63 protein-coding genes (1 of these 63 only partly in view) are annotated in these 54321 nt (G+C 63.8%); 28 read left to right on the top strand and 35 right to left on the bottom strand.

Features of this window, described 5'->3' with window-relative positions; all coding sequences use genetic code 11:
* The 3 genes from FJ490_RS07360 to FJ490_RS07350 form a co-directional block, all read right to left on the bottom strand.
* Positions 1–806, bottom strand: the 5' portion of a protein-coding gene (locus FJ490_RS07360; RefSeq protein WP_140729281.1) for a helicase-related protein. 2509 nt of this gene lie to the left of the window's left edge; the window shows 806 of its 3315 coding nt (coding positions 1–806); its start codon is at positions 804–806; its stop codon lies beyond the left edge, outside the window.
* Between the two features lie 718 nt (positions 807–1524).
* Positions 1525–2250: an acetoacetyl-CoA reductase gene (phbB, locus tag FJ490_RS07355; protein ID WP_140493339.1), complete on the bottom strand. Its 726-nt coding sequence runs from the start codon at positions 2248–2250 to the stop codon at positions 1525–1527.
* 119 nt (positions 2251–2369) lie between these two features.
* Positions 2370–3554 carry an acetyl-CoA C-acetyltransferase gene (locus FJ490_RS07350; RefSeq protein ID WP_140493342.1) on the bottom strand — a complete coding sequence of 395 codons (1185 nt, stop codon included), beginning with the start codon at positions 3552–3554 and terminating at the stop codon, positions 2370–2372.
* Here FJ490_RS07350 and FJ490_RS07345 point away from each other — a divergent pair.
* Positions 3535–3732, top strand: a complete 198-nt coding sequence (locus FJ490_RS07345; protein WP_140493345.1) for a hypothetical protein — start codon at positions 3535–3537, stop codon at positions 3730–3732. The genes FJ490_RS07350 and FJ490_RS07345 overlap by 20 nt on opposite strands.
* A gap of 117 nt (positions 3733–3849) precedes the next feature.
* Positions 3850–4458: a polyhydroxyalkanoate synthesis repressor PhaR gene (gene phaR, locus FJ490_RS07340; RefSeq protein ID WP_140493348.1), complete on the top strand. Its 609-nt coding sequence runs from the start codon at positions 3850–3852 to the stop codon at positions 4456–4458.
* 24 nt (positions 4459–4482) lie between these two features.
* Here phaR and FJ490_RS07335 read toward each other — a convergent pair whose 3' ends face one another.
* Complete coding sequence (locus FJ490_RS07335) at positions 4483–5625, bottom strand: citrate synthase (RefSeq protein WP_140525066.1); 1143 nt, start codon at positions 5623–5625, stop codon at positions 4483–4485.
* Positions 5626–5716: 91 nt separating this feature from the next.
* Between FJ490_RS07335 and FJ490_RS07330 the strand changes: the two genes are divergently transcribed.
* The 6 genes from FJ490_RS07330 to FJ490_RS07310 all read left to right on the top strand — a co-directional run bounded on the left by FJ490_RS07330 (position 5717) and on the right by FJ490_RS07310 (position 13607).
* On the top strand, positions 5717–6805 hold the full coding sequence (locus FJ490_RS07330) for a citrate synthase/methylcitrate synthase (protein WP_140729280.1): 1089 nt from the start codon (positions 5717–5719) through the stop codon (positions 6803–6805).
* Between the two features lie 214 nt (positions 6806–7019).
* Positions 7020–8150 (top strand): patatin-like phospholipase family protein, encoded by a 1131-nt coding sequence (locus FJ490_RS07325; RefSeq protein ID WP_140729279.1) that lies wholly within the window; start codon positions 7020–7022, stop codon positions 8148–8150.
* 370 nt (positions 8151–8520) lie between these two features.
* On the top strand, positions 8521–8802 hold the full coding sequence (locus tag FJ490_RS32620; protein ID WP_140729278.1) for a hypothetical protein: 282 nt from the start codon (positions 8521–8523) through the stop codon (positions 8800–8802).
* Between the two features lie 121 nt (positions 8803–8923).
* Complete coding sequence (locus tag FJ490_RS07320; protein WP_140729277.1) at positions 8924–10099, top strand: efflux RND transporter periplasmic adaptor subunit; 1176 nt, start codon at positions 8924–8926, stop codon at positions 10097–10099.
* Between the two features lie 75 nt (positions 10100–10174).
* Positions 10175–13351, top strand: coding sequence for an efflux RND transporter permease subunit (locus FJ490_RS07315; protein WP_140624996.1), 3177 nt, complete (start codon positions 10175–10177; stop codon positions 13349–13351).
* 97 nt (positions 13352–13448) lie between these two features.
* Positions 13449–13607, top strand: coding sequence for a DUF3309 family protein (locus tag FJ490_RS07310; RefSeq protein WP_140493366.1), 159 nt, complete (start codon positions 13449–13451; stop codon positions 13605–13607).
* A 56-nt stretch (positions 13608–13663) separates the two neighbouring features.
* On the opposite strand, the gene FJ490_RS07305 is transcribed toward FJ490_RS07310, so the two are convergent.
* Positions 13664–14623 (bottom strand): SDR family oxidoreductase, encoded by a 960-nt coding sequence (locus FJ490_RS07305; RefSeq protein WP_140729276.1) that lies wholly within the window; start codon positions 14621–14623, stop codon positions 13664–13666.
* Positions 14624–14691: 68 nt separating this feature from the next.
* The gene (locus FJ490_RS07300; RefSeq protein WP_140517582.1) at positions 14692–14901 is read right to left on the bottom strand and encodes a DUF680 domain-containing protein; all 210 of its coding nucleotides are present in this window, start codon (positions 14899–14901) and stop codon (positions 14692–14694) included.
* A 116-nt stretch (positions 14902–15017) separates the two neighbouring features.
* On the opposite strand from FJ490_RS07300, the gene FJ490_RS07295 reads away from it, so the two are divergent.
* Positions 15018–15932, top strand: a complete 915-nt coding sequence (locus tag FJ490_RS07295; protein WP_140729275.1) for a LysR family transcriptional regulator — start codon at positions 15018–15020, stop codon at positions 15930–15932.
* On the opposite strand, the gene FJ490_RS07290 is transcribed toward FJ490_RS07295, so the two are convergent.
* From FJ490_RS07290 to FJ490_RS07280, 3 genes are all read right to left on the bottom strand, one after another.
* Positions 15890–17071, bottom strand: a complete 1182-nt coding sequence (locus tag FJ490_RS07290; protein ID WP_140517584.1) for an MFS transporter — start codon at positions 17069–17071, stop codon at positions 15890–15892. The genes FJ490_RS07295 and FJ490_RS07290 overlap by 43 nt on opposite strands.
* A gap of 129 nt (positions 17072–17200) precedes the next feature.
* On the bottom strand, positions 17201–17509 hold the full coding sequence (locus FJ490_RS07285; protein ID WP_140493382.1) for a DUF1244 domain-containing protein: 309 nt from the start codon (positions 17507–17509) through the stop codon (positions 17201–17203).
* Positions 17510–17519: 10 nt separating this feature from the next.
* Positions 17520–18317 (bottom strand): N-formylglutamate amidohydrolase, encoded by a 798-nt coding sequence (locus FJ490_RS07280; RefSeq protein ID WP_140729274.1) that lies wholly within the window; start codon positions 18315–18317, stop codon positions 17520–17522.
* A gap of 246 nt (positions 18318–18563) precedes the next feature.
* Between FJ490_RS07280 and FJ490_RS07275 the strand changes: the two genes are divergently transcribed.
* Positions 18564–19052 carry a DUF1036 domain-containing protein gene (locus FJ490_RS07275; RefSeq protein ID WP_140493388.1) on the top strand — a complete coding sequence of 163 codons (489 nt, stop codon included), beginning with the start codon at positions 18564–18566 and terminating at the stop codon, positions 19050–19052.
* Positions 19049–20482, top strand: coding sequence for a pyruvate kinase (pyk, locus tag FJ490_RS07270; protein WP_140493391.1), 1434 nt, complete (start codon positions 19049–19051; stop codon positions 20480–20482). Before FJ490_RS07275 ends, pyk begins: the two co-directional genes overlap by 4 nt.
* Before the next feature lie 15 nt (positions 20483–20497).
* On the opposite strand, the gene FJ490_RS07265 is transcribed toward pyk, so the two are convergent.
* The 14 genes from FJ490_RS07265 to FJ490_RS07200 form a co-directional block, all read right to left on the bottom strand.
* Positions 20498–20962, bottom strand: coding sequence for a hypothetical protein (locus FJ490_RS07265; protein WP_140662910.1), 465 nt, complete (start codon positions 20960–20962; stop codon positions 20498–20500).
* A gap of 52 nt (positions 20963–21014) precedes the next feature.
* The gene (locus FJ490_RS07260; protein ID WP_140493394.1) at positions 21015–22082 is read right to left on the bottom strand and encodes an alpha/beta hydrolase; all 1068 of its coding nucleotides are present in this window, start codon (positions 22080–22082) and stop codon (positions 21015–21017) included.
* 121 nt (positions 22083–22203) lie between these two features.
* Positions 22204–22842, bottom strand: coding sequence for a hypothetical protein (locus FJ490_RS07255; RefSeq protein WP_140625001.1), 639 nt, complete (start codon positions 22840–22842; stop codon positions 22204–22206).
* A 108-nt stretch (positions 22843–22950) separates the two neighbouring features.
* Positions 22951–23076, bottom strand: coding sequence for a type B 50S ribosomal protein L36 (ykgO, locus tag FJ490_RS07250; protein ID WP_125004464.1), 126 nt, complete (start codon positions 23074–23076; stop codon positions 22951–22953).
* Positions 23077–23350: 274 nt separating this feature from the next.
* Positions 23351–24427, bottom strand: coding sequence for a 5-(carboxyamino)imidazole ribonucleotide synthase (locus FJ490_RS07245; RefSeq protein WP_140662914.1), 1077 nt, complete (start codon positions 24425–24427; stop codon positions 23351–23353).
* Positions 24424–24921 (bottom strand): 5-(carboxyamino)imidazole ribonucleotide mutase, encoded by a 498-nt coding sequence (gene purE, locus FJ490_RS07240; RefSeq protein WP_140625003.1) that lies wholly within the window; start codon positions 24919–24921, stop codon positions 24424–24426. Before purE ends, FJ490_RS07245 begins: the two co-directional genes overlap by 4 nt.
* Positions 24922–25015: 94 nt before the next feature.
* Positions 25016–25912: an anti-sigma factor gene (locus tag FJ490_RS07235; protein WP_140729273.1), complete on the bottom strand. Its 897-nt coding sequence runs from the start codon at positions 25910–25912 to the stop codon at positions 25016–25018.
* Positions 25909–26448, bottom strand: a complete 540-nt coding sequence (locus FJ490_RS07230) for a sigma-70 family RNA polymerase sigma factor (RefSeq protein WP_140500476.1) — start codon at positions 26446–26448, stop codon at positions 25909–25911. Before FJ490_RS07230 ends, FJ490_RS07235 begins: the two co-directional genes overlap by 4 nt.
* A 405-nt stretch (positions 26449–26853) precedes the next feature.
* Positions 26854–28059 carry an aminotransferase class V-fold PLP-dependent enzyme gene (locus FJ490_RS07225; protein WP_140685959.1) on the bottom strand — a complete coding sequence of 402 codons (1206 nt, stop codon included), beginning with the start codon at positions 28057–28059 and terminating at the stop codon, positions 26854–26856.
* Between the two features lie 24 nt (positions 28060–28083).
* On the bottom strand, positions 28084–28545 hold the full coding sequence (locus FJ490_RS07220; protein WP_140550900.1) for a RidA family protein: 462 nt from the start codon (positions 28543–28545) through the stop codon (positions 28084–28086).
* 38 nt (positions 28546–28583) lie between these two features.
* Positions 28584–29378 carry an amino acid ABC transporter ATP-binding protein gene (locus FJ490_RS07215; protein WP_140525750.1) on the bottom strand — a complete coding sequence of 265 codons (795 nt, stop codon included), beginning with the start codon at positions 29376–29378 and terminating at the stop codon, positions 28584–28586.
* A 2-nt stretch (positions 29379–29380) separates the two neighbouring features.
* On the bottom strand, positions 29381–30031 hold the full coding sequence (locus tag FJ490_RS07210) for an amino acid ABC transporter permease (RefSeq protein WP_140500483.1): 651 nt from the start codon (positions 30029–30031) through the stop codon (positions 29381–29383).
* 1 nt (position 30032) lies between these two features.
* Positions 30033–30698, bottom strand: a complete 666-nt coding sequence (locus FJ490_RS07205; RefSeq protein WP_140500485.1) for an amino acid ABC transporter permease — start codon at positions 30696–30698, stop codon at positions 30033–30035.
* Between the two features lie 90 nt (positions 30699–30788).
* A complete protein-coding gene (locus tag FJ490_RS07200; RefSeq protein WP_140500486.1) occupies positions 30789–31670 on the bottom strand; it encodes a transporter substrate-binding domain-containing protein in 882 nt (293 codons plus the stop codon).
* 129 nt (positions 31671–31799) lie between these two features.
* Here FJ490_RS07200 and FJ490_RS07195 point away from each other — a divergent pair, with 129 nt between their 5' ends.
* Complete coding sequence (locus tag FJ490_RS07195; RefSeq protein ID WP_140500488.1) at positions 31800–32594, top strand: IclR family transcriptional regulator; 795 nt, start codon at positions 31800–31802, stop codon at positions 32592–32594.
* 2 nt (positions 32595–32596) lie between these two features.
* On the opposite strand, the gene FJ490_RS07190 is transcribed toward FJ490_RS07195, so the two are convergent.
* A complete protein-coding gene (locus tag FJ490_RS07190; protein ID WP_140550905.1) occupies positions 32597–32800 on the bottom strand; it encodes a YdcH family protein in 204 nt (67 codons plus the stop codon).
* Positions 32801–33040: 240 nt separating this feature from the next.
* On the opposite strand from FJ490_RS07190, the gene FJ490_RS07185 reads away from it, so the two are divergent.
* The 4 genes from FJ490_RS07185 to FJ490_RS07170 all read left to right on the top strand — a co-directional run bounded on the left by FJ490_RS07185 (position 33041) and on the right by FJ490_RS07170 (position 36759).
* Positions 33041–33220 carry a YdcH family protein gene (locus tag FJ490_RS07185; RefSeq protein ID WP_097571999.1) on the top strand — a complete coding sequence of 60 codons (180 nt, stop codon included), beginning with the start codon at positions 33041–33043 and terminating at the stop codon, positions 33218–33220.
* A 557-nt stretch (positions 33221–33777) separates the two neighbouring features.
* The gene (gene ispG, locus FJ490_RS07180; protein ID WP_140517596.1) at positions 33778–35028 is read left to right on the top strand and encodes a flavodoxin-dependent (E)-4-hydroxy-3-methylbut-2-enyl-diphosphate synthase; all 1251 of its coding nucleotides are present in this window, start codon (positions 33778–33780) and stop codon (positions 35026–35028) included.
* A 5-nt stretch (positions 35029–35033) separates the two neighbouring features.
* Complete coding sequence (locus FJ490_RS07175; protein WP_140562409.1) at positions 35034–35882, top strand: lytic transglycosylase domain-containing protein; 849 nt, start codon at positions 35034–35036, stop codon at positions 35880–35882.
* A gap of 64 nt (positions 35883–35946) precedes the next feature.
* The gene (locus FJ490_RS07170) at positions 35947–36759 is read left to right on the top strand and encodes a Stf0 family sulfotransferase (RefSeq protein WP_246672782.1); all 813 of its coding nucleotides are present in this window, start codon (positions 35947–35949) and stop codon (positions 36757–36759) included.
* Here the strand turns inward: FJ490_RS07170 and FJ490_RS07165 are convergent, their stop codons facing one another.
* The 5 genes from FJ490_RS07165 to FJ490_RS07145 form a co-directional block, all read right to left on the bottom strand.
* Positions 36760–39099 (bottom strand): response regulator, encoded by a 2340-nt coding sequence (locus tag FJ490_RS07165; RefSeq protein WP_140625009.1) that lies wholly within the window; start codon positions 39097–39099, stop codon positions 36760–36762.
* Between the two features lie 178 nt (positions 39100–39277).
* On the bottom strand, positions 39278–39520 hold the full coding sequence (locus FJ490_RS07160) for a hypothetical protein (RefSeq protein WP_140580068.1): 243 nt from the start codon (positions 39518–39520) through the stop codon (positions 39278–39280).
* A 13-nt stretch (positions 39521–39533) separates the two neighbouring features.
* Positions 39534–39752, bottom strand: coding sequence for a hypothetical protein (locus FJ490_RS07155; RefSeq protein ID WP_140517598.1), 219 nt, complete (start codon positions 39750–39752; stop codon positions 39534–39536).
* A gap of 205 nt (positions 39753–39957) precedes the next feature.
* Positions 39958–40713: an SDR family oxidoreductase gene (locus FJ490_RS07150; protein WP_140729272.1), complete on the bottom strand. Its 756-nt coding sequence runs from the start codon at positions 40711–40713 to the stop codon at positions 39958–39960.
* A gap of 70 nt (positions 40714–40783) precedes the next feature.
* Positions 40784–41701: a polyprenyl synthetase family protein gene (locus FJ490_RS07145; protein WP_140558867.1), complete on the bottom strand. Its 918-nt coding sequence runs from the start codon at positions 41699–41701 to the stop codon at positions 40784–40786.
* Positions 41702–41779: 78 nt separating this feature from the next.
* On the opposite strand from FJ490_RS07145, the gene FJ490_RS07140 reads away from it, so the two are divergent.
* The 8 genes from FJ490_RS07140 (at position 41780) to FJ490_RS07105 (ending at position 47566) form a co-directional block, all read left to right on the top strand.
* Positions 41780–42541 carry a transglycosylase domain-containing protein gene (locus FJ490_RS07140; RefSeq protein ID WP_140500502.1) on the top strand — a complete coding sequence of 254 codons (762 nt, stop codon included), beginning with the start codon at positions 41780–41782 and terminating at the stop codon, positions 42539–42541.
* Positions 42542–42683: 142 nt separating this feature from the next.
* The gene (gene rpmF, locus FJ490_RS07135; RefSeq protein WP_008834724.1) at positions 42684–42866 is read left to right on the top strand and encodes a 50S ribosomal protein L32; all 183 of its coding nucleotides are present in this window, start codon (positions 42684–42686) and stop codon (positions 42864–42866) included.
* A 346-nt stretch (positions 42867–43212) separates the two neighbouring features.
* Entirely contained in the window at positions 43213–43707 is a 495-nt protein-coding gene (locus FJ490_RS07130; RefSeq protein ID WP_140500504.1) for an Lrp/AsnC family transcriptional regulator, read from the top strand.
* A 2-nt stretch (positions 43708–43709) separates the two neighbouring features.
* Positions 43710–44567 (top strand): transporter substrate-binding domain-containing protein, encoded by an 858-nt coding sequence (locus FJ490_RS07125; protein ID WP_140500505.1) that lies wholly within the window; start codon positions 43710–43712, stop codon positions 44565–44567.
* Between the two features lie 101 nt (positions 44568–44668).
* The gene (locus FJ490_RS07120) at positions 44669–45328 is read left to right on the top strand and encodes an amino acid ABC transporter permease (RefSeq protein ID WP_140568180.1); all 660 of its coding nucleotides are present in this window, start codon (positions 44669–44671) and stop codon (positions 45326–45328) included.
* Positions 45325–45999: an amino acid ABC transporter permease gene (locus tag FJ490_RS07115; protein WP_181165382.1), complete on the top strand. Its 675-nt coding sequence runs from the start codon at positions 45325–45327 to the stop codon at positions 45997–45999. The genes FJ490_RS07120 and FJ490_RS07115 overlap by 4 nt, the downstream gene beginning before the upstream one ends.
* Before the next feature lie 31 nt (positions 46000–46030).
* A complete protein-coding gene (locus FJ490_RS07110) occupies positions 46031–46984 on the top strand; it encodes an agmatinase (protein WP_140558870.1) in 954 nt (317 codons plus the stop codon).
* 180 nt (positions 46985–47164) lie between these two features.
* Positions 47165–47566, top strand: coding sequence for a hypothetical protein (locus FJ490_RS07105; protein WP_140500511.1), 402 nt, complete (start codon positions 47165–47167; stop codon positions 47564–47566).
* Between the two features lie 2 nt (positions 47567–47568).
* On the opposite strand, the gene FJ490_RS07100 is transcribed toward FJ490_RS07105, so the two are convergent.
* The 3 genes from FJ490_RS07100 to FJ490_RS07090 form a co-directional block, all read right to left on the bottom strand.
* Positions 47569–48000, bottom strand: a complete 432-nt coding sequence (locus FJ490_RS07100; RefSeq protein WP_140525760.1) for a heme-binding protein — start codon at positions 47998–48000, stop codon at positions 47569–47571.
* 189 nt (positions 48001–48189) lie between these two features.
* Positions 48190–48423, bottom strand: coding sequence for a hypothetical protein (locus FJ490_RS07095; RefSeq protein ID WP_140500515.1), 234 nt, complete (start codon positions 48421–48423; stop codon positions 48190–48192).
* Positions 48424–48499: 76 nt separating this feature from the next.
* A complete protein-coding gene (locus FJ490_RS07090; RefSeq protein WP_140525761.1) occupies positions 48500–49021 on the bottom strand; it encodes a helix-turn-helix domain-containing protein in 522 nt (173 codons plus the stop codon).
* A gap of 89 nt (positions 49022–49110) precedes the next feature.
* Between FJ490_RS07090 and FJ490_RS07085 the strand changes: the two genes are divergently transcribed.
* Positions 49111–49995, top strand: a complete 885-nt coding sequence (locus FJ490_RS07085) for an alpha/beta hydrolase (protein WP_140729270.1) — start codon at positions 49111–49113, stop codon at positions 49993–49995.
* A gap of 50 nt (positions 49996–50045) precedes the next feature.
* Entirely contained in the window at positions 50046–50702 is a 657-nt protein-coding gene (locus FJ490_RS07080) for a glutathione S-transferase family protein (protein ID WP_140517605.1), read from the top strand.
* Positions 50703–50737: 35 nt separating this feature from the next.
* Here the strand turns inward: FJ490_RS07080 and FJ490_RS07075 are convergent, their stop codons facing one another.
* From FJ490_RS07075 to FJ490_RS07065, 3 genes are all read right to left on the bottom strand, one after another.
* The gene (locus tag FJ490_RS07075) at positions 50738–51001 is read right to left on the bottom strand and encodes a metalloregulator ArsR/SmtB family transcription factor (RefSeq protein WP_140500522.1); all 264 of its coding nucleotides are present in this window, start codon (positions 50999–51001) and stop codon (positions 50738–50740) included.
* Between the two features lie 31 nt (positions 51002–51032).
* Complete coding sequence (locus tag FJ490_RS07070) at positions 51033–52280, bottom strand: MFS transporter (protein ID WP_140500523.1); 1248 nt, start codon at positions 52278–52280, stop codon at positions 51033–51035.
* An 83-nt stretch (positions 52281–52363) separates the two neighbouring features.
* Positions 52364–52558, bottom strand: a complete 195-nt coding sequence (locus FJ490_RS07065) for a DUF1192 domain-containing protein (RefSeq protein WP_140500525.1) — start codon at positions 52556–52558, stop codon at positions 52364–52366.
* A 121-nt stretch (positions 52559–52679) separates the two neighbouring features.
* On the opposite strand from FJ490_RS07065, the gene FJ490_RS07060 reads away from it, so the two are divergent.
* Both FJ490_RS07060 and FJ490_RS07055 read left to right on the top strand, forming a co-directional pair.
* Entirely contained in the window at positions 52680–53690 is a 1011-nt protein-coding gene (locus tag FJ490_RS07060; protein ID WP_140500527.1) for an NAD(P)H-quinone oxidoreductase, read from the top strand.
* Positions 53691–53885: 195 nt separating this feature from the next.
* Positions 53886–54026 (top strand): DUF1127 domain-containing protein, encoded by a 141-nt coding sequence (locus FJ490_RS07055; RefSeq protein ID WP_140500528.1) that lies wholly within the window; start codon positions 53886–53888, stop codon positions 54024–54026.
* Positions 54027–54321: the final 295 nt, after the last annotated feature.

Here is a 54321-nt window from a genome sequence, read left to right as displayed (position 1 = left end):
ATCTGGCCAAGTTCGGCCGCCGTCAGGTTGCGATACTGATAGCCGTCGAACTTGCGGTTCTGGGCGAAGGCGACATGGTCGAGATCGAGGTTAAGGCCCATGCCGATGGCATCGGTGGCGACGAGATAGTCGACGTCGCCCGACTGAAACAGCGCCACCTGGGCGTTGCGGGTGCGGGGCGAGAGCGCGCCAAGCACGACGGCCGCACCGCCCTGCTGGCGGCGGATCAGTTCGGCGATGGCATAGACCTCGTCGGCGGAGAAGGCGACGATCGCTGTGCGCCGGGGCAAGCGGGTCAGCTTCTTCGAACCGGCATAGGCCAGATGTGACAGCCGCGGTCGTGTCACCACCGAGACGCCTTTCAACAGGCGCTGCAAGATGCCGTGCATGGTGGCGGCGCCGAGCAGCAGCGTCTCCTGGCGGCCGCGCAGATGCAGGATGCGGTCGGTGAAGATGTGGCCGCGCTCGAGGTCCCCGGCAAGCTGCACCTCGTCGATGGCGACGAAGGCGGCATCGGTCTCGCGCGGCATGGCTTCGACGGTACAGACCGAATATCTGGCGCCTGGCGGCTGGATCTTCTCCTCGCCGGTGATGAGCGCCACCTTGTGGGCACCGACCTTTTCGCAGACGCGGGTGTAGACCTCTCGCGCCAAGAGCCTGAGCGGCAGGCCGATGATGCCGCTTTCATGCGCCACCATGCGCTCGATGGCGAGATGGGTCTTGCCTGTGTTGGTCGGCCCAAGCACGGCAGTCACGTCGCGACCCGATAGGATCAGCGGCTCGGTGGGTTTCGGATGGATGTTCATCGGCTCGGAAATAAGGCTTTCTGGCCTCTCATTGTCGGGAGCACGCCTCGGGTGGCGCGTATGACAGGCGACACATAGGGATTTCAGGCGCGAAGCGAAAGCGGAATGTTCCGCTGGCGGTTCGAAGTCACCTCCGTCGAGCTTCGGTTCGGCTGCTGATTAAGGGTTGGAACGAGTCTGGAACGAATCGGCGACGAATCGCTGACTCGCCCGGATTCAGGTTTTGTTCACGGCTAGATGTGGAGTTTTGGCTGATGATCCTTACCACATGCTGAATCACGGAATTGGCCCGTTTCATGCTAGGCGAGAGCCGCCGTTAACTTTCGCTGGCAAAGCCGTGTGGCAGCCCGCCTTGCTTCATCCAAGCTTATGAAATTGTTGAACTTTCTTAATAGAAATTAACAGTTTGATAGGCGATTGCAACTGCTCTCGTTAACATTGCGGCCAAACATGGAACGAAAGGGCGACGAATCGGCGATGTCGGGATTTTCCCTGTTTGTTCACGACAAGATGTAGTGTTACGCACAGGTTTTCCACCGACAATGCACAGCTTATCCAGGCAGTTTTGCACAATACCCGCTGCCGCGATTAACCTTTGCGTGCCGGATTGGAACAGCAGGCCGACAGCCGTCATCGGACGGCGTCACGGACATCCGAAGCGGATGGCGAACGAGCCCTCCTTCAATCGGCACCGGGAAGCCGGCAGCCCGGCGAGACCTCAGGCGAAGTACTGGCCGCCATTGGCGGTGATGGTCGATCCCGTGATGAAGCCGGCGTCCTCGGAGGCGAGGAAGACGACGCAGCGCGCGATCTCCTCCGGCTCGCCGAGGCGCCCGACCGGGATTAGCGGGATGATGCGTTCGTTGAGCACCTTCTCATCGATCGCCCGGACCATTTCGGTGGCGATATAGCCTGGGCAGATGATGTTGACGGTGATGCCCGCGCGGGCTCCTTCCTGGGCCAGAGCCTTCGAGAAACCGATGTCGCCGGCCTTGGCCGCGGAGTAGTTGACCTGGCCGGCCTGGCCCTTCTGGCCATTGATGGAGGAGATGGTGATGACGCGGCCGAACTTGCGGTCGCGCATGCCGCTCCACAGCGGATGCGTCATGTTGAAAACGCCGGAGAGATTGGTGTCGATGACCTCCTTCCACTGCTCACGCGTCAGCTTGTGGAACATGGCGTCGCGCGTGATGCCGGCATTGTTGACCAGCACCGCGACCGGGCCCAGATCGGCCTCGACCTGCTTGATGCCGGCGGCGCAGGCGTCGTAGTCGGCGACCGACCATTTGTAGGTCTTGATGCCGGTTGTGGCCGTGAACTTGCTCGCCGCCTCATCATTGCCGGCGTAGTTGGCGGCAACCGAATAGCCGGCTTCCTTCAGCGCCATCGATATTGCCGCGCCGATGCCGCGCGATCCGCCCGTGACGATTGCAACCTTGGTCATGCGCTCCCTCCCTTTGGTTGGGAGAGTGAACAGGGAGTAGCGAATGACGAGTAGGGATCAGATATCCCATTGCGCCGACGCCGTTCTTCCCTATTCGCTACTCCCCATTCACTTCTCTTTTAGAGCGCTTCGACGCACATGGCGACGCCCATGCCGCCGCCGATGCACAGGGTGGAGAGACCCTTCTTGGCACCTCTTCGGCGCATCTCGTGGACCAGCGTGTTGAAAATGCGCGCGCCAGAGGCGCCGATCGGATGACCGATGGCGATGGCGCCACCATTGACGTTGACGATCGAGGGATCCCAGCCCATGTCCTTGTTGACCGCGCAGGCCTGCGCGGCGAAAGCCTCGTTGGCCTCGATCAGGTCGAGATCGCCGACCGACCAGCCGGCCTTTTCCAGCGCTTTTCGCGAGGCGGGAATCGGACCGGTGCCCATGATCGCCGGGTCAACGCCCGCGGTCGCCCAGGAGACGATGCGCGCCAGCGGGGTGATGCCCCGCCTGGCAGCTTCCGCTTCGCTCATCAAAAGCGCGCCGGCGGCGCCGTCGTTGATGCCGGAGGCATTGGCGGCGGTCACAGTGCCGTCCTTGTCGAAGGCCGGCTTCAGTTTGGTCATGGCATCCAGCGTCGCGCCATGGCGGATGTATTCGTCCTGGTCGACAATTGTATCGCCCTTCTTGCCCTTGATGGTGAAGGCGACGATCTCGTCCTTGAACCGGCCGGCCTTCTGCGCGGCCTCGGCCTTGTTCTGCGAGGCCAGCGCGAACTGGTCCTGGTCCTCGCGGGTGATCTGGAACTGGCGGGCGACGTTCTCGGCCGTGTTGCCCATGTGATAGCCATTAAAGGCATCCCACAGTCCATCCTTGATCATGGTGTCGATCATCTTGTAGTCGCCCATCTTGACGCCAGCGCGCAGATGCTGGGCGTGCGGCGACATCGACATCGATTCCTGGCCGCCGGCGACAACCACCTTGGCATCGCCGGTGGCGATCTGCTGCATGCCGAGCGCGATGGCGCGCAGGCCCGAGCCGCACACCTGGTTGAGGCCCCAGGCGGTGGTCTCCCTGGGCAGCCCGGCGAGGATTGAAGCTTGGCGGGCGGGGTTCTGCCCTTGGGCCGCGGTCAGCACCTGGCCAAGAATGACCTCGTCGACTTCGGCCGCCTCGACGCCGGCGCGCGACAACAATTCCCTTACGACGACGGCGCCAAGCTCGTGAGCCGGGGTGGCGGCGAAAGCGCCGTTGAAGGAACCGACCGGTGTGCGCGCCGCGCTGGCGACGACGATGGCATTGGAAGCGGGCATTCTGTTCTCCAAACTTCAAGCTGATGTTCTGTCATTGAAGACTTTTCTTGCCCTTTCCCAACCCCGAGTCAAACCGGAAATCGGCAGGGCACCCATGCGTCGCAAGCAAGCTGCGCATGGCCGCGACATCAAGCTGTCCGCTGCTGCGCAGCATATTTCACCGGCCATGCAGCGATAATTAATCCCGCACTGCACAAACTGCTTGGAATTGTGACGCTTTTGCGCATATCCTTTGAACGGGCGCAATCGTTACCGGCGGCTTACTCAGGCGCGCCGGTGTCCGGGGAGGATGCAGATGGCTGCGAAAGACGATCCGATCGTCATCAAGAAATATGCCAATCGCCGGCTCTACAACACCGGCACCAGCACCTATGTGACGCTCGAGGACCTGGCCGAAATGGTCAAGAAGGGCGAAGAGTTCACGGTGCAGGACGCCAAGACCGGCGACGACATCACGCATCCGGTTCTGACCCAGATCATCTTCGAATTGGAGAACAAGGACGGGCAGAACATGCTGCCGATCCCGTTCCTGCGCCAGTTGATCGCCTTCTACGGCGACCAGATGCAGATGATCGTGCCGAGCTTCCTCGAACAGTCGATGATCGCCTTCTCCAAGGAACAGGAGCGCTTCCGCGAGCAGATGAAGGGCGCCATCGGCAAGTCACCACTCGACATGATGAAGATGGCCACGCCGATCAAGGCGCTGGAGGAGCAGACGCGCCGCAACATGGAAATGTTCCAGAATGCCATGCGGCTGTTCACGCCGTTCCCGCCGGCAGGCTCGGCACCTGCGGCGGCCCCTGCCGAACCGGCCAGGAAGGAAACGCCGGAAAAACCCGACGATCTGCAGCAGTTGAAGGACCAGATCGCGGCCATGCAGCGCAAGCTCGACACCATGTCGTGAGCGCGCAGCGCTTTTCTTCCGATCCTACGGCAATAATCCCTCATAGCGACCGCGCGGCCTGATGCTGCCGCCGCTCATTGCCTGTTCGACCATGTGGGCGGCCCAGCCAACGCTGCGCCCAAGCGCGAACAGCTGGAACGGCGCATCGCGCGGCAGGTCGAGGCTGCGCGTCAGAACGGCCAGGGCAAAGTCGACGTTCGGGCGGGCGCCGGTCGCGGCAATGGCGGCGATTTCCAGCGATCGCAATGTTCTGTCGGTGTTGTCGATGGCCGCCAAAAGCGCCGTGGCGCGGGGATCGCCTTCGGGATAGAGCGGATGGCCGAACGCTGGCAAAGGCCTGTCATGGCCGAGCCAGCGCCGGATCGCCGCATCGGCGCCGTGCCGCGCCGCATCGTCCGCGAGTTGCATCACCGCCTCGCCGGCGCCACCGTGCCGCGGACCGGAAAGTGTCGCCAGACCCGCGAGCAGGCAGGCGGCGGGCGAGGCTCCGGTCGAGGCCGCGACGCGCGCCGCGAAGGTCGATGCGTTGAGTTCGTGATCGGCAAGCAGCACAAGGGCGCGCCGGATAGCCTGCGCCCCGCCTTCATCCACCGACCAGCCTCGCGCCAACCGCATGTGCACCGGATCTGATCCCGCCGAGGCGCCAAGAGCGCCGGCCAGCACGCCGATCGCGCGCGCGGCGTCGGCGCACAGCGAGGCGGCGCCGCGCCCTAGTGAAGGCCGCGCCTGGCCGGCGAGCATGGCAAGTTGCATGAAGGCCGGAGCTCGGCCGAGTTGTTGGGATTGATCCGAGGCCGGAGCCTCGAAACTCACCGGCTCAGGCAGGGCCCACAGCACGGCGGCGGTCTCTTCGAGCGTGGCATGTTCGGACAGCGCAACGGCGTCGCGGCCCCGATAGACAAGGTGGCCGTGCGAAACGGTCGAGATCGAGGTGACGAGCGAGGGTTCGCCCCAGGCGATGGCGCTTTCGGCGATGGCCGATGGGCTGCGTCCGCGCTCTCTTCGCATCATCAGGGCCGCGATATCGTCGGCGCGATATTGGCTGCGGCGTGGATCGGCACTGTCCGGGCGCATGCCGATGCGCCCGCGACTGACATAGGCGTAGAGCGTCTGCGGCCGCACCTTGAGCCGTTCCAGTGCCTCGTCCCGCGACAGCCATTCGGACATGTCGGTCCCATGTTGATTCTATTGATCAAGATTGATGCGCGTGTTGCCCATCCTTATCCTTGATGTCGAAAAAGCTCAAGGAGACTAAGCCATGGCGAACGGGCTCGATGATGTGGTGGCGGCGGAAACGGTGCTGTCCGACGTGGATGGGCTGGGCGGCCGCTTGACGATCCGGGGGTACTCCCTGCCGGAACTGGCCGGGCGATGGAACTATCCGCAGGTCGTTCGCCTGCTTCTCGACGGCTTCTTCGACGACGTTCCCGGAGACGCGGAACTGGCCGCGAGACTGGGCCAGGCGCGCGTCGAGGTGTTCGACCGGCTCTTGTCTTGCCTGCCCCTGCTGGCGCCGCTCGACGTCTATAGCGCCATGCGTGCCGGCATGGCGTTGCTGCCTGACGGCGAGACGCTGACGGACGCGCTTGGGCTGATCGCGGCGCCCGCCGTGCTGACGCCGGCGCTGTTGCGCCTGCGGCGCGGCGAGCAGCCGGTCGCGCCGGATGGGAGGGCCGATCATGCCGCCGATATGCTGAGGATGCTCGACGGTTCCGTGCCGACGCCGGCTCTGGCAAGGGCACTCGACACTTACCTCGTGACCGTCTGCGACCACGGCCTCAATGCCTCGACCTTCGCCACGCGCATCGTCGCCTCGACGCAGGCCGGGCTGACATCGTCGGTGCTGGCTGGCCTCGGCGCGCTTAAGGGGCCGCTGCATGGCGGCGCGCCCGGCCCTGTCATCGAGATGCTCGACGCCATCCAGGCGCATGGCGACGCCGCCGGCTGGCTGCGCGGCGAGATCGCGCGTGGTGAACGCATCATGGGCTTCGGCCACCGCATCTACCGCGTGCGCGATCCGCGCGCCGATGTGCTGAAGGCGGTGGTGCGGCAGCTCGGCGGCGAGGGCGAGACCGGTCGCCGGCTGGCCTTCGCCGAGACAGTCGAACAGACGGCGCTCCATGTGCTTCGGATTGCCAAGCCGCAGCGCTCGCTGCAGACCAATGTCGAGTTCTACACCGCGCTGGTGTTGGAAGCGGCGGGTTTTCCCAGCCAAGCCTTCAGCAATGTCTTCGCGGCCGGGCGCGTCGCCGGTTGGGTCGCGCATGCGCGCGAGCAGCAGACGACGGGACGGCTGATCCGGCCGCTGTCGCGCTATGTCGGACCGATGCCGGACCTCGTCGCCTGAGCATCAAATCTGTTTCGAAGATGCGCCACCCTTCTGCCGCGAGGCGGAGGGGTGTTTCTGCATGATCGAAATTTCATGCGATCACGCCACCGTGCTCGTGTTCTTGCCTTGGTGTGTCCTTATATGCTGCACTGCAACATAGGTCTGCCGTGACGGTGACGTCCCGATTCCCGGGCGCGCGCAATAAGTCAGGCACCGGATCGACAGGAACGCCATGACGAAGAACGGCGAGGCGGAGGAAAAGAAGAAGATCAACATCGCGCTTCAGGGCGGCGGTTCCCACGGGGCTTTTTCCTGGGGCGTGCTCGACCGGCTTCTGGAGGATGGCCGGCTGGAGATCGCAGCGGTGTCCGGCACAAGCGCGGGCGCGATGAACGCGGTGGCGCTGGCCGACGGCTTCGTTCGCGGCGGCGTCGAAGGCGCGCGCAAGAAGCTCGATGACTTCTGGCATGCGGTGGCGGCGAAGGGCCGGTTCAGCCCGGTGCAGCGCATGCCGTGGGACGTCGCCTGGGGCAATTGGTCGATCGAGAACACGCCGGGTTATGTCTTCTTCGACACCATGTCGCGCGTGTTCTCGCCCTATGTCGCCAACCCGCTCGGCCTCAATCCGCTGCGCGACGTGGTCGCGCAGGGGATCGATTTCGACAATGTACGCGCCTGCAAGTCGATGGAACTGTTCATCTCGGCCACCAATGTCGAGACAGGGCAGTTGCGGGTGTTTTCCGATGGCGAGATCGACCTCGACACAGTGATGGCCTCGGCCTGCCTGCCGCAACTGTTCCGCGCCGTCGAGATCAAGGGCGTGCCCTATTGGGATGGCGGTTATGGCGGCAATCCGGCGCTCTATCCGTTCTTCAAGACGGCTGCCACCGAGGACGTGCTTTTGGTGCAGATCAATCCGATCGTGCGCGAGGGAACGCCCAAAAGCGCCAATGAGATCCAGAACCGCATCGACGAGATCACCTTCAACGCCGGGCTGCTGCGCGAATTCCGTTCGATCGCCTTCGTCAAGGAACTGATCGCCGCCGGCCGCCTGCCGCGGGGCGAGTACCGGGACATCCGCATGCACCGCATCGACGCCGATGAGGCCTTCAAGGACCTGTCGGCATCATCGAAGGTCAATGCCGAATGGGCATTCCTGGCCTATCTGCGCGATCTTGGCCGCACCGCCGCCAGCGACTGGCTGGAGGAGAACTACGATGCCGTCGGCAAGCGGCCGACGCTCGACCTCTCCGGCGAGCTCGACGACGGCTTCAAGCCGGTGCGGGGTCCGGCACCTGGCCGACGGGTGAAGGAATTCCTGGCCGCGCGCAAGAACCCCGAAGCGGAGCGTCGCCGGGCCTGAACCCGCATCCGTCACACGGGCGTGATCTGCCGCGCGGTGCCAGCAAGTTCCTTCCGGCGCCAGCAACAACCATCGCGTGTGAGGCGCGCATCATCATGCTGACGCCTGCTGCCAGTGTCGTGCGGGCGCCGCTGTTGGGCGCCATCCCTCGACCGTATCCGGAACGGTGACTGGCGGGCGAGGAATACTGCCACGAACAGCACCAGCAGGCGTTTTGTTCGAGGCTATATCATGTCTCAAGCCTAGACGGCGGAACGCGATGGAGCAGACGCATCGAGGCGACCCGTCCTCGCTCCTGGAGCATCCGGCTTGACCAGGGAACGACGATCTGGATCAGAGTTGAACGGTCCGTTCTTCAAGCAATTCCAGTGTGTTGCGTGAAATGTCGCACGCCGGGATGGTCCGTCAGGCCGAGGTTATCATCGTGCTCGAAACCCGCGTGGGGTTGAAAATCGCCTCGCGCCGGCGTCGTGCCTCCGAGAGCAGACGCAGGCCCGGCGGCACCGGGCCTTCAACGGCCGATCATCGGTCGCCAACGAGCCCCGCTAAAGCCGCACCCTATTTGGGCAAAAAAATGCTTCGCGAGGGCTATACTCTGTCCAGCTTCGCAATGCTGCTGCAACTTTCCGACTATATTGCGTTGCAAACTTGATGTAGAAGCGCGCTTCGCCGATCACGGCAATTTGAACACGGCCTGGCGCGCACCCATATCGGCGACGCGCTCCTCGAGGAGGACGCAGTCCCGGCCAAACCCCGCAGTGGAAAAAACGACGATGCCGAAAATCAGGTTTCACAAGCTTGCTGCCATTGTTGTGCTCATCGGTTTCGCCGCCTGGATGGCGACGGGCGAGTTTTCATCCGTTGGCAGTGCCGCCGCCGACGCCCAGAGGGCGGCAGAGGCCGAAAAGGCCAAGACGCCGGAGGCCGGCAAGCCGAACACGGCGCAAGCCGAGCCGAAGGCCGCGCCGCGCACCGTCGCGGTGGTGACGCCGCCGCGCAAGACCTATGCGCGCGCTATCCGCATTTCGGGGCTGACCGAGGCCGACAAGCGCGCGGTGCTGGCAACGCGCGTCGCCGGTGTCATCGACAAACTGCCGGTCAGCCAAGGCCAGCACGTCAAGACGGGCGATCTGGTTCTGATGCTGGCGGCCGAAGAGAAAATCTCGAATGTCGACAACGCCAAGCAGTTGCTGGCGCAACGCAAGGCCGAGCTCGACGCCGCCGAACGGCTGGCCAAGACCGGCAATCTGCCGAAGCTGCAGCTCGACACGGCGCGCTCGAATTTGACCTCGGCGCAATCAATGCTGGAGACCGCGCAGGCCGAGCTCGACCGCAACGAGGTCAAGGCGCCGTTCGACGGCGTCATCGACAGGGTGCCGGTGGAACTCGGCAGCTCGGTCATGCAAGGCGGCGAGGTGGCGACCATCCTCAAGCTCGATCCGGTGATCGCCCGCGGCGAAATCAGCGAACGCGACCTGCGCTACATCAAGATCGGCGAAGAGGCCAATGTGCGCCTGGTCAACGACCAGAAGGTCACCGGCACCGTGCGGTATATCAGCCGCGACGCCTCCTCCCAGACCCGCACCTTCCGTGTCGAAGTGGCGATCCCCAATGCGGATGGCAGCATCCCCGCCGGCATGACGGCCGAGATCACGCTCAGCGCCGAACCGACCGACGCGGTTCTGCTGCCGCGTTCGGTGGTGACGCTTGGCGACAAGGGCGATCTCGGCATCCGCGCCGTCGGCAGCGACGACAAGGTGGCCTTCTACCCGATCGACCTGGTGGACGACATGCCGAACGGCCTTGTGCTCGGCGGAATTCCGAAAGATGCGCGCATCATTGTCGCCGGCCAGGAACTGGTGAAGGAAGGCGATATCGTCAAGCCCGTCGAGGCCGACCAGGCGACCATCAACAAGCTGGTCGGCGAAGCCACCGCCGGTACGCAGTAGCGCAAAGCCCGGCGTCGGGATCTCCGGCGCCTCCCGCCAGTTCGCCGCTTCCGAAGAAACAGCAGGCATCAAGTCATGGATATCGTCAGACTCGCAATCCACAACGCCCGCCTCACAATATCCGCCCTGCTGTTCCTGCTGGCGGCGGGCTGGGTCGCCTATCAGTCTACGCCCAAGGAAGCGGAACCCGACGTTCCGATCCCGATGATGTATATCAGCCTGATCTACCAGGGCATTTCGCCGGAGGATTCGGAACGCCTTCTCCTGCGGCCGATGGAAAGCAAGCTGAAGAGCCTGAAGGGCCTCAAGGAGATGCGCTCGGCCGCCTTCCAGGGCGGCGGCTACGTGCTTGTCGAGTTCCAGCCGCAGACCAATCTGGCCACGGCGCTCCAGGACACGCGCAGCAAGGTGCAGGACGCCAAGGCCGACCTGCCGCAGGCGGCCGAGGAGCCGACGGTCAACGAGGTCAACGTTTCCGAGTTTCCGGTCCTCGTCGTCACTCTGTCGGGCGACGTGCCGGAGCGCGTGCTGACGGCGGCTGCGCGCGAACTGCGCGACCGTATCGAAGAGGTACCGGGCGTGCTGGAAGGCTCGCTGCAGGGCGCGCGCGACGATCTGGTCGAAGTGGTCATCGATCCGGTGAAGCTGTCCTCCTACGGGCTGCAGCTCGACCAGCTGATGCAAGGCGTCGGCGCCTCCAACAGCCTGGTCGCCGCCGGCAATCTCGAAGGCTCGGAAGGCAAATACGCGGTCAAGGTGCCGTCGCTGATCGAGACGCCCGAGGACGTGGCCAACCTGCCGGTCGTCGCCACACCCAACGCCGTGGTGCAGGCCAAGGACATCGCCACCATACGCTCGACCTTCAAGGACGCCGAGACGGTCACTCGCCTCGACGGCAAGCCGGCCATCGCCATCGAGGTGAAGAAGCGCATCGGCGCCAACCTGATCGACACGCTGAACCATGTCAGGGAGGTGTCCGACACCTTCATCAAGACGATGCCCGAAGGCATGCATGTCACCTACACGCAGGACAAGTCGGTCTTTGTCAACCAGCTCTTGGGTGACCTCCAGAACCACGTCATGATCGCCGTGATCCTGGTGTTCATCGTCATTCTCTACGCGCTGTCGGGCCGCGCCTCGCTGCTCATCGGGCTGGCCATACCATCGTCCTTCCTGATCGGCATATTGCTGCTTGCCATGATGGGCTACACGATCAACATGATCGTGCTGTTCAGCCTCATCCTGGCTGTCGGCATGCTGGTCGACGACGCCATCATCGTCACCGAGTTCGCCGAGCGGCGCATGAGCGAAGGCATGCCGAAGGCGGATGCCTTCGCGCTCGCCGCCAAGCGCATGGCCGGCCCGGTCATCGCGGCGACGATGACGCGCATCGCCGCGTTCTCGCCGCTGCTGTTCTGGCCCGGCATCATCGGCGACTTCATGAAATACATGCCGATCACGCTGATCGTCACGCTGTCGGCCTCGATGCTCTATGCGCTGGTGTTCGCGCCGACGCTGGGCGCGATCTTCGCCAAGGCGCCGAAGCATCACGAGGACGACAACCGCGACGGTTGGTACATGGCCATCGTCAAGCAGGCGGTGCGCTTCCCGATCACCGTCCTGGTGCTCACCGTGGCGCTGCTGTTCGGCGTCGGCTACGCCTATTCGAAATACGGCGCCGGCGTCGAGTTCTTCCCCAGCGTCGAGCCGGACTACGGCCTGCTCTACGTGCATGCGCGCGGCAATCTTTCGCTGGCCGAGATGGATGCCGCCACCAGGACGGCGGAGAACAGGCTGCTCGGCTGGCCGGGCGTAAAATCGGTCTATACACGCGCCGGCAAGACTCAGGGCGGCGGCCAGGACATTCCCGAGGACGTCGTCGGCGTGATCCAGTACGAGTTCGTCGACTGGCGCGAGCGCAAATCCGCCAACCAGATCCTCAGCGACCTGCGCGGCGTCATGGCCGGCATTCCCGGCGTCGACGTCGAGGTGCGCGTGCCGGAGGCCGGCCCGCCGACCGGCAAGCCGATCCAGATCAGGCTTTCGGCCGCCGATCCCGCCGGGCTCGACGACAAGGCGCGCGAAGTGGCGGCGCGGATCGCCAAGGTGCCCAACGTCATCGACATTTCGGACGGCCTGCCGCCGCCCGGCGTCGACTGGGCGCTTGAGGTCGACCGCGCCAAGGCCGCCCAATACGGCATCAGCCCGACCTCGGTCGGCACCGTGGTGCAGCTGGTGACCAACGGCTTGAAGCTGTCGGAATACCGGCCGGCGGGCGCCGACGATGCCGTCGACATCCGCCTGCGCCTGCCGGAAGACCGGCGCACGCTGTCGACGCTCGACGAACTCAGGGTGCAGACGTCGCAAGGGTCGGTGCCGATCTCGAACTTCGTCGTGCGCAAGCCCGAGCCGACGGTCGGCATTCTCAACCGCATCGACGGCGCGCGCACCGTCGTCGTGCAGGCCAATGTCGCCGCCGGAGCGCAGGTCGCCGCCGTACAGGAGCAGGTGACCAAGGCGGTCTCGGACATGGATCTCGGCAGCGGCATCCGCTGGAAGCTCGCCGGTTCCAACGAGGACAGTGCGGAAGCGAGCGCCTTCCTCAGCAAGGCCTTCGGCGCGGCGATCTTCCTGATCTTCCTGGTGCTGCTGGCGCAGTTCAACAAGTTCACCAGCGTCTGGCTGGTGCTGTCCTGCGTGGTCATGGCGACGATCGGCGTGTTCCTGGGCCTGCTTCTGACAGGCGAAGCGTTCGGCATCGTCATGTCGGGCATCGGCGTCATCGCGCTGGCCGGCGTGGTGGTCAACAACAATATCGTGCTGATCGACACCTATGACCGGCTGCGCGAGGAGGGCTGGGACAAGATGGAAGCGGTGCTGCAGACCTGCCGCGAGCGTGCCCGCCCGGTGGTGCTGACGGCGGTTTCGGCTATCTTGGGCGTGCTGCCGATCGCCTTCGGCCTCGGCCTCGAGATCTTCCATCATGAGACGACGATCAACGCGCCGTCGACGCAATGGTGGATTTCGCTGTCCTCGGCGATCGTGTTCGGCCTGTCCTTCGCCACGGTGCTGACGCTGGTGGTGACGCCGTCGATGCTGATGGTGTTCACCCGCGCCAAGGTCAAGCCCGGCGCGCGGCGAGGGTGGTTCAGCCGGCTGTTGCGACGCGGCAAGGGAGAGATCTCGCCGCAGGAGCCAGCGGCCGATGGCGACGCCGAGCCGGCAGTCGCCTTCCCGAAGGCCGCCGAATAGAGCGGTTTCGCAAGGCAGGTCAAAAGGCCGCCCGGGAACTACCGGGCGGCCTTTTGCATTGTTCCCTCGGATTCAACCAGACGGCGAGGGCTCTAAAATGACGATCAGCACGATTCTCATCATCATCCTGATCCTGATCCTGATCGGCGCAGTGCCGGCATGGCCGCATTCGCGCTCCTGGGGCTACGGGCCGTCGGGCATCGTCGGCGTCGTCCTCGTCGTGGTGCTTATCCTGCTTCTGATGGGCCGGATCTGACCGGCAACGATTTGCGGTCGGGCCCGCCGTTCTCATCTTTTCGGTACGCTCGGCAATCACGCTGCTTTTTGCCAGGCCGGCGCGACAGCGATACCGATATCCTGCAAGGCTTCATGCACCGCCTGGTCGAGAGGGGTGTGCGGGATTTCACCGATGATCTCGTTCAGTCGCGTCGAGGCCAGCCGGTGCGCCTCGAAACGCAGATAGGACATCGAGACGATCTCGCGCCACATCGCCACGAACGGGCTTCCGGCGCGCAGCACCCACCACGGCATGAAGCTTAGTTTAAGCTTGCGTCCGAGTGCCTTTTCGGCGGCCGTCTTGATCTCGATGTCGGTGACGGCATGGCCCGGAAAATTCAGCGCCTCGTAAGAGCCGAGCTTGTCGAGGTTGCGCGTCAGCGCGACGAAACCGACAGCGAAATCCGGCAGATAGGCCCATTCATGCACCAGATCGGCCGGGCCGGGCGCAGTGTAGATGCCCTTGCTCATCTTGGCGGCCACGACGAGGTCGAACCAGGAGCCGTTGCCGGTGCCGCCGAAGAAATCGCCGGCGCGCAGAATGATCGTGCGCACCCGACCCGCCTCAGCTTCACGGCGGAACAGCGCCTCCATGGCGCAGCGGATCCGCCCTTTCTCGGTTGTCGGGTGGAACGGCGTGTCTTCCGTGATCACCGCCGGCATCGGCGAGCCATAATTGTAGATGGTGCCGGGGAAGAGATGCAGCGTGCCGTTGGCGCGGCAGGCGGCCATGACATTCTCGGCCATTGGCAGGCACTTGCCCCAGTCGGTGTAGATCGGGTTCAGACCGTTGAAAATGATGTCGACGCCCTGCGTGGCGCGGATCAGAGACTCGCCGTCCAGCGCATCGCCGGCGACGGCCGTCGCGCCTGCAAGCTCAGCCGGCACCTTGCCGGTGCGGGTGATGGCGCGGACATCATAGCCCGCATCGATGAAGGCCTTGGCGACCACGCGGCCGAGCCGGCCATTGGCGCCGAGGATTGCAATCTTGGTCATTCTTCGTCTCCTGTTTGCTGTGAAGCGACGGGACAAGCCCACCGCCTTGGGGATATCTCGGCGTCTGTTCAGCGGTTGCCGAAGAGGTCGCGGTTGCTGCCCGGGACGACCGGCTTCCGGATGATTGCATTCGACTTCTCGATCGATGTGGTGATCGTCTTGTCTCTGCTGGCGACAGGCGTCTGGCTGGCATTGTTCGAGCCGAACTTGTCGCTGCTTGCGAAAGCGGCGTTGGCGGCGATGAGGAGGGCAGCGGCGGTGAGTGCAATCCTGGTCATTTGGGTTACTCCTGATTGGCTTGTTGCAGGGCGTATCGATGTTTGCAGGCCGAATATGATTGCCTCACCAATGAATTGAAATTGACCATGTGTGCAGTTCTGATATTCATTTTTGAATGGCCGATATCGACTGGAACCTGATCAAGAGCTTCGTCACGGTCGCTGAGACCGGCAGCCTGTCGGCCGCGGCGAGAAAGCTATCGGCAAGCCAGCCGACGCTTGGCCGCCACATCTCGGAACTAGAACAAGCGCTCGGCGTCATCCTGTTCCGGCGCGGGCGAAGCGGCTACGCGCTGACCGAAGCCGGGGCCACTCTGTTCGAGCGCGGCAAGGCGGTGAGCGAGCAGGCGAGCGCTTTTTCACGGCTGGCGCTGGGTTCGGTCGAGGCTATCGAAGGCACTGTGCGCATCGCCGCCAGCGAGGTGGTGGCGGCCTATGTGCTGCCGGACATGACGGCGCGGCTCGGCATCGAGGAGCCTGGCATCGAGGTCGAGATCGTCGCTTCAAACCAGGTCGAGAACCTGCTGCGCCGGGATGCCGACATCGCCATCCGCATGGTCAAGCCGACACAGAACGAGCTGGTGGCGCGCAAGGTCTGCGATATCGCGCTCTGCGCCTGTGCTTCCCTAGCCTATCTCGACCGGTGCGGCCGCCCGCGCGAGCCGGCCGACCTGCTCGACCACGCGCTGATCGGCTTCGACCGGAGCGACGAGATGATCCGAGGCTTTACGCATTCCGGCATATCGGTAACGCGGAACAGTTTTCGCTTCCGGGCCGACAACCAGATCGTGCTTTGGGAGGCGGTGCGGGCGGGAATCGGCATCGGCCTCGGCCAGGAGCCGCTGGCCAAGCGGGACCCCCTGGTGGAGGATGTGCTGCCGGGCCTGCCGCTGCCCAAGCTGCCGGTGTGGCTGGCCATGCATCGCGACGTGCGCACCAGCGTGCGCATCCGACGCGTGGCGGATTTCCTTCACGAGGAACTGAAACGCTATTCGGCCGGCGCCGCGTCGGGAGCGAATTCGGCGCGATGAGCCAATCCGGCCATCAGCAGGACGACGATCAGCAGACCCGACATGGCGATGAAGATCGGGCCGAAGCTGGAATGCTCGGCGACGAAGCCGATCGCCGAGGGCGCCACGAGGATGCCGGAATAGCCCATCGTGGTGACCACGCTCATGCCGGTGCCCGATGACATGCCTTCCTGGTTGCCGCCGGCCGAAAAGATGATCGGCACCATATTGGCGATGCCGAAGCCGCACAGAGCGAAGGCGGAGATGGCAAGCCAGGGTGAGGGCGACAGGCCTGCGATCAGCATGCCGGCGGCAGCGATGATCGCCGAACCGCGCAACGTCGTCACGGCCCCGAAACGATTGCGCACGCCATCGCCGAAGAAACGCATGATCGCCATGACACCGGAAAAGGCGGCGTAGGCGAGACCGGCAATGGCGAGATCGGCGCCGAGTTCCTGCCTGAGATAAAGCGCTGCCCAGTCGAGTACCGCGCCTTCGGAGACCATCGTCAGCAGCGCCATCAGGCCCACGAGGTAGACCAGCGGGTTGCCCGGCAAGGTGAATTTATGATGCTCGGCAGCCTGCGGCCTGCCCTCGGCGACGATATAGGGCACCGCCGCCGCGATCGCCGCGAAGGCAAGCGCCGTCACCACCGCGGCGTGGGCGAGGTGGCCGTAATTCTGGATGGCAAAGCCGCCAAGGGCACCGCCGGCGAAACCGCCGAGGCTCCAGAAGCCATGCGAGGAGGACATGATCGCGCGCGACAGCCGCCGCTCGACCACCACCGCATTGGCGTTCATGGCGACATCCATGCCGCCGATGGAGCCGCCAAAGATGAACATGGCGACGGCAGCCAGCGGCACGTTGGGCGCCAGCGCCACGACCAGCAGGCCCAGGCTGCCGCAGAGGCCAAACCAGCGCAGCACGGTGCGCGAGCCGTGTTTCGAAATCAGGTGACCGCACCAGGTCATGGCGGTGACGGCGCCGGCGCCGAACAGCAGGATCAAAAGCCCCAGAGTGAACTTGGAAATGTCGAGGCGGGTCAGGAACACCGGAATCTGCGGCGCCCAGCTGCCGGTCAGGAAGCCGTTGGCGAGGAAGATGGCCGCCACGGCCCAGCGGCCGCGAATGGCGGTCTGCATTGCATTCGACGCGTTCATAGGCGAATCCGGTCAGAAAGTGGCTTTGCGCGGCAAATTAGATCGATTCAATTTTCAGTCAAGCGCTGCGCTCGGGAAGCATTTGGGCCAAACCGAACGCTCAAGAAAATCGAGGACGTAAGAGACCACCTAGTGGTCTCTGGGTCGCCTGGCCTCGAATTCGGCCTTCTTGGCGTCGGAGGTTTCGGTCTGGTGCAGCGCCTGCCATTGCGCGTAAGGCATGCCGTAGACGATCTCGCGCGACTGGTCCTTGCTGAGATCGACGCCTTCGGCTTCCGCGGCCTCGCGATACCAGTTCGACAGGCAGTTGCGGCAGAAGCCGGCGAGATTCATCAAATCGATGTTCTGCACGTCGCCACGCTCACGCAGATGCGCCACCAGCCGGCGAAAGGCGGCGGCCTCGAAGTCGCGTTTCTGTTCGTCGCTGAGTTCGGTCATCGAAACCTCCTCATAACGGCCCGGTGCGCGAGCCGAACATCTTCACTTGGTGTATATCGGGACGGCGATCGATCGCGTCAACGATCGGCGCCAGACGCTCAGCCCACGAAAGCGCATCCCCGCCGGTCGCGATCAGGTCCTGGCGGATTTCGATCAGCGCGTGGGCATAGCCGTTGACGATGGCGTGCCTGAACATGGTGTCGCCCCGCAGCGCGCCGTCATAGGGCTCGTTGTCGCCGACAACGAGGTTTTTGTCAGCGGCCAGCATGTCGATCAGCGGCCGCGCCACGCGGTCGTCGCGGTCCCACAGCACGCCGACATGCCACGGCCGCTGCCTGCCCTGCATGACCGGCGTGAAGGAATGCACGGAGAAGATGAAGGGTGCCTTGCCGGAAACCTGCGCGACCGAGGCGATCGTGGCGCCGACGGCGTCGTGATAGGGCCGGTAGAAGCGGTCAAGCCGCCTTTCGCGCTCCTCCGGGGCGAGTGGATAGTTTCCCGTCACGACGGTGCCGTCATAGAGCTGACGGATCAGCGTTGGATCATCCTCACCACGATTGGGATCGATCAGCAGCCGCGAAAAATTGGCGAGCACCGCTGGCACATCGAGCAAGGCAGCGAGTTCGCGCGTCACCGCCTCGACGCCGATGTCATAGGCGATGTGGCGGTCGAACGCCGCCGCCGGCAGGCCAAGGCTGCCATAGTCTTCAGGCAGGTCGCGGCGGGCATGGTCGGCCAACAGCACCATGCCCCGCTTGCGGTCGCCCTCGACGACATCGAAAGGCGCGAAAACTGTGGATCGGGTCATTGGCGGGAAATGGTCTGTTCGCTGGCTTCCGGGGAGGATGCTATCGTCTTTCCACGAAGACGACGCGGGCGCAATGCCGTTGTTTGGCCAAGGTTTCCGCTGAAATCTGGCAAGGGGCGACGGATCGCGCGCCGGGAGCCTTCTTAAATCGATTGGAATTGGACAAAACGGCGCGTTGACATGCGCCCGGACTTTTCCGAAAAGGGGCGCAGAGAGATGCTGATGTGGTTCTTGAGGGGTTTCAGGATGAGTTCCGCCGGCGGGCGGCGCGTGCGCTTCGCCTTCGCCATGCCGCTCCTGACGCTCGCCGTGGGTTTGTCCGCGATGGTTGCGGCCTCGCCCGCCCGCGCTGATTTCCGCGTCTGCAACGCGACGCAAAACCTGGTCGGCGTCGGCATCGGCTATCGTGCCAAGGCCGGCTGGATCACCGAGGGCTGGTGGCACATCGAAGGATCGAGTTGCAAGACGCTGATCGAAGGGCCGCTGTCATCAAGGTTTTACTATCTTTATGCAGAAGACGCCGAACGCGGCGGACGCTGGGACGGCCCGATCAACATGTGCGTGGCTGAAAAAGAGTTCAAGATCGCCGGCGTCACCGATTGCGTCGCCCGGGGCTTCCAGCGCGCCGGATTCCAGGAATACGACACGGGCGAGCAGGCAAGCTGGATGGTCCAGCTAACCGACGACCCCGCAACGGGAGGCGCGCCAGCCGCCCCGGGAACAAACAGTCAATGAGACGCAGCCGCAAGGTCAAGATCCTAGCCACCATCGGTCCGGCCTCCTCTTCCGAGGAAATGCTGAAGAAGCTGTTCGAAGCGGGCGCCGATGTGTTCCGCATCAACATGAGCCATACCGATCACGAGTTGATGCGCACGCTGGTCGGACGCATCCGCGCCGTCGAGGAGACGGTCGGAAGGCCGATCGGCATCCTTGCCGACCTGCAAGGACCCAAGCTGCGCGTCGGCAAGTTCGCCAACGGCAAGGAGGTGCTGACCGTCGGCCAGACCTTCACGCTCGACGACAATCCCGAGCCCGGCACCGCGGCCAGGGTCTATCTGCCGCATCCCGAAATCCTGAGTTCGGTCGAGGCCGGCCACCGGCTGCTGATCGACGACGGAAAGCTGGAGCTGAAAGCGGTGAAGGCCAATGGCAAGGCGATCGTCTGCACCGTCGTTGCCGGCACCACGATTTCCGACAGAAAGGGCGTCAGCCTGCCCGATACCGACCTGCCGGTCGGCGCGCTGACCGAGAAGGACCGCAGGGATCTCGACGCGGTGCTCGCCACCGGCGTCGACTGGATAGCGCTGTCCTTCGTGCAGCGGCCGGAGGACCTGGCCGAAGCGCGCAAGATCGCACGCGGCCGGGCGCTGATCATGGCCAAGATCGAGAAGCCGCAGGCGGTTGCCCGTCTGGCCGAAATCATTGAACTCTCAGACGCGCTGATGGTCGCGCGCGGCGATCTCGGCGTCGAGATGCCGCTGGAAGCCGTGCCCGGGATCCAGAAGCAGATCACGCGCGCAGCGCGCCGCGCCGGCAAGCCGGTGGTGGTCGCCACGCAGATGCTGGAATCGATGATCACCGCGCCCGTGCCGACCCGCGCGGAAGTCTCCGACGTTTCGATCGCCGTCTTCGAAGGCGCCGACGCCATCATGCTTTCGGCCGAATCGGCCGCGGGCGCCTATCCGGTGGAAGCGGTGGCGATGATGAACCGCATCGCCACCAAGGTGGAAACCGATCCGACCTATGCAGGCATCATCAACGCCCAGCGTTCCGAGCCTGAAGCAACCGGCGCCGATGCGATCTCGCTGGCGGCCCGCGAAATCGCCGAGACGCTGAAACTGTCGGCGATCATCACCTACACGGCTTCCGGCACCACGGGCCTGCGCGCCGCGCGCGAGCGCCCGCAGGTGCCGATCGTGGCCCTGTCGCCGATCGTCAACACGGCGCGGCGGCTGTCGCTGCTGTGGGGCACGCACTGCGTCGTCTCCCCCGATGCCACCGATCTCGACGACATGGTCGATCGCGCCTGCCGCATCGCGCTTGAAGAGGAATTCGGCAAGCCCGGCGACCGCGTCATCATCACCGCCGGCGTGCCGCTAAGGACGCCCGGTTCGACCAATATGCTGCGCATCGCCTATGTCGGTTCGGACTTGGGCACCCGATAAGCCCGCCCCAGGGCTTCACCGCGTTGCGATCTTGAGAGCTCTTGTTGCCGCTGCGGCGTGGTCAATGCGCTGAAGGAAGCGACGCGCGCGGGGTATGGGATCTTGCAGGTATTGATCCGGTCCCCGCATCTTTCGCCGATTAAGTTCGGCAGTGTCGAGCAGATCGAAATCGACCTTTTCCAGCGTGCAGTGCCAGTCGGCGCTGTGCGAAGCCCATCCTCGTTTGTGGTGTTCCAGAAGCCGTTCGCGGCTGGAATAGCCATGGTAGTCGAAGGCGATCACGCCGTTGGTCACATAGATATGGTTTCCGGAATCGTTCCCGCTTGGAATGATCCGCTCGCCGTAAAATCCGTCCAGGGGAGGATAGCTGAGAAAGACGCCCGCAAGGATGGGGCAGGCGCCGTAACCGAAGAAGATGCGGTCCGGCAGCGCCCAGAATTTTTCGGGATTTTTCTTTATGCCGTGTTTGAGGACGTACATGCCGCTCTGGCCCCGATACCCTTTTTCGACGACCATTTTCGGAAGACGCACATCAGGTCGGCGCCAACTCCGCTTCGGGTTCCTTGAGGTCGGCGCATTTGCCGACGCCATAGGCATCGCCGGCGATCCGCGCTTCCACCGCCCTTGCCATCGCCTCCAGATCCACACTCCTGCCGGCGGCCTTCTCGATGGCGCCAACGACCAGATCAGACGCGATCCAGTCCGGCTTGTGGCCGAGATTGCGCACCCAGACCAGTTCGGCGCTGGCAATGTTGCGCTCGAGGCCGACCGAATGGATATGGGCGTAGACGACCTTGTCTCGATCGCCCGAGATGACCACGGTCGGCGCCTTGATCTCGGCGTAGCGCGGCGCGGCCCCAAGCGCATAGCGGTAGAGGCCGGCGACATCGCTGGCATTTGCGCGGAAGGCCGACGGTCTCAGCACCAGCGGGATCGAGGCCTCGGCGACATAATTGTCCGGCACTTTGTTGGGCGAGAAGACGCAGGTCGTAGCGTCGGCGATCCGCAGCATTCCTGCCGGATAGCTCAGCGTTTCGGAGAACAGCCGGCCGATCACCGGAATGGTGGTCAGGTCGTAGTACCAGGCGGTTGCGCCGCCGGGCCACGGATGGGTTGCCGGTGCCAGGAATACCAGTCCGAGCGTCTTGTCGGCATGCTCGCGGCCGAAGGCGGTCGTCACCGCGCCACCGAAGGAATGGCCGACGATGATAGCCTGCTTCATGCCGAGATGGTCCATCAGCGCGGCGACGGTGTCGGCCTGCGACCACGGATCCTTGTTGTTGCCGGGCCCGCGTCCCGACCAACCGAATCCCGGCCGGTCGAAGAACAGCAATTCGGCGCGCCCTTCGAGCAACGGCCTGAGCGGCAGCATCTGATCCCTGAGATTGGCGCTGGCGCCGTGGATGAAGACAACAGGCGGCAGGTCGGCCTTGGCGTGGCCAGGAACGTGGACATAATGGATGCGCGCGCCATCGATGTCGATGAATTCGCCGACGGCCGGGTTGCGGCGCTCGATCAGCCAGGAGCCGACGCGGGTGATGCCGACAAGGCCAAAGACGAGCGCCAGAAGGAAGGCGAAGACGGCATAGAGCAGGTTCATGTGGGATATACGAGAGGGAGTAGGGGAATAGGGGAGTAGGGGAGTAGGGGAGTAGGGCAAGTATTTCCGGGCGATCTCTTTCCTACTGCCTTACTGCCCTATTTCCCTACTGCCTTAAATATCAAATGCCTTCGCCGGCGAGTTCTTCCGAAAGCGTACCGACCTGGTCCTGGGCGCTGCGCAGCATCGGGTAGATGGCGAGCACCTTCTGCCAGGCCTCGAGCGCCGATTGCTTGCGTCCGGTCACGGTCATGATCTGTGCCAGGCCCGACAGCGCGCCGAAATGGCGTGGTTCGAGTTGCAACGTATGGTCGATGTCGGACATCGACTTGCCGTAGTTCTTCATCATGAAATGCACCGTGGCGCGCCGGTTCCAGCCCTCGGCATAGGCCGGCTGCAAGGTGACCACCTGGTCGAGGAAATCGAGCGCTACGTCGAATTTCTGGTTCTCGAGCGCCTTCTGCGACCATTGCATCATCAGGTCGATCGAGGCGCTGCCCGACTGGGACCATTCGCTCCAGATGATGCCGGCGATACGCTCTGCCGCCTTTTCGTTGCGCTCGCGCTTGAGATCGGCAAACAGCTTGTCGAGGCGGGCTTCCCTGTTCATTGCGGGAGGCGGGGCTTGCGGCACTGGCTGGGCATCCGGAGGCGCCGGCTCCGGGGCCGCTTGCACGGCCGCCCGATCATCGGCCCGAGCCGGCAACGAGACGGCGCTGCAAAAGAGAAGGACCGTCAAAAATGCAAAAAAAATCCGCATCGCCCGAATCTAGTCCCGGGCGGCGGAACGTCAAACTGATTTTAGCGTGAACGGCCGGCGGACCGACGATAAACACCAACTGCGGAGGCAAAAGCCTCGCGACGAAGCTCAGCCCTGGCGCGCCTTATAGCGGGGGGCGGTCTTGTTGATGATGTAGACGCGGCCCTTGCGGCGAACCAGACGGTTGTCGCGATGACGCGCCTTCAGCGCCTTGAGCGAATTCTTGATCTTCATGGTCTTGCCTGTCGGTGTGGACCCGGTCCGGGTCGAAATTTTAAGGCGCGCCAGAAGACGCGCCTTTGAACTGTGGGTGGCTCATAAACGAGGAGCCTTGTCCGTGTCAACCGCAAGCATGCCCGGTAGCGGAGATGAATGCCCGGTGTCGTCAAATATCCGCAATCGGCCAATGGCTCGGCGCCGGCTGGTATGATGTGGTGGTCGCCACATGACTGGGGAACGCCATGCGCCGAGTTTTCCTGCCCGGTAGCTCGCGGCGTCGAGATTGCTGTCAGGCGCGGCGGCTGATCCGGGTGAAATGGCCCATCTTGCGGCCGGGCCGCGCTGCGGCCTTGCCGTAGAGATGCAGCATCAGGTCGGGCTTCGCCAGCAATTCCGGAACGCGCAAGATATCGTCGCCGATCAGGTTCTCCATCACGCAGTCGGAATGGCGTCGCGGGTCGCCGAGCGGCAGGCCGGCCACGGCGCGGATATGCTGCTCGAACTGCGAAACGGTGCAGGCGGCTTCCGTCCAGTGGCCTGAATTGTGGACGCGGGGTGCGATCTCGTTGGCCAGCAGCGAGCCATCGGCCAGCACGAAGAACTCGACGCCGATGACGCCGACATAGTCGAGCGCCGACAGGATCTTCACCGCCGCCGTCCGGGCCGCCTCGGCTGTCCGGGGCGCGATCGCGGCCGGCACGGTCGATGTGTGGAGAATGCCGTTGCGGTGGACGTTCTCGGCCGGATCGTAAGCGGCGACGACGCCATCGATGCCGCGCGCGGCGATGACGGAGACTTCGCGCTCAAAGGAAACGAAGGCCTCGAGGACCAGCGGCACGTTGCCCATGGCCTCGCAGGTGCCGGCGAAGCTGCCGGCTTGCATGTCGCGGAAGACGCGCTGGCCCTTGCCGTCATAGCCCATGCGCCGCGTCTTCAATATGCCGCTGCCGCCAAAGGATTTCAGCGCTGCGGTCAGCTCGCCGTCATTGTCGACCGCGCGGAAATCCGCCGTGGCAATGCCGATGCCGTTGAGAAATGTCTTCTCGGTCACCCGGTCCTGCGCCACATCAAGCGCGCGCGCAGGCGGATAGACCGCCACCTTTGCGGCGAGCGCCTCGGCGGCGGCAACCGGAACGTTCTCGAATTCATAGGTGACGACGGCACTTGCCTCGGCCAATTCGGCAAGCGCGGCGGGGTCATCGTAGGCGGCCGTGACCTGACGGTTGGCGACCTGTGCCGCGGGGCAATCCGGCTGCGGCTCCAGCACCACGGTGCGGTAGCCGAGGCGAGCGGCCGCTATTGCCAGCATGCGGCCGAGCTGGCCGCCGCCGATGATGCCAATGGTCGATCCGGCGGGCAGGCTCACGGCGTGTCCGTGGGTTCGGCCGCGACCTTGGCGGTCTGCGAGGCGCGCCAGGCATCGAGCCGCCCGGCAAGCTTGTCGTCGTTGAGCGCCAGAACGGCGGCAGCCAATAGGGCTGCATTGGCAGCACCGGCCTTGCCGATGGCCAGCGTCCCCACCGGAATGCCGGCCGGCATCTGGACGATGGACAGCAGCGAATCCTGTCCCGACAGGGCTTTGGATTCCACCGGCACGCCGAACACCGGCAGCGGTGTCATCGCCGCCGTCATGCCGGGCAGGTGCGCCGCACCGCCCGCACCGGCGATGATGACCTTGTAGCCGGCGGCCTTGGCGCCCTTGGCGAAGGCATAGAGCCGGTCGGGGGTGCGGTGCGCCGAGACGATCAGCCGTTTGTGCGGGATGCCAAGCGCCTCCAGTGTCTCGGCGGCATGGCGCATGGTCGCCCAGTCGGACTGGCTGCCCATGATGATGGCGACGTCGACGCGTTGATCGTCCAAGCTTCTGCTCCCGGCGACAAAGGCGCGCCTTAGCGGAATTCGGCGGCGGCGGCAAGGATGCGGGGCATTGCCGGGGTCCGGCCGGGAAATCAGCCTATGCCGCAGCCTTGCGGAAGCGGGCAACGAAATCGTCGAGTTCGGGCCGCTCCATGTCGGAGATCGCCCAGTAGGAGAAGGCGCCGTCGCTCCACTGCACCAGCGAAAAGCCGCCCGAGGAAAGATCGTCAGGCTCGCTGGCCTTGCCGCCCTGCTGCGGTTCGGCGACCAGCGTGATCAGATGCTCGCGGTGGCGGTAGACAAGTGCCGGCACCGGTCGGCCGGAAATCACCTCGACCCGGCCGCCGATCAGCGCAAAACCGTCCTTGGCAAGATCCGGTGCCGGCGGCGACACGCCGATCCGGGCGTCGAGCCAGGGCTTTACCGTGTGGCGGTCCGACGAGACGATATCGATCGGGCTGGCGGCAAGCAGGCTGCGGCGATGGCCGCTGGCGACCGCCGCGGCGAAGCTGTCGGACGCGCCGTTGACCATCACCCATTGCGTTGCCCCGCTGGCCAGCACCGCGCTGATCATGATCGAGGCGGCAAGAGCGCGCCAGTCGAACGAACCGAAGCGGCGCGCTCGACTTGGCGACAGCCGCGTATCGGCGTTTCGCCTCTGGCCTCTCCCGCCCGGGGCAAGCACCCCCGGGAGCGCCGGCCGGCCCTGCTGCGGCTTGGCCGTTTCGCCTGACTCCGGCTGCGCGGTGGCCGCAGTGCCAATGGCCGCGATGCGCGCGCGAAAGGCGTCGCCGACATCTGGGGGCGGCAGGCGGCTGACCGCGCCCCGCAAGGCCACGATGCGGGCATGCTCCGAGGCAAGCCGCGGATCGGCCGCAATGCGCCGCTCCACCGCAAGCGCGGCCGCTGCATCAAGTTCGCCATCGACGAGGGCGTGGATCATCAGCCTGATGCCTTCCGGATCATTGGGCAGTCCATCGTCATGCATGGTCATGGCGCTCTCCCCAGGTCAGACATAAGCAGGCTCCGCGCGCGAGCCAGCCTGGACATCACCGTGCCCATCGGCACGCCGAGCATGGCCGCTATCTCGCGATAGCTGAGGCCGCTGATGTCGCGCAGCACAAGCGTCTCGCGAAACGGCTGCGGCAGGGCTGCTATCGCCGTTTCAAGCGCCACCGTGTCGGCCTTGGCGATCAGGCTTGCCTCCGGACCATATTCGTCCGGCACGCTGATGCCGTGTGCCGCCGCCATCTCGTCGAGATCGCCGAGATCACCGACGGCCAACATGCCGCGCGGCCGGTTGCGCGACATCCAGGTATAGGCGGTGTTGCGCACGATGGTCAGCAGCCAGGCGCGGGCATTGCCACCGGCATAGCCTGATATGCCCGCATGCGCCTTTATGCAGGCGTCCTGCACGACGTCCTCGGCATCGGCGCCATTGCCGGTCAACCAGCGGGCAAGCGCCAGCGCGTCACCGAGATGAGGCAGCACCACCTCGCTGAAGCGCTCGGCTCCGGCCTTCTCGCTCAAAGCAGCACCATCCGATACTCCACGAGGAACAGGCCGTGCGCTTTCAAGCAATACCGGCGGTCTCGCCCCGCCCGTGCGGGCGAAACCCTCGGCAACAGGCAAAGCCGCCTGCCGTGGCGAAAGTGAATTCATCTGCGTCACCAGTGTCAAGCGCAATGGGAAAGCCGTGCATCATGGGAGAGAGGCCGGTTGAGGTCATGCGCTCCAGCACATGGCGGCCGCCGACGCCGCGGCCATGTTCGCTGTCGTGTTCATGATGACGGACATGCGGATCTCCTCAACGCCTGTAGCGGCCTATGTCGAGGAGACCCGTTGCGGCCGAGATTTATTCCCGCCGCGTACGCATCCGGCTGTTCACGGTTACGTGATCAGCCGGTGCTTTGGGTTCGTTGGTCCGCTTGGCGCTCAATCCGGCCAGCGCAAGGCGCCGGAAGAGACCTTGCGAGCAATCTTCATGGCGTCGGCGGGCCGGTCCTTCGCGGTCAACAGGGCGCGCAGCCGTTCGGCGACGATTTCCGCCTCTCCGGGATGAAGATTGCAGGGGTCGAGGAAGAAATGGCCGCGTTCGACCTCGTGATTGCGCACGATGATGGGCGGCGATCCACCGGCAAGCGCCGAGGCAAGGCCGGCGGCGGTGAAGCGGCTTTCCGGCAGCACGAAGACCTGCAGGCGGTCGAGCGGGTTGGAGGTCGGGTCGGGAATGATCTCCGCGCCAATGCCCGGGATACCCTGCAGAGCATCCTTCCAAAGGTTGAGGGCGGCCTCTTCGCGCCGGCGGATGCCGGCGTGGTCGCGCTTCTCCCATGCCTCGAGCGCGGCCATGGTGCCGGCGATGCTTTCCTTGCCGACCTTCATGGCGCGGGCGACGCCGCGGTTCTGCAGATAGGCGGCGCGCACCAGATCCTTGCGTCCGGTGACGATGCCGCTGGTCGGGCCGCTCAGGAATTTGTGGCCGCTGTAGATGACGATGTCGGCGCCACGCGCCAGGAAGCCGCGCAGGTCATATTCGGAAGCCGCGTCGACGATCACCGGCACGCCCCTGGCGTGGCAGATTTCGCAGAATTCCTCCAGCGACAGCATGCCGTACTGCACCGTGTGATGCGCGACGACGTAGAGGCCTGCCGCCGTTCGCTCGTTGATCGCGTCGCGCACATGATAGTCCTGCGTGACGCTGACCGTGCCGGCGGGCACCACCTTGGCGCCGGCAACGCGGACCGACTGGTCGATCGGGGCACCGTAGTTGACGATGTGGCCAAGCTGGATGATCACCTCCGACTTGAGGTCGCCGGTGTCGTCCGGCAGGCGTTCGATGGCGAGCAGGTTGGTTCCCGTCATCGCGCCGGCGATCGCCATGGTGATGCCGCTGGCACAGCAGGCGGTGATGAAGCCGGCCTCGCCACCGGTGAGGCGCGCGACGACGGCGCTTGCGGCGCGCTGCAGATCGTCCATTTCCACCCATTGCGATGCCATTTCAGACATGGCGCTGATCGCTTCAGGCACGATGATCGACGCGCCGAGCGCCGTCATCGTGCCGGAGACGTTGATGATCGGGCGAAGGCCGAGCCGTTCGCGGATCGTGGTGTTGGAGCCGGTGTCTGAATATGTTTTCATGTGAGCAATCCCGTGGATGACAGATCAGGCAGCGATCTCGACGACCGCTTCGATTTCGACGGTGATGTTTCCCGGCAAGGAGCCGACGCCGATCGCCGAGCGGGCATGCCCGCCGATCGTGGCGAAAACGTCGGCGAAAAGATCGGAGCAGCCATTCACCACTTTGGGGTGGTCGCTGAAGGTCGGCGTGGCGTTGACGAAGCCGAGCAGCTTGACGACGCGCACGATGCGGCCGAGATCGCCGGCGGCAGCATGCATGACGGCAAGCAGGTTGAGGCCGGTAAGGCGGGCATGCTGATAAGCCTGCTCCACCGTTACATCCTCGCCCACCTTCCCGGTGCAGAGCGTGCCGTCGGCCCGCAGCGGTCCCTGGCCGGACAGGAAGATCAGCCGGCCGCTCTCGGCATGGGTGACGAAGTTGGCGATGGGCGTCGGCGGCTCGGGCAATGTGAGGCCGAGTTCGGCGAGCCTGGTGTAAGGCGTCATGGAAGAAGGCTCCTTGGGATGGCGTCAACCATCCGATGTCAGAAGTGCGAGGCGCGGAAGCGCGCCAGGAAATTGCGCAGACGCTCATTGTCGGCGTCCGCAGCAAGGATCTCCTTCGGCGGGCCGACGGCGCCGACGCCGCCATCGGCCATGAAGACGATGCGGCTCGAGGCGTCGCGGGCAAAGGCCATCTCATGCGTGACCATCACCATCGTCATGCCGTCCTCGGCGAGGCTGCGCACCACTTCAAGCACCTCGCCGACGAGTTCCGGATCGAGGGCGGAGGTTATCTCGTCGAGCAGCAGGATTTTCGGCCCCATGGCCACGGCGCGCGCAATTCCGACGCGCTGCTGCTGGCCGCCGGAGAGCTCCGCCGGCAGGCTGTCGGCCTTATGGGCAAGACCGACGCGGCCGAGCCAGTGTTCGGCAATCGTGCGCGCCTCCACGGTGCTTTTGCCGCGCACCTTGGTGAGGCCGAGCATGATGTTGCCGGCGGCGGTGAGATGCGGAAACAGGTTGAAGCTCTGGAACACCATGCCGGTCTCGGCGCGCATCGCGGCAAGGTCGCGTTCGCTGCGGCGCTGGCGGGCTCCGGTTTCTCGGAAGCCGACCTCCTTGCCGTCGATGCGGATGGACCCGCTGTCATAGCTCTCCAGGAAGTTGACGCAGCGCAGCAGCGTGGTCTTGCCGCTGCCCGAGGGCCCGATGACCGTCACCACCTCGCCGCGCGCCACGCGCAGGCTGACCGAGCGCAGGACCTGGACGGCGCCAAAGGATTTGGACACATCGCGGATGTCGAGAAGGGCCGGGGCATCGTTCGAGCTTGTGGACATTGCTATTCCCGGATGAAGGAGAAACGCCGCTCCAGCCGCCTGCTGGCAAGCGAAAGCGCATAGTTGACGGCGAAGTAGATGAGGGCGCCAAGGATGTAGAGCGGCATGGCCTCATAGGTGCGGCCGATGACCTGGTTGATGGCCTGCATGAGATCGGTGATGCCGAGCAGCGAGACCAGCGCGCTGCCCTTGACCGCGTCGGTGACGCCATTGATCCAGGGCGGCAGGAAACGCCTGAACGCTTGCGGAAAGATGACATGGGCCAGCCGCTGGCGGAAGGTCAGGCCGATCGCCATTGCCGCCTCCGATTGTCCCTTCGGGATGGAGCCGACGGCGCCCCGGAGATATTCGACGACCTGGGCTGTCTTGAACAAGGTCAGCGCCAGCACGGCAGCCCAGAAGGACGGCAGGTGAAGCCCGACGGCCGGCATCCCGTAGTAGACGAAGAAGATGAGCACCAGGATCGGTATGCCGCGAATAGTGTCGCTGAAGATGCGCACCGCCCAGCGCGCCGGCGCCGGGCCATAGACCAGGCCGACGCCAAGGACGACACCGGCGACGAGCGAGAACGTCACGACCAGCAGCGACACCCAAAGCGTCAGCGCAAAACCCTGAGCCAGGAAAGGCAAGGCGTAGGCGATCTGGCCAAGCATGCTAGTGCACCACCTTGAACCAGCGTTCGACGAGCCGGAGCGCGTAAAGCAGGGCGTAGCCGGTCAGCAGATACATCGCCGTCACGACGAGATAGACCTCGACGATGCGGAAGGTGTTGAAGTTGATCCATTGCGCGCCGAAGGTCAGTTCGGGCACCGAGATGACCGAAGCGACGGAGGTATCCTTGAACAGCGATATGAAAGTGTTGGAAAGCGCCGGCAGCGTGATGCGCAGCATGGTCGGCAGGCGCACATGGAGCAGCCTTTGCCAGGGCGTCAGGCCGATCGCCTTGCCGGCGTCTAGCTGGCCGCGCGGCACCGCTTCGAGACCGGAGCGGAACACCTCGACCAGATAGGCGCCGCTGTAGAGCGCCAGCGTGGCGACGAACGAGGTTTGCGCGCTGTAGGCGATGTCGACCACGGTCGGCAGACCGTAGAAGACGAGATAGACGAGCAGGATCAGCGGCACGTTTCGGATGAATTCGACATAGGCGGCAATGATGCCGCGCACCATGCGTCCGGCCGACACGTACCAGACCGCCAGGACCAGGCCGATGACGATGCCGATGGCGATCGAGATGACGGCGAGCTCCAGGCTGAGCAGCAGACCGCCCCACAGCTTGTCGAAATGCCGCCAGATCAGGTTGAAATTGAGCGCATAACCCATGCGTCGGCCTCAGTGCTCCCGATGTGACGCAAAGCTGGCCGCGTCGCCAGGAAAAAAGGCGGAAGGGTCGGCGCCCTTCCGCCGATGACGTCAGATAACCGGGAAGCCGGGGTGGCGCGCCGGCGGCTCCTGCCCGAAATAGTCCTTGAACGCGGCGTCATAGAGCGCCGTTTCATGGCCGAACATGGCGATGGTGAAGGTCTGGTTGACGAAGGTCAGCCAATCGAGATCGCCTTGCCGGAGCGCCGCGCCATAAAGCATCGAGTACCAGCTCTTGCCGGCATCGAAGTATTTGTCCGGATTGCGCGAGGCGAGCCAGCGCACGGTGGAGAGGTCGACGGCAGCGGCATCGGCACGCTTGGATTCCAATGCCTGCAGCACGTTGGCCTGTGTATCGATCTGCATCACCTGCGCCTCCGGCAAGGCAAAATGCACCGAAGATTCGGCGTCGACATTCTGCAGGATGGAAACGCGCGTCGCGGAGCCTGCGGCAAGCAGCTTGTCGAAGGTCTTGTTCTCGGCGCCGGGCAAAGTCAGCAAGGCGACGCCCTCGACGTAGTAAGGCCTGGAGAAGTTGATCAGCTGCGAGCGCTGCGCGGTCATGGTCATGAACTGGATGGTGATGTCGACCTTGTTCGTCGTCACGTTCGGAATGCGCTGCGCCGGGTCCTGCATGACGAACTCGACCTTGGCCGGGTCATCGAATAAGCCCTTTGCCAGGATGCGCCCCATGGTGATGTCCATGCCGACGAGTTCGCCGGCATCGTTCTCGAAATGCCATGGCGCATTGGTGCTTCCGGTGCCGACAATCAATTTGCCGCGCTCCAGCACGGTGCGTAGCAGGCTATCGGGCGCAGCCTGCGCCGCCGCCTTCTGGACGTCGACCGTTGCCGCCGCGCTCATGACGCCGGCCGTTGCCAGTCCGGCCATACCCAGTTTCAGAAAATCACGCCTTTTGGATGTGTCGTCCACAGCGACCTCCTTTCGTGTTGTGTTCCCCTACGCACAGGCAATACGCGCACCCGGATCGTTACAGAAATTGTCTCTTACAAGGGACGAGTGTATCCTGTACAAGACAGATACTAACATCAGGAATCGACAATGCAAGATGGCAGCGCCTTGGCGGTCTCAGCGGACGCAAAGATTTCGGTCTCTCGGGAGAAGGGCCTCAACCGGGTGCTCGAGATTCTGGAGTTCCTTCATTCGACGCAGCGCGCCATCGGTATCGGCGACCTCGCCAAGGGGGTCAACGCGCCGCGTTCGACCACCTACACACTGGTGCGATCGCTGGTCGATGCGGGCCTCCTGGAGATGGCCGGCGACGGCAACCGCGTCTATTTCGGTAAGAAGCTCTATCTCTATGGAATGGATTATGTGCGCGGCAACGACCTCTTGAGGCGAGGACGCCAGGAGGTCGACAACCTGTCGCGCGAGACCGGTGAGACCTCCGAACTGTGCATGCTGCAGAGCGGCCGCTACACGATCGTCCACTCGAGCCCGGGCACCCGGCCGTTCCGCATCAGCTCCGCCACCGGATTGCAGATTCCGCTGCCCTGGACCGCGTCAGGCAGGCTGCTGCTCGCCGGCCTCGAACAGGCCCGGATCGAAGCCATGATATCGGAAGACGACCTTATGCTGCCCGATGGCCGCAGATTGCGTCTGGACGATTTCATCGCCGACATAGCGACGGCGCGAGCCACCGGCTATTGCATCACTTCGGGGCTCGTCGACGCCTATACGAAATGCCTCGCCGCGCCGGTGTTTTCAGCACCCGGCACCGTCGAGGCGACGATGTGTCTAGTGGTGCCCATCGACACGTCGCAGGAGAAGACAGGCGAACTCCTGGCCCTGTTGCGCGAACGCGCGGCGCGGCTTTCGATCGCGGCCTGGACCTGAAGTCAGGCGATGATGTCCGGGATGATCTTGTCTTCCAGCTTCATCAGCCGATCCTTCAGCGCAAGCTTCTTCTTCTTCATGCGCTGGATCTGCAGCGGGTCGCAGTTCATGGCGATCATCGCATTGATCGCGGCGTCGAAATCGGCGTGTTCCTGCTTCAGCCGGGAAAATTCGAGGCGAATATCGGCCTGTTCCTGATCGGACATTCTCTACCGTCTGCACGTCTGCGGCGCCCAAAGCTGGGCCTGATTGGGCGGGGGGTGGCACTCTCTACCACCGGCGCGCAGCCCATATCACATTTCACGTTGTCGTGGAATGCTACCACGGATCATTCGACATCGCTGCGCGAAGGTGGCACACTGTCATTGTGCCGTCACAGAGCGAGCCTGCGGTGGACGCGCCTTTGGCGGCTGCAATCGAGGAAATCATGAAAGGGAGAACCAATCATGTCTCTTGCATCCCATCTTGATGAGTTGCAGCGGAAACACGGCGACATCGAACGCGAGCTCGATGACGCGATGAATCACCCGTCGGTGGACGACCTCGAAATCGTGAATCTCAAGCGACGCAAGCTGGCAATCAAGGACGAGATTGAAAAACTGAGGGCCAAACCCACGACGCATTGATGCCCCACTGACATAACCGCTCACCATTCGGGTCTTTCCTGCCGGCGGCAATTGCCGCCGGACTGGTGGTTTTGATCTTCGGTTTCAGGTCGACCATCACAGATATTCGTACCAGGCAGAGGCCTTCCGACTTCCTAGTCCCAGGACGAGCAGGGGCGAAGCTCGTCGCGGCTCCCCTTTACCGTAACTGACCGAAGAGTGCAGCGGAGCAGAATTCCGCCTTGCCGCGGCGCTCTGAGGTCAGGGCTTGGATTCTGGGACTGCGCTGCGTCGCTCTTCTCCTTGCTCCTCCCCGAAATGACGGACTCGTTCCGGGAAAGACAAAGCGATGGGGCCTGCCAATCGCCAGGTAGCCGATTGGCCGACGCAAGCGAGCGATAAAAGTCGGGCGCCGAGCAACCGGCGGCGGCATCGATTGCGGCCAGTGGCGACCTGTCGCCATTGACAAGCCATCTTTGCTCCTCCACCTCATGCCCGGACTTCAGCGCATCGGCCCGGAGCGCGCTTTTGTGGGTCCAAGTGGACGCGCGGCGCTCCAGAGATTAAAGGCTGCCGGCATGACCGGATATTATTCCTTTCCCTTCCCGCGCCGCACCTCGGTGGGCGTCGATGTGGGCGGCGTGGTGGTTGGCGGCGGTGCTCCCGTCGTCGTGCAGTCGATGACCAATACGGATACCGCCGATGTCGACCAGACGGTCGCCCAGGTCGCGGCGCTGCACCGCGCCGGCTCCGAGATCGTGCGCATTACCGTCGACCGCGATGAAAGCGCCGCCGCCGTGCCGCGCATCCGGGAGCGGCTGGCGCGGCTCGGTATCAACGTGCCCATCGTCGGCGACTTCCACTATATTGGCCACAAGCTCCTGGCCGATCATCCGGCCTGCGCCGAGGCGCTGGCCAAATACCGCATCAATCCCGGCAATGTCGGCTTCAAGGACAAGAAGGACCGGCAGTTCGCGGCAATCGTCGAGATGGCGATCAAGCATGACAAGCCGGTGCGCATCGGCGTCAACTGGGGTTCGCTCGACCAGGAACTCCTGACCCGGCTGATGGACGACAACCAAGCCCGCGGCTTTCCATTGACCGCACAGCAAGTGACGCGCGAGGCGATCGTGCAGTCGGCGATCCTCTCGGCCGAGATGGCCGAGGAGATCGGCCTTGGCCGCGACAAGATCATCCTCTCGGCGAAGGTCAGCGGCGTGCAGGACCTGATCGCCGTCTACACCGAGCTCGCCAGCCGTTCCGACCATGCGCTGCATCTCGGCCTCACTGAGGCCGGCATGGGCTCGAAAGGCATCGTCGCCTCATCCGCCGCCATGGGCATACTGTTGCAGCAAGGCATCGGCGACACCATCCGCATATCGCTGACGCCGGAGCCGAATGGCGATCGCACGCGCGAGGTACAGGTGTCGCAAGAATTGCTGCAGACCATGGGTTTCAGGCAATTCGTGCCGATCGTCGCCGCTTGCCCCGGCTGCGGCCGCACAACCTCGACCGTGTTCCAGGAACTGGCCCAGAACATCCAGGCCGATCTCAGGAAGAACATGCCGGCGTGGCGTGAGAAATACCCGGGGGTCGAGAACCTCAAGGTCGCCGTGATGGGCTGCATCGTCAACGGCCCGGGCGAGTCCAAACATGCCGATATCGGCATTTCGCTGCCCGGCACCGGCGAGACGCCGACAGCGCCCGTTTTCGTCGACGGCAAGAAGGCGGCGACGCTGCGCGGACCGTCGATCGCGCAGGATTTCGAAAAGATGGTCGCCGACTATATCGAACAACGATTTGGTCGCGGCAAGGCCGCGGCAGAGTAGGTCGAATGCTGCGCTTCCTCCCGGTGGCGCTGATCCTGCTGTGCGGGTGGCCCACCCTGGTCCAGGCCGATCCGCCGCAATCGGCCAAGCAGCGGCTGATCGACAAGGTCTGCAACCTGATCCAGGCCCATGCCGACCAGAACGGCCTGCCCAGGGATTTCTTCGCCCGGCTGATCTGGAAGGAAAGTCGGTTCGATCCCAACGCCGTCAGTCCGGTCGGCGCCGAAGGAATCGCCCAGTTCATGCCGGGGACCGCCAAGATGCGCGGGCTCGCCAATTCCTTCGACATCAACCAGGCGATCCCGGCCTCGGCGAAATACCTCGCCGAGATGAAGACCAGCTATGGCAATCTCGGCCTGGCGGCCGCCGCCTACAATGCCGGCGAAAACCGGGTCTCGCGCTGGCTGGGCTCGGGCGGCTTCCTGCCGATGGAAACCGAAAGCTATGTCTTCGACATTATGGGCGAGCCGGTCGATAAGTTCGCCGACCGCGCCTATGCCGGAAGCGTGCGACCGCTCGACGCGAAATCCGATTTCGTCGCGGCCTGCCGTAAGCTCCCGGTGATCATGTCGCGGACGGTGGCGATGGCTTCCATCAACATAAAGCCGTGGGGAATCCAGGTGGCCGGCAATTTCCGCCGCAGCGCCGCGGTCAACCAGTGGCTCAGGGTGAGGGGCCGCTTCCCGGCCCTGCTAGCCGGGCATGATCCGGTGGTCAGCCGGGTGCGCACGCCGATCGGCCGGCGCGGCATCTACGCGGTCAGGATCGGGGTCGACGACCGTGCCGCCGCCGGCGCTATCTGCCAGAAATTGCAAAGTGTCGGCGGGGCATGCGTGGTGGTGCGCAACCGATAGCGGGTGTGTCGTTGCGGGTGAAGGGGCGATAAAAATGACGGCCGCGGCTATAGGCGACCCTGGATTGGCCGGCATTGCCCTGCCTTCAACGAGCAATGAGGGCCGCAGGATGGTCGACGCATATGTCATCTGCGGCACGCCCAGGACCGGAAGCACTTTGCTGTGCAAGCTCCTGGCCTCCACGAAGGCGGCGGGCGATCCTCATTCGTTCTATCGGCGGCAGGACGTGCCCGAATGGGCCGAAGAGTGGGGGCTGCCCGGCCGCGACACGATGGGCGAACTCGAATTCAATGCCGCCTATCTCAATGCGGCCATCGCCGCCGGCAAGGGTGGGACCGGCATTTTCGGCCTGCGCCTGATGCGAGAGAATCTGGATGAGCTTTCAGCGATACTCGACCGGATTTTCCCGGGGCTTGTCTCGGATAAAGCTCGTTTCGAGAGGGCTTTTGGCCGTGTTCTCTACATACATCTGTCACGCGAGGACAAGCTTGCGCAGGCCGTATCGCTGGTCAAGGCGCAGCAAACCGGCCTTTGGCATGTCGCTCCCGATGGCACCGAACTGGAAAGGGTGGGGCCTCCCCGGGAACCTCGATATGATTTCGGGCGGATCAAGGATGAGGTTGCCGGGCTCGATGGTTATGACACTGCCTGGAACATGTGGTTCGCGGAGCAAGAGGTAATCCCGCTGCGGATCGGCTATGAGCGCCTGTCGAGCGATCCGGTTGCAACGTTGGCGTCCGTTTGCGACGCCTTGGGGGTTCAGGCACCGGATGCTGGGGATATAAGACCCGGCGTCGCAAGGCTTGCCGACGAGACAAGCCTCAACTGGATGCGCCGTTATCATCTGGATGCGGCGTCCGAGGCGTCGACGGTATAGCTATGCCGTCTTCGCCACCACCGTTTCGCTGAGCCAGGTGCCGATCTTGGCGCCGAGGCGGTCGGGTGAAACCGGCTTCGGCAGATAGTCGTCCATGCCGGCTTCGATGCACTTGTCGCGGTCGCCCTTCAGCGCATGCGCGGTGACGCCGATGATCGGAATGTGGCTGCCATCCGAGGCCTCCGTCGCCCGGATGGCGCGGGTCGCCTCGTAACCGTTCATCTCCGGCATGGAGACGTCCATCAGGATCAGCCTCGGGCGCAACGAGCGGTACATCTCGACCGCCGTGCGGCCGTTGCCGGCTATACGATAGCTCAAGCCCAACCCGTTGAGAATCTGGCCGAACACCAGCTGGTTCACCTCGTTGTCCTCGGCGATGAGGATGTCGATCGGACCATTCGGCGCGACCGTCGGTTCCGGCACGGGGACGGCCGGCATTGCCGGGCCGCGGATGACGGTAAAAGCGGGCGGCGCCGCCTGCGGCAGCGCCGGTACAGGTTCGCGAACGAACTGCGCCCTGCCGACCTGCGAGCGGGCTTTCTGGACGACCGAGATGACGGTGCCGAGCAGGACCGCGGAGCGCGCCGGCTTGGTCAGGTGCGCGGCAATGCCGAAATCAATGATCATCTTGCCGAAATCGACCTGGTCGACCGAGGTCAGGAGCACGACCGGTATGGCCGACAGCCGGCTGTCGGCGGCAATGGCTTTCGCGACATCGGCGCCGTTCATACCGGGCATCTGGTAATCGAGGATGATGCAATCGACGGCGGCCCCCAGCTGGCAGGCGCGGTCGAGGAAAGCCAGGCCGACCGCACCGCTTTCGGCGGCGGCGCAGTCGAAGCTCCAGCTCCTGAGCTGTTCGAGCAGGATCTCGCGGTTGACCGGATTGTCGTCGATGACCAGAACGCGGGCGCCGGTGACGTCGACCGGCACGATCTCGTCGCGAGCCTCGGCACGATGCACGGGCAGGGGCACCGCGAACCAGAATACGGAGCCGCGGCCGATCTCGCTCTCGACGCCGATCTTGCCGGCCATCAGGTCGACGAGGCGGGCGGCGATGGCGAGACCGAGGCCGGTGCCCTCGTGACGGCGGGTCGAGGAGCCGTCGACCTGGGCGAATTTCTCGAACACGTTCTGCAACTTCTCGGCCGGGATGCCGATGCCGGTGTCCTCGACGCGCAGCTTGAGCTGGACGACATCATTGACGGTTTCGCCGCCGACGTCGATCAGCACATGGCCCTTCTCGGTGAACTTCACCGCGTTGCCGAGCAGGTTGGTGACGATCTGGCGGAACCGCCCGGCGTCGCCGACGACGTAGGCCGGCAGGCGCGGGTCGACGCGCACGATCAGTTCGAGGTTCTTTTCGGCGACATGGGCGGAGACGAGCGTGGCCACATCCTCGACCGCCTCGGCAAGGCGGAACGGCGCCGGGTCGAGCGTGAGCTGGCCGGCATTGATCTTGGAGAAATCGAGGATGTCGTTGATGATGGTGAGCAGCGCGTTGCCGGATTTGACGATGACGTCGGTGAAGGTCTTCTGGCGCGCGGTCAGCTCGGTCTTGGCCAGCAGCTCGGCCATGCCGAGCACGCCGTTCATCGGCGTGCGGATTTCGTGGCTCATATTGGCGAGGAATTCCGATTTGGCGCGGTCGGCCGCCTCGGCCTTGAACAGCGACTCGGCGGATTCGGCGAAGGCGCGGCGGATGGCTTGCTCCATCGGCCGGAAGATCCAGAAAGCGGCGATGGAGAGCACCGCGAACAGCAATCCGCTCGCCCACAGCAGCAGCCGGTCACTGGAGGCATCGGCCAAATGACGCTCGTCGTCCATGGCGGTGCGGACGCGGACCAGCATCGGCTGGGCAAACAGGTCGTTCTGGTTGCGGATTTCGCGATAGCTCCACTCATCGACCTTCTGCGCCACCGACATCAGGTTGAAGTTTCGAATCATGTCGCGCGGAGACCAGAACAGGTCGCCATTGACCGAAGCGGATTCGAGCTCGTTGATCGTCTTTGTCGACAGGCGTGGACGCAATGCGGCGATCTGGGCCGCAAGCGTCCCAATCTCGCTGGTCAGGCGTTCCGAATGGCCGCGCGCCGACGCGGTCAGCGCATCGCGCGTCTCCGCTCGCCAGGCGGTTCCCGTCGTCTCGGCGAAGCTGGTCGCGTTGCGCAGATCGCGGGTAAAGATGACAAGGTTGCTGCTCAGGGCATCGATCTGGTGGCGGAAGGAATTGACGCGATCAAGTGCGAGCATGATCGCCAGCGAAGCCAACGCGAAGATCAGCAATCCTGAGAGATAACGGCTCCGGATGGACCGTATGAAGGAAGAATATTCCGGCATGCGCAACCCCAACACATACGCATTATTTTAACGGTCGGGATTACGCTTGATTTACATTAAGATTTCGTTCTGGCGACCGAGAATTTCGGATTCCCGCAGCCTCCCATGTAGCCTGCCGGCTGCGCCGAGATGAAGGGCCGCGGCCACTTCAAGGGACGGTCAAGCTTCGGATATTATTTCAATCCGCGGGCCGTTTGTGATGCCGGGATTCCTGGTTCGAGCCGCGAAGCATTTCACGGTCATCGGCATCGACCAGATCGACGTCGCCGCCCCTGAGCGACTGGCCCTGCTGGCGAGCCGTTCTTTCCTGCTTCGACCGCTTCAGTTCGTCCTCGGCGTTGAAGTTCTTGTCCGCATTCTTGGTGTTCACCCGCTCCTCGATGATTCGCACCTGCTGTTCGTGGGTCTTCTTGCCGGTCATGGGATATCTCCCTCTATTTGTTCGTCCGGCCGGTCTGGTCGGGGTTCACACCGCCTTGCGGGGTGGTGTCGTTCTCGACATCGCCCCGAAAAGTATTTTCGCCATCGAGTTCCTCGTCGTCGTCAAGAATGTCGCCACCCTTGATGGTGCCTTTGGATGCGCCGATGCCGGGATCGTTGCGCAAGTCGCGATCGCTTGGCCTCGGCTGTTTGCGATGCTTGTTGTCGTTCATGGGTTGCCTCCTGCTTCTGGTCCCGAACGTCGCGACGGGTGCAATTGTTCCCGACGCAAGGTCCCCAAACGCTCTGGCCGGGAGTGAGGCCACCGCAGCCGCGTATCTCCAAACAGCGGAATGCTGCCGCGAGTGATGTCAGCTCCGCGTCAACCGGTTATCGATCGGGCAGCATTTGGCGCGCCTGCCTGTTCGGCGCGGCCGATCAGATCGACGCTGTGATGCCGCCGTCCACATAGAGAATATGGCCGTTTACGAAAGAGGAGGCATCGCTGGCCAGGAAGACGCAGGCGCCGACCAGTTCCTCGACCTTTCCCCAGCGGCCGGCTGGCGTGCGCTTTTCCAGCCAGGTGCTGAACGCAGGGTCGGCGACAAGGGCAGCGTTGAGCGGCGTATCGAAATAGCCGGGTGCAACGGCATTGCATTGCAGGCCATGTTTGGCCCAATCCGTAGCCATGCCCTTGGTCAGGTTGCCGACCGCGCCTTTCGTCGCCGTGTAGGGCGCGATGCCCGGACGGGCGAGCGCGGTCTGCACGCTGGCGATGTTGATGATCTTGCCGCGGCCGCGCCTGATCATATGGCGCGCCACGGCCTGGCCAACATGGAAGACGCTGGCGACGTTGGTCTGCAGCAGGCGCTCGAACGCATCGGCGGGAAACTCCTCGAGCGGCGCGCGGAATTGCATGCCGGCATTGTTCACCAAAATGTCGATCGCTCCGCCGTCCAGTTCGAAACCGTCGACCGCCGAGCGAACCGCTTCATGATCGGTAGCATCGAAGGCCAGCTTTTCCGCTCCGGGAATCTGCCTGATCGCGGTGGCGAGCCTTGCCTCGTCACGGCCGTTGAGGATCACCCTGGCGCCGGCTTCGGCCAAACCCTTGGCCAAGGCGAAGCCTATGCCTTGCGAGGAGCCGGTTACGAGGGCGGTGCGCCCGCTGAGATCGAACAATTTGGTCGACATCGAACCTGATCCTCCCGATTGGCCCGTTAAACAGAAACCTTCACGCCAAGCCTCGGGGTCTGCCCCGATCTCAATTGTTGCGCGTCGCCACGAAGGTCGCGGCTGCCTTCAGCAGGCCGGCCTGCTCGCCATAGGGTTCGAGCAGCGCATGCGCCTGATGGACAAGGCCATGCAACTGGGCGCGTGCCCATGCCTCCCCGTGCAGCGCCACCAGCGTTGCCTTGCCGGCGGCGGCGTCCTTGCCCGTCGCCTTGCCCATCTGTGCGGCATCCGCGGTCAAATCGAGAAGATCGTCGGCAAGCTGGAAGGCAAGCCCGATCGCCGAGCCGAACTCGGCCAGTCTTTCGCGATCCCCGGCAGGCACGCCGGCGACGACCGCGCCCGCCTCGCAGGCAAAGCGGATCAGCGCACCGGTCTTCATCGCCTGCAGCCGGATGATCCCGGCCTCGTCCGGCGCGATGCGCTCGGCCTCGAGGTCCAGCGTCTGGCCGCCGACCATGCCGCCGGCCCCGGCGGCGCGGGCGAGCGCCAGCACAAGGGCGGCCCGCCGCTCCGCCGGCAGCGCCGTAGTCTCGTCGGCGAGGATGTCGAAGGCAAGCGTCAGCAGGGCGTCGCCGGCGAGGATGGCAGTCGCCTCGTCGAAGGCCCTGTGCACGGTAGGCTGGCCGCGGCGCAGATCGTCGTCGTCCATCGCCGGCAGGTCGTCATGGATCAGCGAATAGCAGTGCACGCATTCCAGTGCGGCCGCCACGCGCAGTGCCGCTTCGCCGTCGGCGGAAAACAGGGCCGCGCTTTCCATCACCAGAAAGGGGCGCAGGCGCTTACCGCCGTTGAGCACGCCGTGCCGCATCGCCGCCATAAGGCGCTCGGGCCGCGCGATCTCGCCCGTGAGCGCGCGGTCGTCGAGCAATCGCCGCAGCAACGTCTCGACGGCGGCGGCCCGTGCGACGAGCGCCGTTTCGAACGCCATTTCATCGTCATTCGTCATGGCCCGGACCGGTAGCCGACACTCAGACGTTGCGCAAGAAGACAAGCGCCATTATGCCGGGGGAGGGAGAGACACGGGTTGGGCGACTTGGCGGAACCGATCGTCGATCATGAAACCGAAAAGCTGGACATGGCGACGAGATCCCGTGGCGTGAACCGTCGTGCTCTCAAACGCTGGGTCCGGCGCGGTATCGTCGTGGCTGCCGTGCTGGCGCTTATCCCTACGGTGCTGACCTTTCTCTATCTGCCGTCTTTCGTGCATCCGGTGTCGACGCTGATGCTGAAGGATCTTGCCACCTTCTCCGGCTATGACCGCCGCTGGGTGTCGATCGACGACGTGGCACCGGTGCTGGCCAATTCGGTGATCATGTCGGAGGACGGACAGTTCTGTTTCCATCGCGGCGTCGACCTCGGCGAATTGCGGGGTGTCGTCGACGACGCGCTGGCCGGCGAGGGGACGCGCGGCGCCTCGACCATCACCATGCAGACGGTGAAGAACCTGTTTTTGTGGTCTCGTCCGCTGGGCACGGTTCGTAAAGTGGTCGAGTTGCCGCTGGCCGTGTATCTCGACGCGGTGATGTCGAAGCGGCGCATCATGGAAATCTACCTCAACATCGCCGAGTGGGGGCCTGGCATATACGGCATCGAGGCGGCGGCGCGGCACCATTTCGGTATTTCGGCAAAACAGCTGTCGCGCCGTCAGGCCGCGCTGCTTGCCGTCAGCTTGCCAAATCCGATCGCCCGCAACCCGGCCAAGCCCGGGCCGGGGCTGAGGAGGCTGGCCAACCTGATCGAGCGGCGCGCCGGCCGATCCGGCGCTTATGTCGGCTGCCTCCAGTAGCCGACATAAAAAAATTCGCGGGCAGCGCTGGCCAAAACGGCACCGGGCGTGTATAGGCACCCGACTTTCTCAGATTCCGGCCCCTGACACGGCCCTTTCACGAGGGCGGGCGGGGCTTTTGACCATGTAGTGGAGCATATCCATGGCCGTTCCAAAACGAAAAACCTCTCCGTCCAAGCGCGGCATGCGCCGCTCGGCAGACGCCCTCAAGGCCCCGACCTATGTCGAGGACAAGAACTCCGGCGAAATGCGCCGCCCGCACCATATCGACCTGAAGACCGGCATGTATCGCGGCCGCCAGGTGCTGACGCCCAAGGAAAGCTGAGACCAGCTTTCCTGATGTTTGAGCTAAAAAGACCGGCCGCTGGCCGGTCTTTTTGCGTCTGTCGGGACCGACGACCGACAGCGTAGCTGCGTCTCCAGGCCTTGATCTCCGATCGGCCCGGACGCCGCCTCATCGTGCATCCTCGAGGCATGGCCGATTGCATACCGCACATCGCCTTCGACTCGGTCGACACGACTTTTCCCAATGATCGAACCGTGAGCCCGATGCGCGGCAATCGCCGGAGGAAGCGTCGCTGGTGTTTTTCGCAATCTGTGGGATTGCCATAGACGGTTTCTTATGCGATTTTTGAATTTATAGTCGGAAATCGACACAGATTGGGAATTCGATGTGGGATTTCGTCAGCACAAGTGATCTCGACGATACCGAGCAGGCCGTCCTTTCCCAACTCAAAGTCGATGGGCGGATGTCGAGTGTGGATATCGCCAAGCGCATCGGCGTCACCGAAGCGACGGTGCGGCGGAAAATGGCCCGTGTGCTCGAGGACCCGGATATCTGCATCCAGGCGGTCGTGCGCCCTTTGCGCAGCGATGTCGGCATTGCGGCCATTGTCGGGCTCGACGTCGACCGCGAGCACATCATCAGCGTTGCTCGAAAACTGTCGGAATACTCGTTCGTCGACAGCGTTTACGCCATGACCGGGCCGTTCGACATCATCATCCAGCTCACTTTGCCATCCACGACCAGCCTGCACGATTTCCTCGTCAGTGAACTGGCCAACGTTCCCGGGATCAAGGATTCCGAGAGCTACATGATCGGTCGCGTCTTCAAGCATAGCGGCCGGGCTTACCAGCACAGCAAAACCGAAGAAAAAAGAGGGTAACAATGGGTGAGTTTCTTTCCGCTTCGCGCCGCCGCGTCCTGACCCTTCTTGCCGCCGCGCCGCTCCTCCTGCCGTTCACTGCCACCGCCCATGCCAATGGGCTGGTCGACCAAATCAAGCAGCGCGGCACCATCCTTGTCGGAACCGAGGCCGCGTTCGAGCCGTTCGAATTCGTCCGCGACGGCCAGATCGTCGGCTATAACAAGGACATTCTCGACTATGTGGTCAGCCAGCTCGGCGTGAAGCTCGACCAGCTCAACCTGCCTTTCCAAGGCTTGCTGCCAGGGCTGCTGGCCAAGAAGTTCGACCTGATGGCGACCTCGACCGGCATCAACGCCGAGCGGGCGGCGAAATACGCCTACACGCGGCCAACCGGTTCGTTCGAGAACGTCGTCGTCGTGCGCGTCGACGAGGAGCGCATCAAGAAGCCGGAGGACATCAACGGCATGGTGGTGGCCACGCAACTCGCCTCCTCCGTGCAGCCCATCATCGAGGCCTATGACAAGGAGCTCAAGGATAAAGGCGGCAAGGGTGTCGGCGAGATGAAGCTGTTCACCTCCTTCCCCGAGACCCATGTCGCTCTGGCCTCCGGCCAGGTCGACGCCATCGTCATCGCCTCGCCTTCGGCGGCCGTTCTGATGAAGAACGTTCCCGATACCTACAAGGTCGTCGGCTCGATCGGCGAATTCTCCTATCTCTCCTGGGTGGTGCGGCCGGAGGACAAGGATCTGCGCGCCTTCATCAACGCCAAAATCGGCGACTTGAAGGACAGCGGCAAGCTGAAGGAGCTTCAGCTCAAATGGTTCGGGTTCGAGATGAAGACGCCCGACGAGGGTTATCTGCCGCCTGGCGCGCTCTAAGCCCCCAACCAGGCGCCCGGCGCTGCCGGACCGGTGGTTCCAGTCATTGGACGCGCCGGTCTCGGATGGCCCGGACGTCCAGGGATCATTCGAGCTGAAAAATGTTCCATTTTTCAAAGACGCTGACCTTCCTGCCGGAATTCCTGGCCGGCGCCGGCATCACGCTGAGCGTCTCGGCGCTGGGGTTTCTGGTGGGCACATTGATCGGCTTCGGCCTGCTCGCATGTGGCAGGTCGCGCTGGCGCGTGATCCGCTGGATCGGCGCGGTCTACACCAGCTTCATCCGAGGCACGCCGCTGATCGTGCAGATCTTCATGGTCTACTACGTGCTGCCGGGCCTCGTCGGTATCGACCTGCCGCCGCTCCTGGCCGGCGTGCTGGCGCTCAGCTTCAACAGCGCGGCCTTCGTCGCCGAAATCCTGCGCGCCGGGCTGACGCGCATTCCCGCCGGCCAGTACGAGGCGGCCAAGGCGCTCGGGCTGAAGCCTGCCGTGACCTGGTTCAAGGTCATCCTGCCGCAGCTCTTCCGCGCCATTATTCCACCGATGGTCAACGAGTTCACCATGCTGGTGAAGGCATCCTCGATCCTGTCGGTGATCGCGGTGGTGGAACTGACCCGCACCGCGCAGAACATCATGAACGTCACCTACCGGCCGGTCGAGGCCTTCTGCATCGCGGCGGTGCTGTATTTCGTCGTGCTGCTCTCATGCAGCGTGCTGACCAAGCGTCTGGAACGCAAGGCGCAAGGCGTACGCGCATGAACTTCGATTTTTCCGTCATAGCGGACAACTGGCACATACTCGCCAAGGGCTTCGGCAACACGGCGCTGATGTGCGCTGTCGCACTGCCGTTCGGCTTCGCGCTCGGTACCGTGCTGGCGCTGATCCGGCTGCGCGGCGGACGGGTGCCGACGGCGATCGTCTCGGCCTATGTCGAAATATTCCGCAATATCCCGTTCCTGATCCAGATCTTCCTTTTGTTCTACGCCTTGCCGATGTTCGGTGTCAGGCTCTCGCCCGTGGTCGTGTCGATCGGGGCGCTGTCGGCCTACGCCAGCGCCTATTCCGCCGAGATCATCAGGGGCGCGATCCAGTCGATTTCGTACGGCCAGGTCGAGGCCGGCTACGCGCTGGGACTGCGCTACCTGACCATCTTCCGCAAGATCCTGGTGCCGCAGGTGCTCGGCTACATCCTGCCCGCAGCCACCAATCTCACCATCACGCTGATCAAGGAATCGGCGATCCTGTCGGCGATCACCGTGCCGGAACTCACCTACATGGCCCAGAACATCATTGGCCGCACATTCTCGCCGGTGGAGATCTTCACCGCCATCGCATTGCTGTACTGGGGGCTGACGGCCTTCGTGGCAGCGATCTCGCGCAGCCTGGAGCATAGGCTGCAGCCCCATCTCGCAGCCCGCCGTGGCGCCTGATCCAAAAAAGCTTCAACGCAGAGGAGACCCCATGTCCAAACTCACCACCGCGCCGCGCGATGTCTTCCAGACATTCATGAACTTCCCGCTGGTCGAGGACCTCGACACGCTGAAGGCCGATGTCGCCATCATCGGCATGCCCTATGGCGATCCCTACACGATCGACGAGCTGATCAACGACCAGACCAATGCGCCGACCGCGGTGCGGCGCGCCTCGCAGCGGATCAGCCAGGCGCTCGACCGCTATGATTTCGACATCGGTGGGCCAGTCTTCGACGGCAAGGACATCAAGGTGGTAGACGTCGGCGATGTTCCCGGCGCGGCGGCCGATCATGTCGGGCACTACGGCAGAGCCGAAGCGGCGATTCGCAAGATCCGCGCCGCGGGCGCACTGCCGATCACAATCGGCGGCGACCACGGCATTCCGATCCCGATCTTCCGGGCGCTTGACGGCGAGGGTCCGATCACGCTGGTTCAGCTCGATGCCCATCTCGACTGGCGTGACAACGTCAACGGGGTCAAGGAGGGCTATTCCAGCACCATCCGCCGGGCCTCGGAAATGACGCATATCAAGGACATTTTCCAAGTCGGCGTTCGCGGCCAGGGCAGCGCGCGCACCGAGGAGGTCGAGGCCGCCCGCGCCTATGGCGCCAACATCATCACCACCAATGAATGGCAGGACATCGGCACCGCGGCGCTCCTGAAGCGAATTCCCGACGGCGGCCGCTACTATCTCACCATCGATGCCGACGGCCTCGATCCGGCGGTGATGCCGGCGGTCGAGGGGCCACAGCCGGGCGGCGTCAGCTACCGGCAGACGATTGAACTCATCAAGGGGCTGGTCGGCAAAGGAAGGCTGGTCGGCATGGATATCGTCGAGATCGCGCCGGCGCGCGATGTCAACGAGATCACCTCGATGACGGCCGGCCATATCATCCTCAACGTCATCGGCGCGGCCGTGCGCGCCGGCTACTTCAAGCGCTGATCGCGAGCGGGGTGCGCGGTCACGCATCCCGCGGCTCGATTTCAAAGATGTCGGCCGGACAACCGGCTGACATCGTTGTTGCATTCGGTCTTCTAGCGTGTTTGGGGCGTGCTGCGAAAATTCTTGACGGCGTGCCGGTTGCGCACTCTACAAAGGGGTGCCCCCAAATGGAGACGCCAGATGTTCGGTGCCGTCCCGCTGCTGATCGTGCCCTTTGTCCTCTACAATCTCGGGCTGCTCGGAATATTCGGCAGCGGTGACGATCCCTGGGCAAGCGAGGTCTTTTCCGTCGGCATGATGTCCGGCGGGGTGTTCTCGATGACGCTCGGCGACCTCATGGTGCTGATCGGGCTCATCTTCCTCTTCGTCGAGATCGTGAAATCGGCGCGCACTACGAACGCCTCGATCATGGACCATCTGTTGTCGACGCTGGTCTTCGTGGCCTTCCTGGTCGAGTTCCTGCTGGTCAAGGGCGCCGCGCACTCGGTCTTCTTCACGCTGATGATCATCGCGCTGTTCGACGTGCTCGCCGGCTTCTCGGTGTCGATGCGGTCGGCGAGCAGGGATATCAACCTGAATTAGCCTTAGCCCGGATCGGCGGTGAAGCCGGCGGCCTCGATGCCGGTGATGGCGGCGGCTTCGTCATTGTCCGAGCTGTCGCCGGAAATGCCGACGGCGCCTATGATGCTGCCTGCCTTGTCGCGGATCAGCACGCCGCCCACGACCGGCAACACGCGTCCGCCCGAGACGTCGGAGATGCCGGTCATGAGATGCGGGCGCTCCTTGGCGAAGGCCTCGACGCGGCGCGAGCCCATGCCGATGGCGAGCGCGCCATAAGCCTTGCCGGCGGACATTTGCGGGCGCAGGAACGAGGCGCCGTCCTGGCGCTGGAAGGCGACGAGATGGCCGCCGGCGTCGAGCACCGAGACGCCGAGCGGCCTGAGCTTGAGCTCCGCGCCCTTGGCGAAGGCGGCGTCGATGATCTCGAGGGCTTTGTCGAGCGGCAGTGCGGTCATGGCGATCTCCTGTTTGAAACGGATATCATCGGCAGCCAGCCGAACGAGGCAATCCAGGTTCCGGTTGAAATTGCTTCGTGGAAAGCGGGGTGAACGCGCCGATCCGGATCGCGCCTATGCCGCGATCCACCAAATGCGGTCAACGGCCACCGGCTCAGGGCCGGCAACGAAGCAACCGGGAGCGGCGTGCTACTTCTTCTTGGCGCGGGCGGGCTTCTTGGCGGGCACTGCCGGCGCGTTGGCAAGGTCTTCGGCTTCCTTGGCCAGCCGCAGCGCCCGCAGCTTGTCGGTCTTGACCTTGCGGGCATCGCTCTCGGCGACATACTCGGCCATCGCCTTCTGTCGGACCGTGGCCGCTTCCTCCTGCTTCTTGAAGCGCAGATCGGCGCGCGCGCGGGCAGTATCCCTAGAGTTCTCAACCAAGAGTCTGTTCCAATCTCGTGACGTGATTTTCGGCCTCTTGTAGCAGAGCCGGCCATTCAACGGGGAAAATAGTTGGTCACGCGGCCGGATTGGCGCCGAGAGCCTTGCTGGCGAGCACGGCCTCATAGGCGGCCTTCAGGGTCGCGCGTACAGAGGGGCCGGACGCTGCATCGAGGGGCGTGCCGAGATGCTCGTGGCGCAACTCATCCATGAATTTCTCCCATAGCGGCGGCCCGCCCTTTTCCAGAAGCTCGGCCCGGATCGACAATTCCTCGCTGACCGGCAGCCAGACGCGGCCCCAGGCGCCGAGATGGGCCAGGATCGGCACCAGGGTGATCGCCATTTCGGTCAGGCTGTAGATCGCCTTCTGCTTGTGCGAAGGATCGTCGGCCTTGGTCAGCATGCCCAGATCCATCAGCCGCTTCAGCCGGTCGGCCAGTATGTTGGAAGCAATGCCTTCCATCGACCCGTTGAGCAACTCGCGAAAATGGCGCCTGCCGCCAAAAATCATGTCGCGAAGGATGATCAGGCTCCAGCGGTCGCCGAACACTTCCAGCGAGAGATTGATCGGGCAACCCGAGCGGCGATCGATGTTCATTCGACTTCTCCAAAACCGGTTGCATTATTGTATCGGTTTTATTATGGTGCAACCGATTGCAGAATGCAAGCAGATGAGGAGGCCACGCGATGACGAAGACTGGACGCCCCACTATCATATCCGAAGCCTTTGGCGACCCCGCCGACCCCGCTCTGCTGCTGATCATGGGAGCGATGGCCTCAATGCTGTGGTGGCCGGAGGCGTTTTGCCGGAAACTCGCCGCCGCGGGACTGTTCGTAATCCGCTATGATAATCGAGATACCGGCCGCTCGACCAAATACCCGCCGGGAGAGCCGCCCTACACGTTCGACGACATGGCCGACGATGCGATCGGCGTTCTCGACAGCCACGGCCTCGACAAGGCGCATATCGCCGGCATGTCGATGGGCGGCATGATCGCGCAGCTCGTGGCGCTCAAGCATCCGTCCCGCGTCGCGTCGCTGACCGTGATCAGCAGCTCGCCGATGGGGGTGGACACCTCGTACCTGCCGCAGACCAGCGATGCCTATATCAAACATTCGGCTGAAGGCGCGCACATTGACTGGTCGGATCGCCGTCAGGTCATCGACTTCATGATCAAAGATGCCAAGGCGATCGCCAGCACAGCACATCCCTTCGACGAGGGCCGCATGAAAGCCTTCATCGAGCGGGACTATGATCGCTCCGCCGGCCTGCTCAGCGCGACCAATCATTTCCTGCTCAAGGGCGATAGTGATCGATGGAGGGGCCGACTGCACGAGATGAACGCGCCGCTGCTGGTAATCCATGGTACGGCCGATCCCATCTTTCCGGTCGAGCATGGCGAAGCGCTGGCCGGGGCGGTCGCCGGCGCGAAACTCCTCCGGGTTGAAGGCGGTGGCCACGAACTGCATCCGGACGATTGGGATGTGATCGTCACCGGCATCGTTGCTCATATCCGGGCCGATTGGCACTCAAAGCGCGGTCCTGACGCCACAAGTTTGGGCAATAGTTAAGTAAACATTTCGGTACTAGACGACGTGAACCCCGAGACAGGTGAGCAAAAATGTCCCTGACGCTTCACTATCATCCGCTGGCCTCGTTTTGCTGGAAGCCGCTGATCGCGCTCTACGAGAACGGCACGCCGTTCGCGTCCGTCATCGTCGATCTCGGCGACGAGCAGTCGCGAGCGGCCTTCCTGAAGATAGCGCCCTGGGGCAAGATGCCCGCTTTGCGTGACGATGCGCGCGACCGCACCGTGCTGGAGTCGACCCTCGTCATCGAGTATCTGGCCGCGCACTATCCCGGACCGGTCGACCTCGTCCCCGCCGATATCGACCTCGCAATCGCGGTTCGCCAGGCCGATCGCTTTTACGATCTCTATGTGCAGGAACCGATGCAGAAGATCGTCGGGGACCGGCTGCGCCCGGAACGTAGGACCGATCCGTTCGGCGTCGAACAGGCGCGCGACCAGTTGCGCAATTCCTATGCGATCATCGAGCAGGAGATGGCGTCGAGGAACTGGGCTGTGGGCGACGCCTTCACCATGGCCGATTGCGCGGCCTCGCCGGCCCTGTTCTACGCCAACAAGGTCGAGCCATTCGGCGACAGATATCCTGCCGTGAGTCGCTACCATGACCGGCTGTTGCAGCGGCCGGCCTTCGCCCAGGTGATTGAGGAGGCGCAGCCCTATTTCAAGCTCTTCCCCTATAATGATGGCTGATCGTGGTGCGTGACCGGTCGTTTGAACAGGAACGATCAAGTCTCCCAAAATTGGTCGAGCCAGATGTTGAGTTTCAGGAAGCCGGCATTGCTCACCGTATAGACGCGCCGCGTGCCTTCGGCCTTGGCGTGGACAAGGCCGGCATCGAGCAACACCTTCAGATGCTGCGATACGGCCGGACGTGAGACCGGCAGCCCGGCTGCCAGTTGATTGACGGTTTTGGGACCGCGTCGAAGTTCTTCCAGGAGATGGCGCCGGTTGGGATCGGCGATCGCCATGAAGGCGTCGGAAAGCATCATGCCTCATTTGTGGGGCAAAGTTCTTCGAATCTCAACCGTTTGCTTCTGCTTTTCTTCTTGGGTCAAGCCGCAATGCTTCCGGCGTCACCGAACGGTCGGCGGGCTGCGTCTTGAAGGCGTCGCGGTCCTCGATCGGCACCGGCGCGCGGCGGCTAATGCGCAGCAGCGTGTAGCCTGCCAGGGAAAGATGCGCGAAGGCGGTCGCCAGAAACAGGCCCTCCGGACGCATCCAGCCCATCAGGGCGGCCGCCAGCAAGGGTCCGATCATGGTGCCGAAGCCATAGAGCAGCAGCAGGCCGCCCGAAACCTTGACGAAGTCCTCGGCACTGGCGTGGTCGTTGGCATGCGCCACGGCGATCGAATAGAGCGTATAAGCGAAAGCACCGTAGGCGGCGGTGAAGACGATGACGAAGACGCCGGAGCGCGGCTCGAACAGGAAGATCAAGAGCGCGAACAGCGCAGCGCCGAAAGCGGCACCCGCCAGCACGAAGCGCCGGTCGGTCTTGTCGGAGAAACGCCCGGCCGGAAGCTGCATGGCGGCACCCGCCACCACCACCAGGCTCATCATCAAGGCGATCTCAGCGGTGGAGATGCCGATGCGGGCGCCATAGACGGCGCCAAGCGTGCCCCATGCGCCGTTGGCGATGCCGATGAGGACGCAAGCGATGGCCGAGACCGGCGAGTTGGCGTAGAGCCCCTTGACGTCGAGCTTGACGTCCTGGAGCGGCTTGGGGTGCGAGGCGGTCGAAACCGCGGTCGGGATCAGCGAAAGGCAGAACAGGATGCCGGTGATCATGAAGAGTGAGGCCGATTTCACGTCGCCGCCGGCGACGATCATCTGCCCGCCCATGATCGAGGCATAGGTAACCATCATATAGAGGCCGAAGACGGTGCCGCGATTCTCGTTGGTGGCCTTTTCGTTCAGCCAGCTTTCGATGACCATGAAGGCGCCGGCCATGGTGAAGCCGGTGAAGGCGCGCAACAGGATCCAGACATATTCGTCGATGACCAATCCGGTGAGCAGCGCAACGATGGCGCCGGACGCGGCGAAGGCGCCGAAGGCGCGCACGTGGCCGGCACGGCGCACAATACGTGGTGCAAAGAAGCAGCCGGTGACGAAGCCGCCGGCCCAGGCTGTGCCCATCAGGCCAAGCGATGCGGTGGAGAAGCCTTCCACCTGGCCGCGTAGCGGCAACAGCAAGCCGTGCAATCCCGACGCCGCCAAGAGGAATGCGGTGCCGCGAAGCAGCGAAAGGATCGGTCTGTAGGCTGCGAGCATTTTTGATCCGGCTGGAATCGAGGAGAGACGCAGAGTCTGAAGACAGTCGCATTCGGGCTTTTCGGAGGCGGGTCTTTTCGGCCTTATCCGCGGCGGAACAGCGCCTCGGCCGCGGATTTGGTGCTGTCCTTCGACTTGAGTTCAGCCTCCAACCGGGCGATCTCGTCACGCAGGATGCCGATCCGTTCCGACAACTCGCCGACGGAGAGCAGCGACAGGTCCTGCCCGATCTCGTGCGGACGCGCCTTCTTCTTGGGTTCGTCGTCGAAGATCGCCATTTGTGCTCCTCCTCCGCCATACCGATTGGCCATTTGCCTGATTTGCCAATGAGCATACATAGGGCAGGGGCGTCGATGCAAACAGCCGGCAAGAATGCGGCGAGGAAAGACGGGAGATTTCATGGCGAGCGGATCTAAAATTCCGGCAAGGATGACGGCCATCGCGATCTCCGAGCCGGGTGGGCCCAGGGTGCTGAAACCGGAGACGCGCGATGTGCCTGTGCCCGGTCCCGGCGAGATATTGATCAAGGTGCGCGCCGCCGGCGTCAACAGGCCCGACGTGCAGCAGCGGAAGGGCGCCTATCCGCCGCCGCCCGGTGCGTCGGACCTGCCGGGCCTGGAGGCGTCGGGCGAAGTGGCCGCGCTCGGCGACGAAATCTCTCGCTGGCGCCTTGGCGAGCGCGTCTGCGCGCTCACCCCCGGCGGCGGCTATGCCGAATATGTCAAGGTTCATGCCGGCAGCGTGCTGCCGCTGCCGGCCGGTTTCACCCACACGGAAGCGGCGGCCGTGCCGGAAAACTATTTCACCGTCTGGCACAATGTGTTCGAGCGCGGCGGCTTGAAGAAAGGCGAAACGCTGCTGGTTCATGGCGGCTCTTCGGGTATCGGCACAACGGCGATCCAGCTTGCATCGGCCTTCGGTGCCCATGTCATCACTACGGCCGGCAACAAGGAGAAATGCGATGCCTGCCTGAAGCTCGGAGCCGACCGGGCGATCAACTACCGCGAGGAGGATTTCGTCGCAGCGGTCAAGGAAGCGACGGGCGGCAAGGGTGCCGACGTCATCCTCGACATGGTCGGCGGCGACTATGTGGCGCGCAACTACGAGGCCGCGGCGGTCGAGGGCCGGATCGTCCAGATCGCCCTGCAAGGCGGCGCGGTGGCGAGCGCCGATTTCTCGAAAATCATGGTCAAGCGGCTTGTTCATACCGGTTCGACACTGAGGCCGCGCACCGTCGAGTTCAAGGCGGCGCTGGCAGCCGCGCTCGAAGCGCAGGTGTGGCCGTTGCTCGGCACGCGCCGGATCGCGCCCGTCATGGACATGATCTTCCCGCTTGCCGATGCCTGGCGGGCGCATGAGCGTATGGAGGAAGGCGATCATATCGGCAAGATCGTGCTCGACGTCGGCTGACGGCAACATTGCCGATGCCCGGCTGGCCGAGGCGGGCTCATACCCGCGACCCGGCCCCTGCCTGCAAGCTGAACAAAAGCTTAATGGTGCAATGCAGCATTTGCATCATTGCTATGCAAAATCAGCCATTCAAGTGCCGCTCGATGATGACTATTTGAGCATCATTGAAACGAACACCCCATTTGGAGGACTGACATGAACCCGATCCGCGCTTTCCGTAACTGGCGTATGTACAACGAGACCGTGCGCGAACTGAACCGCCTCAACGCGCGCCAGCTCAGCGATCTCGGCATCAACCGCGCCGACATCGAAAAGATCGCCCGCCAGGCGATCTGACTTCAAGAACCGCCCCGCCGCAAGGCGGGGTCGCAAAGCAGAGCCGCCGCAGACGCTTGCTCGTCGCCGGCTCCGAACCCGCCGGACCTGTCCGGCGGGTTTTGTCTTTCTGGACCCCAAACATATTCGCGGCACCATTTTCATGCCGCCCGTGATTGATCTGCCCCGGTGTGGTTGCCAGATCGACGGGCGTTCCCAAAAACGCCTTCCCAAAAACATGTCGGTAGCTAATCAAGTTGTCCGGTTTGGTAGCACATGATCTGTCCGCTTCTGTTTTGGCGTCGAAGCGGTTCAC

Origin of the sequence: Mesorhizobium sp. B2-5-11, from assembly GCF_006440835.1 — a bacterium.
Lineage (GTDB): Bacteria > Pseudomonadota > Alphaproteobacteria > Rhizobiales > Rhizobiaceae > Mesorhizobium.
The sequence above is the reverse complement of the archived record's forward strand: the minus strand, read 5'-3'. Positions and strand labels throughout refer to the sequence as shown.

What these genes read in the sequence shown, in the direction of transcription:
- phbB (WP_140493339.1), bottom strand. Translation starts at nt 2,250, where the DNA reads ATGACCAAGGTTGCAATCGTCACGGGCGGATCGCGCGGCATCGGCGCG.
- FJ490_RS07345 (WP_140493345.1), top strand. Translation starts at nt 3,535, where the DNA reads ATGGCATTGGAAGCGGGCATTCTGTTCTCCAAACTTCAAGCTGATGTT.
- FJ490_RS07125 (WP_140500505.1), top strand. Translation starts at nt 43,710, where the DNA reads ATGGGTGAGTTTCTTTCCGCTTCGCGCCGCCGCGTCCTGACCCTTCTT.
- FJ490_RS07305 (WP_140729276.1), bottom strand. Translation starts at nt 14,623, where the DNA reads ATGACCAAGATTGCAATCCTCGGCGCCAATGGCCGGCTCGGCCGCGTG.
- FJ490_RS07255 (WP_140625001.1), bottom strand. Translation starts at nt 22,842, where the DNA reads ATGCGGATTTTTTTTGCATTTTTGACGGTCCTTCTCTTTTGCAGCGCC.
- FJ490_RS07145 (WP_140558867.1), bottom strand. Translation starts at nt 41,701, where the DNA reads ATGACGAATGACGATGAAATGGCGTTCGAAACGGCGCTCGTCGCACGG.
- FJ490_RS07275 (WP_140493388.1), top strand. Translation starts at nt 18,564, where the DNA reads ATGAGTTCCGCCGGCGGGCGGCGCGTGCGCTTCGCCTTCGCCATGCCG.
- FJ490_RS07330 (WP_140729280.1), top strand. Translation starts at nt 5,717, where the DNA reads ATGGCGAACGGGCTCGATGATGTGGTGGCGGCGGAAACGGTGCTGTCC.
- FJ490_RS07105 (WP_140500511.1), top strand. Translation starts at nt 47,165, where the DNA reads ATGTTCGGTGCCGTCCCGCTGCTGATCGTGCCCTTTGTCCTCTACAAT.
- FJ490_RS07120 (WP_140568180.1), top strand. Translation starts at nt 44,669, where the DNA reads ATGTTCCATTTTTCAAAGACGCTGACCTTCCTGCCGGAATTCCTGGCC.
- FJ490_RS07160 (WP_140580068.1), bottom strand. Translation starts at nt 39,520, where the DNA reads ATGACCGGCAAGAAGACCCACGAACAGCAGGTGCGAATCATCGAGGAG.
- pyk (WP_140493391.1), top strand. Translation starts at nt 19,049, where the DNA reads ATGAGACGCAGCCGCAAGGTCAAGATCCTAGCCACCATCGGTCCGGCC.
- rpmF (WP_008834724.1), top strand. Translation starts at nt 42,684, where the DNA reads ATGGCCGTTCCAAAACGAAAAACCTCTCCGTCCAAGCGCGGCATGCGC.
- FJ490_RS07085 (WP_140729270.1), top strand. Translation starts at nt 49,111, where the DNA reads ATGACGAAGACTGGACGCCCCACTATCATATCCGAAGCCTTTGGCGAC.
- FJ490_RS07150 (WP_140729272.1), bottom strand. Translation starts at nt 40,713, where the DNA reads ATGTCGACCAAATTGTTCGATCTCAGCGGGCGCACCGCCCTCGTAACC.
- FJ490_RS07060 (WP_140500527.1), top strand. Translation starts at nt 52,680, where the DNA reads ATGGCGAGCGGATCTAAAATTCCGGCAAGGATGACGGCCATCGCGATC.
- FJ490_RS07115 (WP_181165382.1), top strand. Translation starts at nt 45,325, where the DNA reads ATGAACTTCGATTTTTCCGTCATAGCGGACAACTGGCACATACTCGCC.
- FJ490_RS07225 (WP_140685959.1), bottom strand. Translation starts at nt 28,059, where the DNA reads ATGAAAACATATTCAGACACCGGCTCCAACACCACGATCCGCGAACGG.
- FJ490_RS07080 (WP_140517605.1), top strand. Translation starts at nt 50,046, where the DNA reads ATGTCCCTGACGCTTCACTATCATCCGCTGGCCTCGTTTTGCTGGAAG.
- FJ490_RS07195 (WP_140500488.1), top strand. Translation starts at nt 31,800, where the DNA reads ATGCAAGATGGCAGCGCCTTGGCGGTCTCAGCGGACGCAAAGATTTCG.
- FJ490_RS07220 (WP_140550900.1), bottom strand. Translation starts at nt 28,545, where the DNA reads ATGACGCCTTACACCAGGCTCGCCGAACTCGGCCTCACATTGCCCGAG.
- FJ490_RS07205 (WP_140500485.1), bottom strand. Translation starts at nt 30,698, where the DNA reads ATGGGTTATGCGCTCAATTTCAACCTGATCTGGCGGCATTTCGACAAG.
- FJ490_RS07335 (WP_140525066.1), bottom strand. Translation starts at nt 5,625, where the DNA reads ATGTCCGAATGGCTGTCGCGGGACGAGGCACTGGAACGGCTCAAGGTG.
- FJ490_RS07100 (WP_140525760.1), bottom strand. Translation starts at nt 48,000, where the DNA reads ATGACCGCACTGCCGCTCGACAAAGCCCTCGAGATCATCGACGCCGCC.
- FJ490_RS07350 (WP_140493342.1), bottom strand. Translation starts at nt 3,554, where the DNA reads ATGCCCGCTTCCAATGCCATCGTCGTCGCCAGCGCGGCGCGCACACCG.
- FJ490_RS07070 (WP_140500523.1), bottom strand. Translation starts at nt 52,280, where the DNA reads ATGCTCGCAGCCTACAGACCGATCCTTTCGCTGCTTCGCGGCACCGCA.
- FJ490_RS07175 (WP_140562409.1), top strand. Translation starts at nt 35,034, where the DNA reads ATGCTGCGCTTCCTCCCGGTGGCGCTGATCCTGCTGTGCGGGTGGCCC.
- FJ490_RS07130 (WP_140500504.1), top strand. Translation starts at nt 43,213, where the DNA reads ATGTGGGATTTCGTCAGCACAAGTGATCTCGACGATACCGAGCAGGCC.
- FJ490_RS07265 (WP_140662910.1), bottom strand. Translation starts at nt 20,962, where the DNA reads ATGTACGTCCTCAAACACGGCATAAAGAAAAATCCCGAAAAATTCTGG.
- FJ490_RS07065 (WP_140500525.1), bottom strand. Translation starts at nt 52,558, where the DNA reads ATGGCGATCTTCGACGACGAACCCAAGAAGAAGGCGCGTCCGCACGAG.
- FJ490_RS07315 (WP_140624996.1), top strand. Translation starts at nt 10,175, where the DNA reads ATGGATATCGTCAGACTCGCAATCCACAACGCCCGCCTCACAATATCC.
- FJ490_RS07235 (WP_140729273.1), bottom strand. Translation starts at nt 25,912, where the DNA reads ATGACCATGCATGACGATGGACTGCCCAATGATCCGGAAGGCATCAGG.
- FJ490_RS07295 (WP_140729275.1), top strand. Translation starts at nt 15,018, where the DNA reads ATGGCCGATATCGACTGGAACCTGATCAAGAGCTTCGTCACGGTCGCT.
- FJ490_RS07055 (WP_140500528.1), top strand. Translation starts at nt 53,886, where the DNA reads ATGAACCCGATCCGCGCTTTCCGTAACTGGCGTATGTACAACGAGACC.
- FJ490_RS07155 (WP_140517598.1), bottom strand. Translation starts at nt 39,752, where the DNA reads ATGAACGACAACAAGCATCGCAAACAGCCGAGGCCAAGCGATCGCGAC.
- FJ490_RS07110 (WP_140558870.1), top strand. Translation starts at nt 46,031, where the DNA reads ATGTCCAAACTCACCACCGCGCCGCGCGATGTCTTCCAGACATTCATG.
- phaR (WP_140493348.1), top strand. Translation starts at nt 3,850, where the DNA reads ATGGCTGCGAAAGACGATCCGATCGTCATCAAGAAATATGCCAATCGC.
- FJ490_RS07325 (WP_140729279.1), top strand. Translation starts at nt 7,020, where the DNA reads ATGACGAAGAACGGCGAGGCGGAGGAAAAGAAGAAGATCAACATCGCG.
- FJ490_RS07320 (WP_140729277.1), top strand. Translation starts at nt 8,924, where the DNA reads ATGCCGAAAATCAGGTTTCACAAGCTTGCTGCCATTGTTGTGCTCATC.
- FJ490_RS07310 (WP_140493366.1), top strand. Translation starts at nt 13,449, where the DNA reads ATGACGATCAGCACGATTCTCATCATCATCCTGATCCTGATCCTGATC.
- FJ490_RS07215 (WP_140525750.1), bottom strand. Translation starts at nt 29,378, where the DNA reads ATGTCCACAAGCTCGAACGATGCCCCGGCCCTTCTCGACATCCGCGAT.
- FJ490_RS07210 (WP_140500483.1), bottom strand. Translation starts at nt 30,031, where the DNA reads ATGCTTGGCCAGATCGCCTACGCCTTGCCTTTCCTGGCTCAGGGTTTT.
- FJ490_RS07190 (WP_140550905.1), bottom strand. Translation starts at nt 32,800, where the DNA reads ATGTCCGATCAGGAACAGGCCGATATTCGCCTCGAATTTTCCCGGCTG.
- FJ490_RS07090 (WP_140525761.1), bottom strand. Translation starts at nt 49,021, where the DNA reads ATGAACATCGATCGCCGCTCGGGTTGCCCGATCAATCTCTCGCTGGAA.
- FJ490_RS07280 (WP_140729274.1), bottom strand. Translation starts at nt 18,317, where the DNA reads ATGACCCGATCCACAGTTTTCGCGCCTTTCGATGTCGTCGAGGGCGAC.
- FJ490_RS07300 (WP_140517582.1), bottom strand. Translation starts at nt 14,901, where the DNA reads ATGACCAGGATTGCACTCACCGCCGCTGCCCTCCTCATCGCCGCCAAC.
- FJ490_RS07185 (WP_097571999.1), top strand. Translation starts at nt 33,041, where the DNA reads ATGTCTCTTGCATCCCATCTTGATGAGTTGCAGCGGAAACACGGCGAC.
- ispG (WP_140517596.1), top strand. Translation starts at nt 33,778, where the DNA reads ATGACCGGATATTATTCCTTTCCCTTCCCGCGCCGCACCTCGGTGGGC.
- FJ490_RS07290 (WP_140517584.1), bottom strand. Translation starts at nt 17,071, where the DNA reads ATGAACGCGTCGAATGCAATGCAGACCGCCATTCGCGGCCGCTGGGCC.
- FJ490_RS07260 (WP_140493394.1), bottom strand. Translation starts at nt 22,082, where the DNA reads ATGAACCTGCTCTATGCCGTCTTCGCCTTCCTTCTGGCGCTCGTCTTT.
- FJ490_RS07075 (WP_140500522.1), bottom strand. Translation starts at nt 51,001, where the DNA reads ATGATGCTTTCCGACGCCTTCATGGCGATCGCCGATCCCAACCGGCGC.
- FJ490_RS07285 (WP_140493382.1), bottom strand. Translation starts at nt 17,509, where the DNA reads ATGACCGAACTCAGCGACGAACAGAAACGCGACTTCGAGGCCGCCGCC.
- FJ490_RS07165 (WP_140625009.1), bottom strand. Translation starts at nt 39,099, where the DNA reads ATGCCGGAATATTCTTCCTTCATACGGTCCATCCGGAGCCGTTATCTC.
- ykgO (WP_125004464.1), bottom strand. Translation starts at nt 23,076, where the DNA reads ATGAAGATCAAGAATTCGCTCAAGGCGCTGAAGGCGCGTCATCGCGAC.